We start from the raw sequence: 56,940 nt of genomic DNA, 5'->3' as shown, positions 1-56,940 counted from the left end.
CGTATTGCACCGAACAAACGACAAGATGATCTAATTCGTTTTGCCAGAACATGGAAATCAAAAATGGGAAATCAGTTCTCTATGCGGATGTTGGGTTTTTGTAATCCAAACCAACAATCTTACTTAGATGAACTCAATTTTATGATTCACCATTTGGATCTAGCTGAGGAAGTAAAAATCATTTCCTATGTAGATGAATCGATGTTAAAAAAAATCTACGCTGAAAGTAATATGTTTTTATCAATGAGCGAACATGAAGGATTCTGTGTTCCCCTTATGGAAGCCATTTATTTTCATCTACCGGTAGTTGCCTTTGCAGCAGGAGCCGTACCGGAAACTTTAGGTAATTCAGGAATTTTGTTTGAATCCAAAAACTTTGATTCCATAGTTTCTCAAGTAGATTCTATATTTAAAAAATCAGATTTCCGAAATTCAATCATTGGAGCGCAAAACATTCGATTAGATGAATATTTGCAATCAACAAGTATTCTCCCGCTTTTGGAAGTGGCAAGAAGTTAGTAATGGCAAAAATTCTAATCATCACTGCCCGGTTTTTAGAACATGCTTCCGGTGGCGCTGAAAAATTAGCTTATGATTATGCTTCAATTTTATCGGAATCAAGTGAAGTCACTGTTTGTACATCAACGGCTAAAGATTATGTAAGTTGGAAAAATGAATTGCCCAAAGGAGAAAACAAAGAAAATTCCATACGTATTTTTCGATTTCCAACGACAAAAACAAGAAACATAAACAAAATGAATCACCTACTAAACCAATGTTTGGAAAAAGGTGAGTCTGTTTCAGAAAAAGAACAATACGAATTTCTAAAAGAACAAGGGCCTTATTGCCCCGACTTAGTGGAATATGTTTCCAAAGAACAAAACTCTTATGATTTAGCCATTCTCATTGGTTATTTGTATTATCCAGTTGTTGCATCTATTCCCAATTTAAAAATTCCTTTTGTGGTTGTACCTACATTCCATGACGAACCACCATTCCGTCTCCCAATGTATCGTAAAACTTATCTTAATAATTTTTTTTACAGCTTCAATGCGCCGGAAGAGATGGCTGTATATGAAACATATACAAAACAAAAAGTTAATTCTTACTTTTTAATTGGAACCTATATCAACGATCATTTGGTTCATTTAGATCCAAAACTTCCAAACACTAATGAAAATCCTAATTCCAATCAGTTGATCACAATTGGTCGAATTGAACCGGCAAAAGGTTATCCAGAACTTTTCCAATACTTTCAAAATTGGAAGTTATACTCTCATAGAACAGATGTTACCATTAAATCGTTGGGATCTGTAGCTTCCATGGAAGTACCAACGGATCCTTTCATTCGTTTTACTGGTTTTGTTAGTGAAGAAGATAAAATATCAGAAATTCAAAAGTCTTTTCTTCTTCTCAACCCATCCGCTTTTGAAAGTTTTTCCATTTCCATAATGGAGGCATGGATTCAGGAAAAAACAGTTCTCGTTAATGCAAAATCTACTGTTATGCGAGGGCATTGTTTACGTAGCCAAGGAGGACTTTTTTATTCAGATTCACTTTCATTCCAACGAACATTGGATTTTTTATTAGAAAATCGTGAAATCTCCAAAAGACTTGGTAAAAATGGAAGAGAATATGTTTTGGCAAACTTTAGTAAAGAAGTGATTCGAAAAAAACTAAACCAAATGGTTAGTATACTTCTCGATTGATTTGCCCTTCAAATTCTGCCAAAAGATACTCGTGCACAAGACCATTGGTTGCGAGTAAACTTGGAATCAGAATAGAAAAGTCGTTTCCATCCATAGAAGTAATTTTTCCTTTTGCCTCTAAAACAATCAGACCTGCAGCAGCCATATCCCAAGGTTTAAGGCCAAGTTCATAATATCCTTCAAACTTTCCTTCAGCTAACCAACATAAATCGAGAGTTGCGGCTCCTGTTCTGCGGATACCTCTAGATTTTTGCAAAATAGATTTATAATATTGCATCAGCGTATCTAAAGATAAATTTCGATCATAAGGAAACCCAGTAACAAAAAGCGAATCTTTTAGAGAACTTGTCCGAGAAACTTGGATGGGAGTTTTTTCTCGGAAAGCCCCTTGGCCTTTGATGGCGTGATAGTAGGTATTTAACTCTGGAAAAAAAACCATTCCGATCAGTGGAGTCATAGTATCTGTTTCTACAACTCCAACAGAAACACCGTATAACGGAAGTCCGTGGGTATAATTAGTGGTTCCATCCAGTGGGTCCACTACCCAAGTATATCCAGAGTTACCTTCAATTTTTCCGCGTTCTTCTGATAGGATTCCATCTCCTGGATAGTTTTTTTGGATTTCATCCAAAATCATGGATTCGGCTTTTAAATCAGCTTCCGTCACAAGATTGTATAAACTTTTTTCATCTACCTTGAGGCCGGACTCTTTATGTTTTTGCACAAGGAAGTCGGAAACTGTCGGAAGGAAATTTAAAAAATGATAAGATCTATCCAGTAACTCTGATTGCATCAATACCCACCAAATTCGATGTTTTTCTTCATCGCGGTGATCTCAACATCTAAATTTAGGGTTTCATCTGCTTTGAGTTTATTTCTGACTTGTTCCGTAGTTTTGATCACTTCACTCAGTAAGGAATTTAGTTCCGTTTTCCTTTTTTCTGCATCAGGAGAACCTACACTCAATTTGTTGTACTGGCCTAAGATTTTGGAAACAGTTTCAGGAAAATAATTTAGAAACTGTTTTGCCTTTCTATAAGAGAGCGGGTCTTCGGCGAGGTTCACACGTAAATCAGATAAAGAATGTAAGTATTCATTACATAATCCTTGCAACGATGGATCCGTGAGTGATTTGGATTCTTTTTCAGTAGAAAGGCGAAATCCATCCAATCGTTCCATTTGGGATTTATATTCAGTAAACTCGACTTTATCCTCAAATTTTTTCTTTAGTTCATTCCAATTCTCTTTCGTTTGATTCGAAGAAAAAAGGAGAGGGAAAAAACTAAATGGGTAATGATGTGCTTTACCAATTGTTGTTCTATAGATGGCAATTGCCAAAAAAACTACATGAAGGAATGCCATAAGTATATAGCATATTACTGGCATAAAGCGTTCACTAGTACTAAGGCCATCAACATTGCCGAACTTTACACGAATGCCAAAAATAACCGATGACAATATAGCCTGCAAATACATAGCCTCTAATGATTGTTTGGCGGAATAAGAAGATTTATTCCGAGAAAGCCACATAACAAATGGATAAACCATGGCACCAAGAGATGAGATAAAAAATGGGAATGGCAACAAGGCCATAGGATATGTTAAAATTGTAGAAAGATGGGCACGTCTGGCCCATTTTTTTTCCTCTACATTTTGTTCTAATTGCACTTCAGTCATTCTATTTTGATTCCAAAAGTTTTTGTTTGATTTCTGATTCAATTTTGATCATTTCTTGTTCCGCAGCTTTTCGTTTTTGACGACCTTCTTCTTGGATTTTTAAGGTTTCTGTAATCGTAGTGATCAGCTGTTGGTTTACTGTTTTTAAAGTTTCAATTTCAATGATACCTTTTTCAGACTCTCTGGCAATTTCCACGGTTCCTGTTTTTAACATTTCTGCATTTTTTTGGATTAGGTCATTGGTAGTTTTCGAAACTTGTTTTTGTGCTTCCAATGCTTTTCTTTGGCGTAACAAACCTAATGCGATTACAATTTGATTTTTCCAAAGTGGGATTGTATTCAAAATCGAACTTTGAATTTTTTCAACAAGAACCTGGTTCCCGTTTTGGATGAGTCGAATTTGTGGTCCCGTTTGTAAGGAAAGGATGCGGGTGAGTTTTAGATCGTGGATTTTTTTCTCAAACCGATCCACCATTTGTACCATATCTTGGTACTGTTGGGAAGCGAGGGTGTCTCCTTGGGCTTTTGCCTTTGTGAGCATGTCGGGGAGGATTTTGTCTCGTAATTCCTGAACCTTTTTATCTCCCGCAGCAATGTACACTTGAACTTCTTTAAAATACTCCAAGTTTTTCTCGTATAATGCCTGTAATAAAGTTATGTCTTTTGTTAGGTTGGTTCGAGCTGTATGAAGTTCTTCGACAATTTTTTCGATTTGGGTTTGTAAATCTTCAAACTTAGCAAGAAACTTCCGAGAAGCGTCAAAAAGCCCTCCGATCAGCGGAATTTTAGACAAAGTGTTCCCTTCACCCGCAAAACTATCTAAATTCAAATCTGTAATTTTGAATAAAAGATTATTTAAAAGTTCTCCTGCATAACCGGAATCCTTGGTTTTGATTTCCGATAAAACTTTATCTGCAAATTCAGAAACCTTAGCTTGGGCTGAGGCTCCATAAGAAACTACATCGTTCGGATTGTTGAGTTGTATTTGCCCAGTCAACTCTTCGACTTTTTGTAAATCTTCCTTTGTGAGTTGGAGTTCCGGGTCATTCGTTTTCAGTTCCAAAGAGTCCATATATATCTGTCCTTTACCTTTTCTCCCAAAGATAGGATCGTTTTTAGAATATGAATCAAGCAGAAAATGCCAAGTTGCGAAAACATGAACAAGTAAATTTATTTCTTAGAATTTTTGATCCAAAACCGAGGTTTGGTGACAATTTGATTGCATGGATTGTTATAACTGATACATTCCTGCGAGAAAAAATATGCTAAATAAAGATTTGAATCTACCCATCCTCCTCCCACAAGTATTGACGGTTGATGTCATGACACTTGACAATCATTTGATTGACCAAGCGGACATACGCACTTTACTCTTTCAACTCCGGGCGAGAAATTACCTGCATTATTTAATCATTAAATTTTTAGTTTGCACAGGGTTATCTCTCCCTGAAATCATTCATCTTAAAATCTCCGACTTTAATCCAGAAAGAACACTATTCAAATTAAAGAACGGTGGTCGTTTGCGCAGAAGAAAAATCTTCCTGGAGCCTAATCTAGCACTAGAACTCTATCGGTACTCCTCAGAATTTTCACCTTCCGATTATCTATTTCCCGGTCGTTACGGAAAACTCAGAACAAGAACCATTCAAAAAATTCTGAAGACGGCAAGTCGCCTTATCTCAAAAGAAATTCATATTCCCTTCCTTCGTGATGTCATAGCCTTAGACCTTTTCAAAAAAGGTTTTCCTGTTTGGGAAATCCAAGAGTTTTTGGGACATAGAACCACTCGTTCCACCAAGCAAAGAATATTATTGCACATTCCGGTCGAAGAACGAACAGATCCGCGACTTTTTAACCGAAACAAAAACCAGGCAGCGTAAAAATTTCTTGAACCTTTGGTGTTTTCAGAGATTCTAGTCACCAAGTAGGCTCGCTTTGGAAATAAAGACCAAAAAAATCGGAAAGCACACACTCGTTCACCTTAACGGTCGTTTGGACATTACCCATTCGGATGAAGTGGAGGCCAAATTGGCTGACGATGTGCAAAACGGCGAGGGCGATATCATCATCAACCTAGAGCTTATCTCTTACATCTCTTCTTCGGGAATTCGTATTTTCGTTGGGATGGTTCGGGAACTGGACAAACAAGGAAGAAAGTTAAAACTTTGCTGCATCACTCCGCCTGTCAAAAAGGTATTCGATGTAGTGGAACTTTTGGATTTGTTTGAAGTATTTGAGACGGAACAAGAAGCCGTTAATTCCCTTTCTAAATAAATCTCACGTGGCTTACGCCTCGTTTCTCATTATCTCCGCTTTGTTTTTTTTCCAGGTTTGGATCAACTTGGATGTATTCCCTGTTGTTTGGCCGGACGAAGTTTTGTTTTTCTCCCCGTCCTTATCTTTAGCTCGTGGTGGTCATTTACAAACTGAAGTTTTAAAAGGCCTCATTCCCGGCATGGAATCCAAAACTCTCTGGATGCCTCCAGTATATTTCCTCTTTTCCGGATTGTCCTTATCGATTTTCCCGGATACACTAACAACGGTTCGCCTGGCAAATGTTTTTATCGTTTATCTCACTGCAGTTGGTTTTTATATACTATTACGCAGAGAATCCATTTCCCCTATTGCAAGCCAAATTGCCTTTGCAAGTGTTCTTTGGGAACCTCTCCTCTTTCGTTTTGGAACGGCCGCCAGAATGGAAGGGCTTACAGCTTTTTTCTTTATTTTAAGTCTATTATTTGCAACTAACAAAGATAAATCGAAAGTATATTTCGTTTTTTTAGCGGGAGTATCACTTTCCCTTTCTTCTTTGTCGCATCCTATCGGTGCTTCTTTTGGACTTGTAACCGCATTTTTAGTATGGAAAAATTTCGGTCTAAAATCAATTCCTTGGTTTTTACTCGGTGGAATGTTACCGATCCTATGTTGGTTGTATTATATCCATCCAAATTGGAATTGGTTTGAAATCCAATTCGGAGCTCAACTCACAAGGAAACGAAATTTACTCGGAAACTTTACTCTGATTGATAAAGTGAAAGTATTTTCCTTTGGTTTTGGATTTGCAAAGATACGTTTGATTTTGATCCTAACGGAAATCATTCTACTCATTTCCCTTTCCTATCAATCATGGAAAAACTCGGGAAAACTAAACCAAAAATGGATTTTGTTTTGGATATGGATCCTATCGGTCTTGGTCTCATTGTATACTTCGTCTGAAGGATGGTATGTATTTCATATTTTATTTCCACTGGCATTTGGTATGGCCTTGTTATACGAAAATAAAAGAATCGATTCTAAGTTAGCAATCTTAGGAGTTTTATTATCTCTTTCTAGTTTACTTTACACAAATCATATCCATTGGTTTCAAACTGATTCCAAAAAAATTCTAGAATCACATTTCCAAAATTTAGAAATGAGTTTGGCGCATTCAAAATCGGTTTACTTACAGGCCCTACCCGATCCCTATTTCGATTTAAGAAACAAAAGGCCTGACCTCGATATTTTGGAATTCATTCCAGGAGAATTGGACATTCCTTCTGAGTCATACATCAAAACCATTCAGTCACGAGATAGTTTTGTTTTTTATGATGACCAATTGATGAATTCCGTGATCAAAGATTTTTTAAAAAAATCATCCTGGAAAAAGGAGGAATGGGAAATTCCTGTTCCAGGCAATCATTGGTTACACTATAAAACCATTGTGTACACAAAAAAATGAAAACGTTGGTTTCTCTCAATACCACATTCATTCTTTTCATAAGTTTCAGTTTCATTATGGATTGTTATCATTCTGATAAACCAACCAATCAATATCTATCGCTTCTTGGAGGATTTTCATTGCAACGCCGCATCACCATCGTAGGAGATTCTTTAGGCCAATGGTCGGATGGTTTTGGACTGAAATCAAAACTTGGATCCGAATTTACAGTCACAGACATTTCAGTGGCGGGGTACACAACTGAAGATTGGTTACAAAATAAAGAGAGAATGAACGAAATTCCAACCGATCTTTGGATCATTGAGTTAGGAACTAACGATGCCATGGTGTATGGAACCAGTGGATTTGAGTCGAGAACCAACAAACTTATTTCTCATTTAGAATCTACGCAGAACTCAAAAGCGATACTCACCGCCCTTCCTTTGACCAATATGGCTTCCATTCAAGAAACCATTCGAACGAACAACCAAACCCTTCGCCAATTAAAAACCAGTAAACCTACAATTGAAATTGTGGAGATCGAGTCTATTTTTGAATCCTACTCTGGAAACCTTCCCTTATACCCAATTTCTGACCCCATCCATCCCAACCAAATTGGATACGAACTAATGGGTGAGGCTTATCGAAAAAAAATATTAGGAATTTAAATCCGCGAGGATTTTGAGTCCCTTTAGAGTCATCATTGGATCTATTTCGTCGAACACTTGGTTATGCGAAGCGTGAATGGTGGTAACAAGACCACCAGTCCCAACAACTACATAATCTCCAGGGTGTTCTTCTTTGATCGCTCTTACAATTTCTTTCAAAAGGCCAATCCAACCAAAGAAAAACCCAGCTTGGATGGACTCAACTGTTGATTCGCCTAACACCCGTTTTGGTGATCCAAATACGATAGGAGGAAGTTGGGCCGTGTTTCGTGTTAAAGCATCCATTGAAATTTTAAGGCCGGGAGCTATCACACCGCCGACATATTCAGGTTTTTCGCTAATCACACAAAAGGTGGTAGCAGTTCCTAAATCTACAAGAATGGCTTTTTTTCCTGGGTATGTTTTTGCACAGTAGGAAGCATTCACCAATCGGTCGGCTCCAATTTCGAAAGGACGAGGGTAACTAATTCCAAAATTGAGATTCATTTGGTAATGCACACGTAAAGGATTTACATCAAACCAATCCTCTAACATTCGCTCTACGATTGGATTTAAAGATGGAACTACACTAGAATAAATCGCTTTTTTTACCCGATCTGCTTTTACATTTTCTTGGGTCAAAAATCCTTTTAAAAAAAGACCAAGTTCATCAGAGGTTCTGTCTCTTCGAGTGACTGTTCTTTTATGAAAGTCAGGAGTATCTTCTCCTTCACGAAACACACCAAATACGGTGTTTGTATTTCCTACATCGATTACTAATAATAATGGTGATTCTGACATTTATATAATCCGAAATTTTGGTGAGGTGTCCATTAGTTCAATCTTTTCGCCGGTTTCCGTCATAATGAGAAGGAATCCTAATTCATCAATTCCCAAAACACGACCACGAACCATTCTCGATTGCCATTCGGTTTCAATGACTTTGTGTTTTAATAAGGAATGATCCTCAATCCAAACTAAATCTTTTAAAACCTGCCCTTGGTCGAGTAAAGAAATCACAGATTGGTTTAGATCTAAAATGAGCTGATTTGCAAATCGTTCTAAAACTCCTTCCTCAAGTGGTTTCTCGGACAAAAAAGTAGCTTTGTCTTTTATGATTTCGGGTATTGAATTTCCAAAAAAATTGAGACCGATCCCCACCACCACATCAAAAACCCCGTTGATAAATTCAGACTGAACCAAAATCCCACCCACTTTTTTATCATTACGATAAATATCATTGGGCCACTTCACCGTGGTATCTGTTTCTCTTTCTGGGAAAAAATGAAAGATTGTTTTTAATACAGCAGAAGAAACAAAAATAGATAATAGTGGTAGGGATATTTCTGCGGCCGAAATCCTGATTTTACCTGAAAAAATCAGAGGATCTTCGCCTAACGATTGCCAAACATTTTGCCCGCGGCCTTTACCTGCAGTTTGTTCGTCAGCAATCACCCAAGATCCAAAGGGAATCGAAACATCACGAATCCATTCGTTTGTGGATGTGACAGTCGGAAGTCTATGACCCAATTCCGTTTTTAACAATCTATATTCCATGCGTCCATTTCTCATTCGATTCCGATTGACGATAGTAAAAAATCACTTAGTTTTAAGATATGAAACTTTCCGGAAATACAGTTCTTATCACTGGTTGTGGCATGGGAATCGGAGCTTTAACAGCAGAACGATTGGCAAAAGAAGGGAATGATATTATAGGTGTTGATATCAAATTACCCTTATTAAAAGAAATTCAAAACAAAGTAGAATCTTACGGTAGAAAATTTTATGGGTTCGCTTGTGATCTTTCTAAAGAATCAGATATCGAATCTCTGATCAAACAAATCCAGAAAAAACGTTTAGAATATCAAATTTTAATCAACAACGCAGGGATTGCACCGAGCGGCGCTTATGAAGGTAAGGATTTTTCTGTTTGGAGTAAAGCCATCCAAATCAATGTGAATGCTCCAATGAAATTGGTTTATCTCTCTCTTCCGATCTTAAAAAAACAGAAAGAAGCTGCAATTATCAATTTAGCAAGTATTGCTGGAAAGTTTGGTACAGAAGGAACGGTGACTTACTCGGCAACCAAACATGCCATGGTTGGTTTTTCCCAAGCTCTAAAAATGGAACTTTATGAAACACAAATTGGTGTTAGTTGGATTTGTCCTACAATGGTGAATACAAGAATGATTGATGGTGTCAAACCTTCCCTTTTTACCCCTGTGATTGAACCCCCTCAGGTTGCAGACGCCATTGTTTATGCCATTAAAAAGAATCCAGGAGAAGTGATGGTTCCATCCTATTTGCGCGCATCGATTGTCATCCTTCCAGCCTTGTTTCCAAAATTTTCCCTCTGGTTAGCAGTGAAAACAAAAGCATCAAAAGGTTGGCTTCTGGCAAACAAGGGACTTGAGAAAAATATTCCTGTTTAGAGGATAGGTTTTATGCATATTTCTCAGGTACTCGGTAAAAAACAAACAACCATCAGCTTCGAGTTTTTCCCTCCAAAAAATGAGGAAGCCTCAGCGGATTTGTTCCGAAACATCCAAGAATTGTCCCAAATGAACCCAGCCTATGTCAGTGTGACTTATGGGGCTGGCGGATCGACAAGAGACCTTACCCACGACTTAGTGGTAAAACTCCAAGAAGAAACAGGGTTAACAATTGTTAGTCATCTTACTTGTGTTGGTTCAACCAAAGATGAAATCAAAGAAATCCTTAAACGGTACGAAAAAAGTGGAATCCACAATATCATGGCCCTCCGAGGAGATCCACCAAAAGGACAAACTGAATTCCAACAAACGGAAAACGGTTTTGCTTACGCCGGGGAACTCGTAGGTTTTATCAAAAAGGAATTTCCAAAAATGGGAATTGGAATCGCTGGATTTCCAGAAGGACACCCCTCCACCCCCAATCGACTGAAAGAAATTGAATACCTAAAATGGAAAGTAGACCAAGGTGCCGATTACATTTGCACACAAATGTTTTTTAACAATCACTACTTTTATGATTTTGTAGAACGATGTGAAATTGCGGGAATCAAAGTTCCCATCATTGCTGGAATTATGCCAGTCACTTCCATAAAAGGAATGGCAAGAATGGCTGAGTTGTCTTTAGGGACAAGTTTCCCCGCAAAACTTTTGAAATCTCTTTCCCGTGCGGAAGATGATTCTTATGCAGAAAATGTGGGAATCCATTGGGCGACAGAACAAGTCAGAGATTTATTAGATCATAAAATTGCGGGCATTCATATGTATACGCTTAACAAATCTAAGGCGACAAGGAAAATATACGAATCACTCGGGATTCGAAATTTCGATACTATTGGCTGAGGGAGAAGTCGGTGTGATACCCATCCACCGACTGTTTTTCCAAATTCCTTCTAAAACCAGACTTCCTTTTGCATTTACTATCTTTGCTTGGCCTTGCAATTGGTTGTTTTCCCAGTTCCCCTCTAACACAAGTCCATCTGCGAAGATATACTTTCCGGAACCGTTTCTTTTTCCTTTGGAATAAAATCCTATGAACCGATCCCCATTCCCATAACGATAAATTCCTGATCCTTCTTTAAATCCAAACTGGTATTCACCTTCAAAAATATCACCATTGGAATAATGATAAGTTCCTGAACCGTGTTTGACATCTTCTAAAAATTCACCATCAAAACGATCACCATTTTCATAGGTTACCTGAAACTTTCCCGTTCTGCAATTTTCCCCCTCGCAGATTTTTTGGTTCGACTTACAAAAGCAAAAGAGGTATAAAAATAAAAATATAAAGTTTTTGGATCGCATGTATGGTCGGGGATAAGGTATTTTTTCCGTCAATTAATAGGTGCAATCTCATATATAAACAAGTTCGGTATTAAGGCAATCTATATGTCACAAAAAAAAGCGCTAATCGTAGACGATAGCACGGTCACTCGTTTGATGATCCGAAAAATTATTTTAGATAAATTCCCAAATTGCGAAATTCTGGAGGCAGATTCGGCCGATGCTGCCAAAACCCTTGTAGCCGATCACAAAAATATCGACTTTTTTAGTTTAGACCAAAATATGCCTGGTAACCTTTCTGGATTGGATTTGGCAGAAGAGTTAAGAAAAAGTTATCAAAATACAAAAATCATTTTAGTAACAGCTAACATACAAGATGCGATCAAAAATAGAGCCAAATCGATAGGTATTGATTTTGTAGAAAAACCTGTATCACCAGAAAAAATCCTCCCACATTTGGACTAACATGAATTTTTTATCACCTCTAGAAAAAGACTCGTTATGCGAATTATTCAACATCAGTTTGGGTGGGGCCGCAAAATTAATGGGGGAAATGATTTCTGATGAAATTTTACTTACAGTTCCAAGTTTACAACTCATCACAGCGGAAGAAGCAAAAAATATAGAACATCTTGCAAATCAAGATGTGTGCACAATTGAACAAAAGTTTGTTGGTGGAATTGGAGACGGATCAGCATTCTTATTATTCCACAAAAGTGCTAGTTTGGAAATAGTTAAAATGATGATGAAAGATTATATTGCATTAAACGAAGTGTCTCAATTTGAAAAAGATGCGCTCAGTGAAATAGGAAATATCATTCTTAATGCAATTTTATCAAATTTAGCAAAACTTTCTAATTATAAAATAGAAACTCATGTACCGGAATTTTTTGCGGGTAGGTATGAGGATCTAATCATCCAACGAAGTCCGAAAAAAGACAATTCAATCCTTTTGGTTTTTATTGATTATAAATTAAAAGGTAAAGATATCAAAGGGTATATATTTTTTATCTTAAATTTCGATAGTATCAAAAATCTTTCTAGAGTACTCATTGAAAAGTTAAAACAGTGAATTCTCTTAGTGAAAAACACCTATTAACAATAGTTAAAAAATCTGGAATTGGTATTCTAATTCTGGATCAAAACCTCAATATTGTTTTAGCCAATAGTTGGTTTTTAAAAAGTTCAGGATTCAAAGAAACAGAACTAGAACATTCTCCTTTTTTAGAAATTTTCCCTGAATTAAAAGATACACGAACATTTAAATCGATCGAACTTTGTTTGCATTATTCTCAATACTCGATTCTAACCCATACCTTAAATCCTTTTCCCTTTCCTCTTTATGATAACGATAAAAAAAGAGAACTAAATGAAAGAATTTATCAATACTTACATATCATTCCGATTTCCATAGAAGACGAAACGGATCGTTTTTGTATGATTCAAATTTCTGATGTTTCGCAACAAGTGGTTCGAGAAAAACTTTTGCGGGAACAGATGTCTTTAGCCAACCAAAGAGAAGTAGACGCCCAAAAAGCATCGCAGGCAAAAACTGATTTTTTAGCTTCGATGAGTCATGAAATTCGAACACCTCTAAATGCAATTCTTGGAATGACAGACACCTTAAATGAAACAGAGTTAACTGAAGAACAACAAGAATATTTAACTGTGCTTCGTAATTCGGGAAAAGCTTTATTCAATATCATTAATGATATATTAGATTTATCTAGGATCGAATCAGGTAAATTTGAAATGGAACATATCCATTTCTCTATTCGAAATTTAATGAGTGAAACAGTTTCTTTGTTTTTTATGAAAGCAAAAGCAAAAGGAATCGAAATTGAATTTAATGTAGAAGATGATATTGCAGAAAGTATCGCAGGAGATTCCACAAGACTACAACAGGTTCTTATCAATTTACTAGGTAACGCGATGAAGTTTACGGAAAAAGGCAGAATTACCGTTACTACTTCGTTATGCGAAAATAAAAAAAATCTAAAAATTTCAGTTAAAGACACAGGAATTGGCATTCCAAAAGAAAAACTAACGTCCATTTTCGAAAGTTTTACGCAGGTTGATAGTTCTACTACTAGAAAGTATGGTGGAACCGGTCTTGGACTTACCATCACAAAAAAACTAATCCAACTTATGGGTGGAGACATTTCTGTAGTCAGCGAAGTTGGTGCCGGATCCAACTTTATTTTCGAAATCCCATACGAAGGTTTTATCAAACGTATATCAGGAATCAACCAACATTGGTTGAATTTAGAACTACCAGAACCTGAACATTTTCCAACATGTAAAGTCCTGTTAGCAGAAGACTCAGAAGAAAATATTTTTATCATTAAAACATTTTTTCGTAAATACCCAATTGAAATTATTACGGCTTATAATGGGAAACAAGCCTTAGAATATTTTAAATCTCAAAAATTTGATATCATTTTAATGGACATGCAAATGCCAGAAATGGACGGGTTAGAAGCAACGAGGGAAATTAGAAAAATTGAATTAGCCAACCAAACAAGTGCAACAAATTCCATCCCTATCATTGCTATTTCTGCTAATGTTCAAAAAGAGGATATTAGCAAAAGTTTTTTAGCCGGGATTACTTCTTACGTATCAAAACCAGTCAGAAAACAGGAAATTTTGAAGTTGATGTATTTTTATCTAGCAATGTAGTTAATTGATTGTTATGCGAAACTATTTTGAACTTTTTTCAACTGCTGTATCTGGATAAGCTTCCAATACATTCGATTCAGAAAGAACTTCATTGGCTTTTTCTAGAGACAAAAATCCTGGTTCCGTTTGAAAACTTACAAGTCTAGGTGATAACTGATTATGAATTTGAATTCCATACTTTTTAGAGATTCGTTCCAAAGACTCTGGAGTTTGGTCACTTGCAAAGGTAACAATTAAAACTCCAGGTAAAACAATACTTGGGCCGGAACCGATAGAAGTGGTATATACTTCCGTTACTTTATAGTTAACGGAAGTTTTAGATGATTTTGGAAAAAGTTCCTTTCCTGAAGGTCGAACATTCCACCCGGATTTGATTCCCTGTTTTCCTTGGATTTTTTGTTGGTTGTTCTGTGTTTGCTCTGGTGTCACAAACTCAGCCATTACATTTGGATTTCGATAGAATGTTTTGCGAACTCCACCTTCAATAAAGGTAATCGAATTAGGAGGGTCTTTTGGTTCGGCCCCAACTGGGAAAAAAGTCCAACAAGCTAATGTTAGGAGGAAAATCCGATAATTCAAAAGTTTGTTTTTAGATCTTACCATAACCATTGGTTTACCTACCATAAATTCGTAATTGAACTGAATTAATCGATCCTGTATCGGTAGCACTCGCATCAAAAACTTGAATGATCCAAGTTCCATTAGGATTCTCTCCTAAATTTCGAGCCATCCCAAATCGGTAAGTGGAGGATCCTGTCATTGTAGCAATGGATGTGTTTCCTGATGAACAAAAAGTATTGCTATATGGATTAATACAACCATGAGGTTCCGTTAACAAACTGATAGTTCCACTCGGTGAAGTGACAAAGATATACAGCTCTGGAAAGTACGTGTGATTCGAAGTAAATTCGAGATCAACATATTCCGTATAAGAAAAACTGGTGCTCACTGGATAGTTTACTGTGGCTCCTGTACCTACATCGTTGTCTGGTATGGGTGTATTTGGTGTGAGGGCTCCCAAAGTAGTAGAAGAAGAAATGGCTGTGATGGGAGTCCAATTACCAGCCCTTGCGAGTAAACTTGTAGCATCTACTGCACCAAAACCATACTTATGATTGATATTTAAACCGGCTCCATTCGTACTCCAATCCGTATCTGATGGGTCGTTTTGCCTGGCAGAATAAGCAACTAGCTCTCTTACATCACGCCATGATAAATTTGGATATTGACTTAACAAAAGAGCAATCACTCCAGCTGCCAAAGGTGTCGCTGATGAAGTTCCATTGAATTTTTTTGTATAACTTGGCTGGGAATAGTCTCCTGAACTAGCTCCCGTATTGAGTCCAAAACCGCCAGTTGCATCCGTTGTCGATATAGCAGTGGTATAGGCAGATGCATTGTTTCCTTGTGTATGTGCTACAGCCCAAAGATTAGCACCTGATTCTGAATAACTGGCCTTCTTTCCATCTTGACCGATCCCACCAATGGCCATCACACCGTAAAAATTCGCCTGACCGTCGTAATTTGCATTGTCCACAAGAACTGGGGAAGCAACGGTTCCGCCGTTGGCTCCATTTCCAGCAGCCCAAACGTAAACAGATCCCTTTCCGGCTTTTCCAGTGAGTAAACCTTCTTTCACACCTTGTTGCCAAAGAGAACTTGCAGGCCAAAGCCAACCATATCCATCAGGTGAACCCCAACTATTATTAGAAATGGAAACACGGGCCGCTTCATTGATCATAGCCCTATATTCATCAGAAGAATAAATTGTAGATTTTTCTAAAATATTTACACCAACTAACTTTGAGCAGGGGGCAGCTCCACGAACACCAACCCCATTATTACCTCTAGCGGCAATCACTCCACCAACAGCAGTTCCATGGAAACTTGTAGAATAAGAATGTGTGGGATAAATTGTACTATTTAGAAGATTTAATCCGCGAGCTGTGACGGAAATATTTGCAGAAAGATCTTCATGTCGAATGTCCAGACCATCATCGACAACACTTACGATGACTTGGTTTCCTGAAGTTCCTTGATTCCAAATGGTATTGACATTGGCATCCTCACCAACAGTGCCACCAAGTTGGCCAACATTTCGTAAATGCCACTGATCATTATATAAAGCATCTCCACTACCAACCGGAGAAAAAAAACAGTTCTCTTCTCTCCCATTGGCTACTGCATTCAAAAGGAGAAAATAAACTAGGTTATCGCTTAATGGATCATTGTCATCGACAGGTTTACAATTCCCAAATAAAAAACTTACGAAAAGAAGGGGAAAGATTATACTTTTCAATTGATTCATTTAAGAAATTTCCTGACCTACTTTATATAACATTCAACCGGCCCGAATCAATCGAATTCCAAGAAAATTTGGAAAGATTTTTACGCTTTTGCTTCTGCCAATCGTTTGGATCTGTCTTCTTGTACTAAAGCATCAATCAATTCGTCCAAATCACCTTCCATTATGGCTGGCAAATTATGACTTGTAAAACCAATTCTATGATCTGTACAACGTCCTTGCGGAAAGTTATACGTTCGAATTCGTTCTGATCTATCTCCTGATCCTACTTGTGCCTTTTTCAAAGCATCTGCGCTTTGTTTTGCGGCATCCGCCATTTGGTCAACTATCCTCGCACGTAAAACCCTCATTGCTTTATCACGGTTTTTAATTTGAGAACGTTCTTCCTGGGAAGCAACTACAATGCCAGTAGGAATATGTGTGATCCTAACAGCAGAGTCAGTTGTGTTGACGTGCTGCCCACCAGCACCTGACGACCGATATACGTCAATCCTAAGGTCACTTTCTCTAATTTCTACTTCTTTTTCTTCTGCTTCTGGAAGTATAGCAACCGTTACTGCCGAAGTATGAATCCTTCCGCCAGATTCCGTTTCTGGAATTCTTTGTACACGATGAGTGCCCGATTCAAATTTAAATAAATCATAGGCTTTATCATCATCTAATGAAAATACAATTTCTTTAAAACCACCTATCCCCGTCGGACTGGCATCGATGATTTCTGCTCTGATTCCCTGTTTATCAGCATACTTGTTGTACATACGGAATAAATCGGCACAAAACAATCCGGATTCTTCTCCACCTGTTCCAGCACGAATTTCTACAAGGATACTTTTTCCAGAATTTGGGTCTGGAGGTAATAACATGATTTCGAGTTCTTTGGCTAACTCTTCTAACCTTTTTTCACCTACTTCTATTTCCGATTTCAACATGGCATGCATGTCAGGATCATTTTCGGATTCAAGAAGTGATTTTGCATCACTGCAATCTTTAGTTATTTTTAAATATTCATCAGCTTTTGTGTATACGGGCGTTAGGCGAGATCTTTCTTTCGATAGATTCTTCAATGTATCGGATGCGGTGGCTTTGGCGAGCTCATCCTCGATACGCAGGTATTTTTCTTGAATTTTTTTCAATCTATCTATCATGTCTATGGAAAGGATATAGAATGCCTGTTTTTGATAAACCAAAATCTAATGAGGAATTCAGAAACCCGTGAACGAAACACCATCTCAGGTCAAATCCAAAGGTTTTTTAGAGGGTCTTATCGAATTATTTGCCGGTCTAGAGGACTACAGAAGTCCTTATGCGCCCACAATCCAACCTCCAGACAATCTCATCCAAGAATTGGTTCAAAATGCTTCTTTTAAGTCAGGGCTCGTCAGTGCCACTTGTTCCCTTCCTCCTGGCCCTTTGGGGATTCTGAGTATCCTACCTGAGTTACTTTTGGTGTACCGTATCCAAGGGCATTTGATTTTGGACATAGCTGCCCTTTATGGGAAGGAAGTCCAGGTCACAAAAGAATTGTTACTCTATTGCCTCTTTAAACATGGAGGAGCACAAGTATTTCGAAAAATCATCGAAGAATCATCCTTAAAAATTTTAATTCGCCCAACAACCGTTAGGGCATTTCAAACTGTTTTGGAAAAATTGGGTTTAATGATATCCAAATCCATCATCCGCAAACAATTTGCTCGTTGGATCCCAATCGGAGGCGCGGTTGTGACAGGAACCTTTGCTTATTACGATACAAAACGTGTTGGCAAAACTGCTATGGAGTTATTTTCTAAAGAAATCCATGCCGAAGAAATTCGAGAATTTTTGGAGTCTCAGTGAAGTTATTTTCTTTTTTAATCTCTGTTTTTGTTTTATTTCTTTTCTCTTGCCAATCCAAACATGAATCCTTAGTCTCGGAAATTGAAGATTTAATTTCAAAAGAAAAATACGAAAAAGCCCTAGCTCTATTACAAGATAGGCTCTCAGCCAATCGCCCTACTTCAGAAGTCCTATCCAAAAATAAACCAAACCAACCTCGTTTATTTGCACTTTCCGAAGACAGAACCAAAATCATTTGGACAGAAAACAAAACTCTATATTTTAAAGATTTGGTAAATGACAGTCGAAATTCCATTGAATTAAAACTAAGACCAGATTCGATACAGATATCAGCTAACGGAAATTTTGTGGCGGTTCAATATCCGCTAAAACAATATGGTGGATGTGCCTTATTTGGTTATTCCACTGCTGATTCTTCATTGGAACATGAGTCCATTGTTCATATCCCTTGTAAAACAGGGATGGCCATTACCAATTCAGGTGACTTGTTATTGTATTTTTTTGAAAACCAATTGTTTGTCGAAAAAACAGGCAAAACTTCTAAACCAGAAAAATATATTGTAGGGGATGTATTTCCTACTCCTTATCCAAAACTAAAAACACACTTTCACATAACATCGATTGGTAATGAATTTTTGATATGGTCAGGAATTGGCGGATCATACAATTTATTTTTTTTAAACTTAGAATCCAAACGAGTGAATCTTTTATCGAAAGACATCGTCCTTCCTAGATTTTATTATAATAACGGAATTTCCGGATATGTTGTCGGTGGAAAAATCGGTGACCTCTATTTAAAAGAAGTCGTTTACCACCAAGGGAAAAATCCATCAATCAACCGAGGAATTCCTATTGTCACTCGAGAAGCTTTTTCCTGGCGAATGAGTGGAAAAGATGAATTTATCGCCACCAACCAAAACGATCCCAACCAACCAATGAAATGGAAGGTCTCAGGAAAAAAGGAACATTTTCCATTTTTTATTGAAAGATTGTGGGGAGTCGCTGGTGACAGAATCGTTTACGAAAGTAAACGAGGAGAACTTGTGTTAGATGACCTTAATTTTTCAGCAGAAGACTGGATGATTTACGATTATTTCAAAAAAGTAAGAAAACTGAGTGATGGTTAGGCTGCCTGTTCCTTTTCTTTTTTCGCAGAAAAGATATCACAAGTTTTATAAGTATCAGTGATACAATGTGAAGTCAGCCTTTCTAAATCCTCTGTCTGTAAACGGTCTTTGGAACTAGGACAAATAGAGAGTCCTTTAGAATACAAAGGGCATTTTACATAGAACTCATTTTTTGGAAGGGACTTCTGTGGCATAACTCTGAAAATTTTTGGGGAAAGGAATGCCCTGTCAAATCGATTTTAGGCCCGGCACTAAAATTAAAAATCTAAAAAATCAGAACAATCCCCAGAAAACTAAAAGTACAAATTTAAGATTGTAGGGCTTTCTACCGATCCCACCTGGTCTTCATTGGAAAAGTCCCGGAGGTTAAATGTTTTCCCATTCCAAGATTTTCCAAATAAGTGCCCAGACATAAACACTTGGACAAGGTCTTGGGCTTTCGTCGATTTGATGTATTTTGCCATCCCTTCCCGTTTCCAAACATTAGAATCTTCTAAATCAAGGTTTTGCCATTTTATATTTGGATACGATGCAGAAGGGGAAATCAAACCATCAATTGGTTTTCCAACAAGGCGATTGTAAAGATTAGAATCAAAAACTTCCTGACCAATAAAAATGGCAACCTTCCATCCAGGAACAATCCAAACTCGATCCTGAGTTGGTTCTCCAGGCGTAAGGATGGAAACTTCTTCTTCTGCTAGAACTGATTTTTTAACCAGAGGATCCATAAGTTTCCCATCAGCAGAAAAAGGAATAGCTACGTTATACAATGGGCCTTTCGGATCAAGAACCAAGTTACCTTTTATGATTTTTGGATTTGGTAAAATAATGGTACCGGCTAAAATTGGAACGTTATATTGTTTCGCCAAAGCAGAAAAAACTCGAACATAAATGTCCGCCATTTTTTCTGCTTTTAGATAAATCAAATCGGAAACTGTAAAATTTTCACCTTTTGTTTTTAAAGCCGATTCCAAGGAATCTGCATTGATAAATCTAGATTTTTCATCTAAATACAACAAACCCGTTCCGGTATGTTCAGGAAAGATAACAATAGTTTTTCGATCAAAAATTCCCGAAGATTTACCTTTGTTTAAAGTTTCTTCGATTCTTTCTTTCCACCAATCTTCTTTTACAAAATCTTCTGGTTTTAAAACCAATTGAATCCCAACTAAATTTCCATACTTTCGGTCCGTTCCGTTTGTTTGTATGGATACTTCTGTCCATGGAACTGTTGGTTTTGTAATTTCTTCGTCAACTTCTGGTTTGCTAAAATTGAAATCTAAATTAATATTAAAATCAAAACTAATGTCTGGTTTAGGAATATCAAACTTCGGTAAGTTGGTCTGATCATTTTTTAATAATGATGCGGAAAAAAAACCGAATCCAAACAAAACGATAAATAGAAGAATTTTATAAGGTGGAACATATAAATTATGCATATTTTTTTAAATAAAGTTGGACTGCTTCCAACATATACTCCGAAAAAAGTTTAGATGGATCAAAGGTTTTGATATTTACCCAGTCCATAAAGTCATGTTCCTCTGATAATTGAATATCTCCAGCAAGTAAGTTGGCGGTATAAGCAACAATGACACAAGGGATATTCCCCTCATTTACCATATGTTTATGAATAAAAATTGGATCTGGGCTGACATCAATTTTAATTTGTTCCCCCAATTCTTCAGAAACCTCACGAAAGATACTTTCAGACCAATCAGAAAAAAATTCATCTTCATTCATTCTACCACCGGGAAGGTCTCCATGGCCGGACTTCCTATCGCGTAAAACGAGTAAGTTTTCTCCATTACGAAGGAACAACTTCTGAGTGATTTGAAAAAAACCATGTTTACTCACAAAAACTTTCCCCAAACATTGATTTGATGATCAACTGCATATAAATCTGCACTTGGCAGTTCATTTGATTTATAATCATTCACCATTCCTAAAGATACACTCGCAAGTTGTGAAATGATTGGATCCATTGATTCTGTAGGAACACCGAAAAACAAAAAGTTTACCGGACTTCCGTCACTGATTAGAAAAACTTCTTTTTCAATTTCTTTTTTTGGTATCTGAAATAGAATCCGTGAACCTAAATCCATTTGTGTTTGCGGGTCTAAAATCCTATGAAAAGAAATTTTTAAATCTAATCCACCTAACTTTGGATTCTGTGAAAGGTTGAGTTCATTTATCCATTTGATAAAATCAGCAAACTCGACTGTTTTTGTGGAACCAGATGCAAGGAACAATTGTTTGTGTTTGCTATTCAGAATCCAAGATTCCCATGTTTTTGGTGAAATGATGGATTCACCAGTCACACCAATGATTAAATCTATTTCGGCAAACTCAAGGTCAGAAATATGATTAAAATCTGATTTCACATACCGGGATTCAGAATCGAACTTTTTATCTACTTCCAAAATATCTAAATTGTTTTCGTGCAGGAATCCACCGATTAGATATTTTTTCAAAAACCCACCGATGTTTCCTTTGGATCCAAGAAGAAGAAGTTTTCTCTTGGATAAAACCTTCCCAATTCCATGTAAAGTATTGTCCAAAGCATTCAGAATCGAACGAGCCACTTCCTTTGATTCTTCTTGAGTTTTTTCTTTTGAAATGGCAATGGAAAAAGCCGGTAAAAATAATTCTTTTTTGTCTTCTTTGACTTTGACCAAACGATCATATCCATTTCTGGTATGTTCTACCGTTCCAATCACATAAGATTTTAAAATTTCACCGAATGGTTTGTTTCTGAATGTATTATCTTTTGATTCTACCCAAAATTCATCCAAAACAGATCCAAAAGAAACTCCGTCTAATGCACGTTCGTTCAAAATAGGAGCAACATAACCCCCATCTTCAATCAAAAGCATTTTTCCATTTTTGGAAATGATGGACAACAATTTGTTTAAAAACAAAAATATGGCCAATCTTCGCATGGCATCAAAAAATCCTAACTTAGCATCTTCTAGTTTGTGACGAAAAGTCGAATGATGATCAAAGGCACTATACAAAGGGGATACACCATAATATGGAGTATTGTTTTTTGTAAGTTTGAACTCAAGACCCGCCATGAAGAAGGTTTCTGTCGGAATGTCTAACAAAATATCCAAATACACAGGTGGAATATTCCCACCATACTTTACAAAGGCGACATCTAACGAACTAACCTTTAGTCTTCTAAAAGTTTCAATGAGCGAAATGATTTCCGAAGTGATGTGGTGGATTAAAAAAACATGGACACCATCAAAATTATAAGTATGTCCTTTGCCATTGGCAATCTCTTCCAAAAGAGGCATTCGTTTCAAATAAAATGTTGAATCAAGTAAGGTTCGTTTTCCATTGATACTAAAATTAAGAACACGATCCAAACGGGAAAGGTCTACATAAACAGAAACCTTTCCAACCACAGCGCGGATTGTATTTCCTTCTTTGATTTTTTTAGAAGCAGAAGAATCTTCCAATAGAAGAAACAATTTTTTAAGAATGGATAGAGGGACACTTGGATCCGAACTCAAAATCAAATTTCGGTATTGTTCTTCCCAATAAAAATTGATATTCGTGAGTTTTCCTAAAGGGGTTTTTTCAATTTGTGAAAATACCTTACTAAAATGACTATTTTCCTCTTCGTAAAAAGTTTCCCCTTTTTGGGCTGCGTTGATGATTCCCGTACTGAGTGATTCACTGATTTTAGAAGCACCAGCAATATAAGTCCTTGTATGTGCATCACTGATGATTTCATGTTTGATATTCTTTAAATTCAAACATCCGTCTTCCTGCGTATCAATTGTTATGCGAAGAAAAAAATCACCGATCCGGTATTGACTGGCAACTCTTTCCATTAAAATGTAGTAACCAGAATCGTGGATAAATTCGGTTTCAAATGGAAATAAAAGAGCCACTGAAGCATTTCGATTAGGATCTTCACCGTAAAACTCTGGGTGAATTTTTTTTGCTACAGACTGTTGTTGGAATGAACCAAATACAAAACGTAAATTTTCTTCAAATTCTTCCCGGAACAATACCCAATCTTTTAAAATCCCTGCCCTTGCAAATACTTGCACATGTTGGATGTGCATATCAACCAACTCATGATTGATATTAGGATTGATTTTGTATGTGAAAGACAAATCGCCTGGGAGAGAATGCAATTGGTTTCCAATCTCTTCGCCAATGGTCCGAGATAAAATCGAAAGACCAAAAAATATCCTGAGATGTGTAAGATCAATCTCCCAAAGCCCATCCTCTACCGGAACAAGGACGGGGCCAAGTGATGTATGGATTTGTTTTTCTTCTGTCATAAACTTAATTAAAATCGACCACTACTTTGACACTGGAAGGATCTTTTGCTGTTGCATAAGCCAGTTCCAATTGATCAGAAGGAAAACGATGTGAAATCAAATTGGTTTCTAATGCCTTGGTGATTTCTGGATTTTCTCGGAGTAAAGAAATTGCCATATGAAAATCTCCGCAACGGGAACTATGAATTTCTTTTCCTTCAGCAAAAAACTTTGAAACAAGTTTTGTTTCTTCTGTCCACTGGTTTCCTTTGGTAGTATCAACCAGGATGGCTCCTCTTGGACGAACCAAAGAATTTTCATGATTTGAATTTGGCCGAATTGACAAACTCAACTCTTCTGGATTGGACACAACCACCAGATCAAATCTAGGCAAACGATTAGAAAATTTTTCCGAGTTTAGAATGTTTTCAGCATCAGAAGAACTTCCTTCAAAAACAGTGAATTGTTTTTTTAAGTTTTCTTTGATGACCTCCGAAACACCAGCAAACACAAATACTGTTTGGTTTTTACGATTTTCTTTTTTCCAATGGAAAAGTGCATTTGCATCTGAATAAGGTAGGATCGAAAGTTCATCGACCACTAGTTCCGTCAAATGTGCGATCCCGGCCATCACTTGGCCGTTAGTTGTTTTTAAATGAACTTCTCTTTTGGCAATTTGAAGTGCCGATTCAAATCCCGAGGTAGTCGAAGTTGTGTCGTAAACGATATCAAATTGGCCTTTCAGATTATTAATGTCTGTTTTGCGAAGATCAACAACCTCGTCTGCTCCCATAGATTTTGATAAGGTTACCAAATGGTCATGCCTTGTGATTGCCGTTATGCGAAAATCAGAATTGTTGGTTTTTCTATAAGAAGCAAGTGCAGCTAAAATCAAACTTCCCAATCTGCGAGGACCAAGTACTGCTACATGATCACCGGATTTGGGAGGTGAGGCAAGGATGGCTTGCACGGCCGCTGCAAATGGTTCCATGAGAACTGCTGCTTTGGGCGAAACTCCTTCGAGAGAAATGGCAGCATGGACTGGTGCTAAGATATAGGGGCCAAAGCCGCCAGGAAGTCTATCGATTCCAAGGACTCGCCTTTCTGGGGAATGTGTAGGAATTCCTTCTTTGCAGAATTGGTCCGGATTTTGATCGCCCCTGGCTTCGTAGGTGTCATTGATTTCGACTACAAATTGTTTGCCCTGGTTTTCACCTAAACCTTCCGCGAGAACTTCGTGGCCGATGATTTGGGGCAAAGGAAAAGGTAAAAAACGCCGGTCTATGTCAGTGGAACATACACCGCAAGAAATGGTTTTGAGGGGGATATAACCGGGGCCTAAATGTAGGTAGGGTTGGCCATTCCGTTTGATTTCCCATCCTTCAGTTTCATTGCCAAAATACTCGTATTCTGCGGATTCAAACGAGTCATCGGATTTGTAATCCTTAGCTCGAAATTTTAAGTTCATTACCTATTGTTGATAAAAAAAAGAAGAATGATAGTCAATGTAAAAAAGGTAAAGTTTAATAGAAAGCCCTGCCTGATCTCTCGCCTTTCTTTATCTCCAAGTAAATAACTCGTAACAAAGACTGAGAAAAAACCACCAAGATGTGCCCAGTGTGCCACCTGATCTCTGGCAAACAAATTGGTCACATCAGAATAAACCATCATCCAACCAAATAAAAATACCGGAAAAGGAATGGATTTTGTTTTGGATAAAGGAAAACGAAACGGAGAAAGTAAAGTTGCTGCCGATGCCAAACCAGAAATGGCACCGCTGGCTCCCACAATTGGAGTTCGATCACCCAAAATCAATCCTCTTACCACAGCATCGCCTAACACGGAAAGTAAACCAGCCATAAAGTAAAATAATAACCACCTTCCCTTACCAACTCGATTTTCCACTACGCGACCAAGCAGTAATAGGAAAAATAAATTGGAAAGTAAATGAGCACCCGATCCATGGAAGAAGGTAGAAAGAATCCAGTTGATGGGTTCAAATTCACCAGGTGTGGCAATAAAATACACCCCGACCAAATCTGGAAAAAAAATCGAAACGATCGGATACAATAAAAATAAGAATAAAGAAAATCCAGCAGTGAGGGGAAATTCCCAAATGAATGATCGCATAACTATTGAAATTTTGGTGGTTTGGCTTCTTCTGGATTTCTTACATAGGACGGATCAAATCCAGGAATCCCTGATGCCAACTCATGTAAATCTGGTTGTTTCCAAATGAGTTCATAATAGTCCAAGGATCCGTAGGAATCAAAATGACTATCATAGAGCAAACGTAAATACTTTTCACGGTCAGTGAAAATGATCCGATTCACCTCAAACACCATTTCTGCAAAAGTTCGAGTTTCTTTATCAAATTCATCAACAGAATCATGTAACAACCCAAGAAGGACAATGTACTTCTCTGCTTGTTTGAGAGACTTTAAAGAATAAGCCAATTCTTGGAGTTTCATCAGATACAGATACGGTCGGATATTTTTACCCACGAGTAATTTCTGTTTAGCAACGGCTATTTCACGATATCCCAAACGAAGGTACGATTTGGTTTCCGTTTTTTCTTTTCCATTCGCAAGCCTAGCCAATCGGCCTAATTCAATTTCCAATTCTTCAATTTCGTCTTCGAGAACAAAAATATAAAGTTGGATGAGAAGCCCTTGTGTCCGTCTGAGTTCGGAATAGGATCGCCCTAAGTCCATTTGCAAATGGAGAATTTCTGATTCAATATGGTGTTGGACACAACGTTTGAAATACTTTTTTTGGTCTTCCGTCCCTCGATTGCTAATAGTGGAATTCAAAATGCGTAGAAACTCGTAGTTGTCCTTAAGTCCGTAGCTAACACGAATTAACTGGGTAGCTTTGGAACTGGACTGGTCCGGTGTCATCTCTCCGATTGCTGTGAGGAAGAGTAATATTATTACCGAAAAACGTTTCATCTATGAAAATAGTTTCGGTCGTACACAGAAAACATTAGCATGATAAAAAAGAAAAGACACATACGTCTCATATTCTAGAATTATGTCGAGAGGAACCTGTGCAAAAGTTAGGAACACTACCAACTTCCCCTTTGGAAGCCATTGACCTCCTGAAATCCGAAATGAACCAACCGGTCTGGGAATCACGTCTTTTAGATTTGATGAAACTTGCAGCCGATGGTGACAAAAATACTTGGGCTTTGATCTACCAAATCATTCGAGAAGCCGACTCAGGTCGACTGAGTTGGGGGTACCATAAATCATTACTCTCAGGAATGGTTTATCTTCTCTCTTATGTGGGTGATTCCAAAAGTTATCGAGTTTTACTGAATTATGTCAAATCTCTCGACCGAGCCATTCCCATTGGTGCTATGGAACTTATTTCTGATTTACTTCCTACATTTGCAGAACTAGACATCCGCGAATTGTTTACGATCGCATCCAACTTGGATGAACTGAAGTCTGCCTTTGGAGTTTTGGCTTTATGCAAACTCAATATGGAAAACAGACTCACAGAAGAAGAAAAAGAAAATTTAAAAGAGTTTTTATCTACATATAAAAATTATAAATACTACCTCACGGATACAATCGAAATCACGTTAGAACAATTGAATGAAACTGATGCGAGTGACATGTTATCGGAGTTAGATGGAATTTTTCAATGAAAGCAGCAGTTCTCCCTCAAGGTTCAAGGTCTCTTGAAATTCAAGAATTAGATCTCCCTCCCCTCCTACCCAACCAAGTAAAAATCAAAGTCAAAGCTTGTGGTATTTGTGGATCCGACATCCATTTGGTTCTCCATGGTAAAATGAAGGCGAGTTACACTCCATGTGTTCCTGGCCATGAAACTTCTGGCGTTGTGGAAGAAGTTGGAGAACAAACCACCAAATTCAAAAAAGGCGACCGAGTCGTTGTCAGCGCAGGAACTTCCTGCGGAAAATGTAAACACTGTTTGGCGGGACGTGAAAATCTTTGCGAAGAAATTGGAGTCCTTGGTTTCAATCAAAGAGGTGGGTTTGCCGAATACTTACAAATCGAAGAACGTTACCTCCATCATTTACCTGAGGGAATTCCATTTACGGAAGGGGCCATTCTTGCCGATGCCGTATCAACTCCTTACCATGCCGTCAAATACCAAGGCGAAATCAAACCTGGTGACACTGTTGCCATCATTGGATGCGGAGGACTGGGAATCCACGGAGTTGCCATCGCAAAAGCATTGGGAGCCGGAAGAATATTTGCAGTCGATATTGATAGTGGGTCTTTAGAAAACGCAAAAGCCTACGGGGCCGACGAACTGATACTTGTGGAAAAAAACATGCAAGTGGGTAAAGTTTTAAAAGAGAAATCTGGCGGGATCGATCTGTTATGCGACTTTTCTGGTTATATGCCTAACATCGAAAATTCCGTTCGGGCCATGAATCGTGGCGGGCGTATTGTCCTTGTGGGAATTGGCAGAAACAAACTAGAAATTCCTATGCCGTTTTTTCTAATCGAGAGGCAAATTCGTATCACAGGATCTTATGGTTCCGATAGAAGAGCAATCCCAGAACTCATCCAACTCTACCAGGATAAAAAGTTAAGTCTTACCAAATCCATCAGCGGGATCCATAAACTAGAAGATACCAATGAATATTTGCATGCTTTGGAAGAAAAAAAGGGAAACCCAATTCGCTTCATCATCAATCCAGAATTATAAGTTTTGGATTGATGAGCAAATCACTAAATACAAACCAAGAATCGTTGGTTCATTTGTTTGTTCTTAATTCGTTAGCTTTATTTAATTTCCAAAAGAAGGAAACTCAAATCATCCATTTGGTATTTCCATCCTGCTGAAAATTTAAAAAGAGAATCTTGGATGACCTTTGCTAGATCTTGGAATTTTTGGTATCGGTTGTCCCATAACAACGATTTAAGTTTTTCTTCACCAAAACTATCGCCTGCCTCATTTAACAAATCAAAGATTCCATCGGTGTAGAGTAAAATTTTATCACCTGGCTCAAGTGTTACAGTTTCTTCTGCATAAGGTAAATGGGAAAACAAACCTAATGGTTTTCCTTTCACATTCAAATGAATGATATTTGACTCCGAATTCCGAATCAGAAAAAAACCTGGATGGCCTGCATTACTAAATGTGGCCGTATAAGATTCTGTATCAATGAATACATAAGATGCTGTGATAAATAAGTTTTTTGTTTTTCCAACCAAATGCCTGTTCATCGAATGGAAAACACGAGAAGGGAATTGTAAATAGGCACTTGCACCCACAAAGGCCATTTTAGACATAGCAGCGACCATAGCAGAAGAAATTCCATGCCCAGAAACATCTGCCATAAGGATGGCCCAATTCCCCATACTATCTTTTGTATGGTCAAAATAATCACCACCCACCGATTCTAAGTTTTGCGAAAACCCAATGATCCGAATCCGATCGTCTTCATTATATTTGGATGATAACAGTGATTTTTGGAGTGCATGGGCTAATGCTAAATCCTTATCTATTTGGATGAGTCTTTGTAATTCCTTATTTTTTGTCCGCAGTTCCGCATTCATTCGACTAATAGAATGTAATAACTCCAGGTAATGTTTAAAAACATAAAATCCAAATAGTATCAGCATTAAAATAAAACTATAATGGATGAGTCGAACCCCATAATCTAAAAATTCAAGATCCACCAAAATGTCATGAAGTCCACCAACAACAATAAAAAGTAATCCTAAGGTAATGGTTCGAAGGTTTTTGTTTCCTTTGATTAAAACATAAATAGAAGAAAAAATCGCAACGATCCCTTCAACAGCAATCATCCACTGGTAATCATTTTCACTATTGAGGTAGGAAATCCCATCTTCAAAATTACTTACTAAGGATATAAAAAAAACAATTAAATGAAGACTCGCGAGTATCTTAAATAAGTTCCGAAAGAATGGAGGAAAAATTCCAATGAGAAAAAGTAAAAGTGCAAAGGGAAAAAAAGCAAAATTCAAATAAGTAAGAGGGACTATCAAATAAGAAAACTGGCTCAGTGAAAACCCAACAAAACCATTCAATACTTCGATTAAAAAGGCTGAAAACAATAGAATCGAAAAATTAAAAAATATAATTTCTCTTTTCCTTAAAAAATAAAATCCAAAAAAGATAATAGAAAGGATGAGTAAAATGGGAGCAAAAAAAGTTTCCGAAAAATTATCTAAAAACAAATCCACCAAAGCTTGTGAATGATCTTTAAAAAAAACTTCGCGGTCCATTCCAATAAAACCTTTGTATCTTGAACGGAATTGAAAGATGAGAGAACCTGAAGGATTTTGTTTGAGAGGAATGATGTAAGGAAAAATATGATCCTGGAGTTTTGATTCAAAAACCAACTCTTCTCCTTGAAAAAGTTTAAACTGCTCTAAGGCAATCCCAATGGAAAGGACAGGACTACTCAGTTGCCTAACAAACTGATCACTGAATTTGATATAGAGAAACTGATTTTCTTGTGGGTTCAATCCCAACTGATGGGGTTCGAATTTTCGCCAAACATTGTTAGGAATCGAATTTGGATCTTGAATCTCTACTGGAGACCAAAAATAATACCTATCCAAAAGATAAACGGATTGTTGGAACTTCTCATCCGGTTTGGTTTCCGAATCTAAATCGAAACATCCGTAAAATAAAATCACAAACCCTAAATAAAGAACAAACAGTAAGAGAGTTTGAATCGATTTATATGATTTGACTTCTTTCAAAATTTGGTTCCTATAGGACTAGCAGGATACGTTCAATGAATCGCAATCGATTCCCATCATTTTTTTACCCACTCACCTTTCTATTATTGTCTCTTACCGCGCTTATGGCCCAAGAGAAAACTCCCCAAGAACTATTCGTGGAAGACAAACTGGAATGTTATTCCCTCGCCACGGAAATTGACGGGCAAGAATACCAGAAATCTTTGAAATGTATTTCTAAAGATTCCATTTGTTACATTATCCAAGGTTTTGCGATGAGTTGTATCCCTCGTACGGGAAGATACCCTGCTGAACTACCCAATCTGACCCCAAAACCAACTCAACCATAATCGTATAACAGGAGATTTATGAAAATCAAAACAAAAATCAGTGAAATGCTGAAAATTGACCTACCTATCATCGCTGCACCAATGTTCCTCGTCTCCTACCCGGAGTTAGTGGTTGCTGTCTCGGAAGCCGGGGGGATTGGATGTTTTCCTTCCTTGAACTATAGAACACCAGAACAGTTAAGAGAAGGAATCCTTGAAATTCGTTCCAAAACCAAAAAACCAATTGGTGTTAACCTCATCCTTCACAAAGAACATAACCCCAATTGGGCCAAACAATTCGAAGTGGTTATGGATTTAAAAGTAGAACTCATCATTACAAGTCTTGGAACACCTAGAACCATCGCAAAAGAAATCAAATCCAACGGATCCACTTTGTTCTGTGATGTCACCACACTCAAACACGCGAACATTGTCGCAAAGTCTGGGGCAGATGCACTCATTGCTGTATCACAAGGAGCAGGAGGACATGCAGGAGCCATCACGCCTTTTGCTCTCATTCCTTACTTAAAAAAAGAAGTAGGCCTACCAGTGATAGCAGCGGGAGCCATCTCTACTGGATCACAAATGGCAGCAGCATTGTCTTTGGGAGCTGATGCAGTTTATATCGGAACTCGTTTTATTGCAACTCCCGAATCCAAAGCACAGAATGAATACAAACAAATGTTAATTGATTCTAGTCCTGATGAAATTGTTTATACTGAAAAAATTTCCGGAATCCCAGCCAATTGGTTGTCAAAATCAGTAGAACGTTCTCCCGAAATTCTAGAGGACGGCCCGAAAAAAATTGCGGCGGGTCATGCCGGTGGAGAAAAAGCCATTGAACAGGAATACAAACGTTGGAGAGATATTTGGTCTGCGGGGCAAGGTGTGGCACAGATTGAAGAAGTAAAACCTGCAGGCGAAATCGTAAAAGAAATTGCAGCTGAGTATTTGGCTACAGTCAATCACCTCCCTCGCTAAACAACAATCATGCGAATCGGTCAGATTGGCCGGTTCGTTTTACAAAAGTACAGACGTAATTTGATTTACCGTGTTTCCTGATCAATTTCTCATTCAAAAAAGCTTGAAAACTTAAAATTTCTGAACAGCTTCTATCATTCCTTTCGTATCTAAATAATCATTCGATTTATAAATCATTTTGCCATCGGCATCTAAAATCAAAAAGAAAGGTAATCCAATTTTCAATTCTTGATAACGCGGATCGTTTGCAAATTCTTCAAAAATAGGATCTGTGTCATACACCTTCCAAAGAACGGCTTTGTTTTTGAAAGTTTCATTCCATTCCTTATGCGTTAGAGTGAGTTTTTGAAACTCTTTACAGTTCGTACACCAGTCTGCATAAAAATCGATAAATATCGGTTTCCCAGTTTCTTTAGCGATTCGGTATATTTCTTCTTTTGACCTGAACCATTCTAAATTCCCATGCACCTCTGTTGGAATTGAACTTAATCCCGCACCAGGTGACGCTGAGGAAAACTTAGAAACACCCGATTGTAAAAGTAGGATCAAAACAATTAGCGAGGTATAGGCACCCAATTGTAAAAGAGAGAGTTTCATTTTCTCATAAGGAAGGCCCTCTTTTTTTTGTAAGTAGAGAAAACTAAGGGTTAGAGTCCAAACGAGAAATACTTTGGCCGCGAGACTCACATCCAAACCCCAAAGTCCAAAAGCCTTTTCCAAATAAGTATAGGAAAAATACAAAATGAGTAGAGCAAGAATCCATTGTACTGACTTCATCCACTTACCAGACTTAGGTAAGGCAAATCCAAAAACACCTATGAGCAAAAAAGGAATTCCAAGCCCCAAACCAAAAACAAACATTTTTAAAGATGTGAAAAGGATCGGTATTACGCTAAACCCTTCTGTTTGGTAGGTAATGAGTTGGACTAGGATTGAAACAACGACTGGTCCTACACAAGGAGAGGAAAGTAGACCAGCACCAATTCCTAAAAAGAATGTATTCGCATAACTTACGTTTACCGAATTTCTTAGGTCACCAGAGAAAAAGGGAAAGTATAAAAATTCTGCGACACTGAGCCCCAAAATGAATAACAAAATGGCGAGAACCACTTGTGTTTCAGGGTAACGTAAAAAGGAATTAAACGCCCCTCCACTGAAACCCGCAACGAGTCCAAAGACCGCATACATTGTCGCAAGACCAATGTAGTAAACGAGTGGATGAGACCATTTGTGTTTGGAAACCCGGGACTTTAAAATCCCTGCCGTAATAGGATACAAGGGATACACACAAGGCAAAAGTCCGGCCAAAAGACCTCCCAATGCCAAAAAGAAAATGCTTAAAAACGAAAAAGAGCCAGAAGACAATTGGGCTTCAATAAAGGATTGGATTTCAGATACCATACTCTCTGTCTTAGAACGTAGCTGTGGCTTTCAAAACAATGCTCCGATCCAATCTACCATATTCGGAGATGGGATGCGTTGTCTGTTTAGAAAACTGTTCTATATATTCGACACGATTTGACGCCTCGCCGGTACTGTCTACATACCATTTATTTGGCTCTCCTATAGAATCAAACGAACGTACCTCCGTATATCCCAAAGCAAGCCTTGCTGACGGGGTCATAAACCATTCCCCAAAAATTTGTTGGCTGATATAATGTGACTTGTTGGAATACAGAGGATCTACCGTTCCTGGTTTGAATCGGAGCCATGGTTCCTTTTCTACTGTTTCTGTGGCTTGGAGGCCGGGAGCTGGGCCACCAGTGGCAATTTCTCCGCGAGCGACTAAACGAAGGGTTTTATTTCCAAGCCCAACCCAAAGGTAAGCTCCTCGACCGGTTGTTTCTGGTACTTTTATAGCAGGTGCATAAGGAGACAAACGATCTACGATTTCCCCACCTAAACGTTTTTTTGCCATACCACCAAGACCTAAGTTGAGGATTTCTCTCCAAACTAAGTGTGATTCGACTGCTACCACTTGTTCCTGGTTGAGAGAAACACTTCCCTGTTTTCTTGTGGCAAGATTTCCATCACTGGCAAGACAACTTGTTTTTCCTTCCCTACATTCATCACTCGCATAACCAAAGGCATTCGATGCTCTGCCCAAAACATGGAGCCCCGTTTTAAGATTTTCAGACCAAGTTGGTTCCCAACCTAATTTTCCAATCACATCATAACCTGTATTAGTCGTATTTTGTGTGTTGCGGTAACCTTCCCCGTTGACGACCGCTGTTTGGACAGAAAAGGAATTCCAACGAAGGATATAATTGATTCCAAGATCTACAGGATCTTTTGCAAAACCCATAGATTCCAATGGTGATTTATCAAAGTAACGCCAATCATAGTTTCCTGACCAAACAGAAAACATATGTGGTAGTTCAAACATTCCCAATTGAATTTGGTGTTTTGTGTTTCCTATTTCAAATGTTTTTGCGAGATTTGCGCGCCTAACAAGAAATACATAAGGATTGGATTTATTGCCAGTACCAGCTAAAGTGTCATTGGTTAATGCATCATTACGGAGGATTTCACCCCAAAACTCTGCTTTGATGCCGGTATCTTCCCATTCTTTCGACATCGTAATCATTGTCCAAGGGAGGGAAAAACCTGCTTTGTCTGAAGGGGATAAATCAGTCGTTCCAGATGCTTTGTCTCGAACCCGATAGGATAAAGTAGGTGTGAGGATGGCTCCTAATTTTAATCCATAGTAACCATCTGGTTCGTCTTTTTTCGTTGTGACAACCTCATCACCAAACAAAGAACTAGTGACGAGGATTGTTAATAAAAATAGCCTAAAAAAAAATTTCACTTTTTACCGTAAGTTTCGTCCGGAGTAAAACTATTATCTTCCCAACCTACTGGTTTATGACATGGAAGGCAACGAGACAACATAGGATTGTCTTTTCGTTTTTCCTTGAACTTGATGGTAGCACCTTCTTTCGTGATTAGTTCTTTGTAATCATTTTTTTCCAAATCAGTGGCACCTAATTTAACAGCACCGCCACTGCCTTTTGCAAATTCAGTTCCATTGATGTTAACAAGACCTTCACAAACACAAGTATAACCTTTTTTCTCTTTCTCTTCGTAGAACACTCCGAAAGCGGTTCCCCGTACACCTGCTGTTGTTGTTGGAGTGGATGCCTCAAAATTTCCTTTTTTGAAGTTACTAACCCGAAACCAAGCTGCCCCTTTTTCTACATAAGCTTTTGCGATTTTTTTATCGGAATCCCACTCTTTTAGCGTAAAGTCAGTGTTTGGTTGGATTCGGATTTCTGTTTCTTTGTAGAAAAAATCCACTTTAGATCCGTTGCCAGTTTTGATTCTATCCCCTGGTTTCAGAACATCATTGACTTTGAGTGTTTTCCAAAGTTTGGAGGAATCAGTAGCAGCAAGAAAACTTACCTTACCGCGGGTAAAAGTTGCCACTGCAAATTCTTCCGCAGAAAGGGAAACACTAGTTAGAAGGATGGAACAAAGGGTTAGAAAGATTCTGAGGCTCATAATCCTTCTAACAACCACATTGAAAAAATTTATCAATCAATTTTATCAATAAATTTACATTACAAATTTTCTACCAAGGAATGGCAAAACCCATATCTTTCAATTTGTACTCTAATTCCTCACGTTCTCTGCTTTTTTTAGCGGTGGAACCTTGTTCATCTAACAAACCTAGTTCGATTGCCTTCTTTTTAGCACCTTCTTTCCCGGAAGTATTCAGAGCATTGATGATTTCTGTGTCATATTTAGTCAAATTGAGGGCAGACAGACGGTAGTCGACAAATGCTTCCCAAGCATTCGGAACCCACTTTTGTACGATTTGTTCTCCAATGGTTTTTGCAAACAAACGAACTTCCAATTGCGCATGATCATCCATACGAAGTGCCAAAAAATGAAGTAAGTTATGTAAGTCAATTTTCCAATACGCTTCTGTGTAAGTGGCTAGTGGTAAATCTTTTCTAGCTTGTTCCCGCGCCACACCCATCTCTAATCTTTCATTATAAATTTCAGAAGCAAATTTTTGGTATTCAGTTTCTCTTTTTGTTAGGTGGTCACCTTTGGATAATTCTAAATATCCATTACTACCTTGTTTGTTTCCCACAGATTGGATTCGCCATTCTCCAGGAAGTGTGGTTTGTGCTGAGTCGATGGCTACGGAGTAACGCGTAGAGTATTCATTGACATTTGCCATACGGTGGCGGATCCACTGACGCCAAGTGTCCATAGGAACACGAACATGTAGCTTTAGTTCGCACATTTCAAACGGAGTGCTATGGCGGTGGCGCATAAGATACCGAATGAGTCCACGATCCTCACTAACTTTTTTTGTTCCTTTTCCGTACGAAACGCGTGCGGCCTGAACGATTGATTCATCAGATCCCATGTAATCAACGAGTCTGACAAACCCATCATCCAAAACCGGAAATGGTTTTCCTAAAATGGAGTCTAATTCGGGAACGGATACTCTTGAAATGGATTCGAAATCAGATTGTTGCATATTAGCTTTATTTTTTAGTTCACAGGCAGATGAAAAGTCGAAAATAGAGTATAGCGCACCCGTATTGCCTGATAAATAGAAAGGATGCTAAATGGCACTTGAAGAAAATTCGTTGGAAGATCGTTTGATCAAAATTTCCTCCCGAGACAGCAATAAAAGTCTCATGGTAAACCCGGATAAAATTTACATTTTCCCGGTGCCAAAACCTACGTTCCAATTTTTGGAAAATATTTGGCAATCCTTCACAAATAAAATGGTTTCTCTCGTGGATTTCAACGATGACCCCATTTTTAATTTTTCTATTTTTGAAGTCATCGACCAAGAAGAAATGAAAATTGTGGCCACAGCCACTCACTTCAAACTCAAAGAAATTGCAGAGCGACGCCGAATTCCAGGGATCGAAGAATACATCAAAAAATCCCGCCCCATCCATCTAGCAGATCCAAGGAATGAGTCTGCAAGGTTCATCCGTAAATCTATCATTGATTTTAATAAAGGCCTTAGACCGGAAGTTACCTTTGTTAACTTAAAAGAGGAAGAAATCCATCCTGAGAAAAAAGTTTTACTCTCAGAAACAATGAACCACGCCATTGGGATTCCACTTTTTGTGAACGAAAATCCAATTGGAATTTTATGGGGAATTACTAAAGATCCAATTCCTGAAGACAAGGTTCGTCCCCTCACTCTCCAACTTTATTCTTTGTTTGATGTGATTGAGTTTGTGGTAGCAAAAGAAATGGAATCAGGGAACGACCATTACATTGCTCAAAAGAATATCGAAAAAGCGGATACTGTTTCTAATTCTAGAAACTTGTTTTACACAACAACAAAAGACCAAAAAGAACCGGTCACGTCGATTATATTCAAATCCCACCAGTATAATATTGAATATAGAATGGATGCATCTTTTATCATTCCAACTACTGATGGTTATGCGGTTTCCTTAAAAAGTTTTACCCCAGAGAAATTAAACAACACAGGAAAAAATCTATTACTCATTCCTGGATTTTTCTGCAGACGATCTGTGATGGACAAACTGGCAAAAGAACTCGCACTCAAATACGGATACCGAGTTTTTCTGATGGATATGCGAGGAAGATCCAGACAAACCATGCCTAAACATGGAAAAAAAGAAGGATGGACGGTTGATAATTACATCCAGGATGACTTTCCTGAAATTTTACGTTGGATCCGTTGGCACTACCCGAGTGAAAGGACAGTCGTACTCGGCCACAGTATGGGTGGAATGATCCCTCGTTTTTATGTTTCTTCTTACGATAAAATCAAAGAACTCAAAGAAGAGTTCAATTTACCACAACCAGAAGAATACATTGCAGGGATTGTTTCCATTACTTCGCCTAACTATATCAGCTTAAAATCCAACTTCATCGGACTTGATACTTTGAAACGTGGATTCAGCATGCTCCCGCATAAAATGATATCGGATATGATTTTGAGTATGGCAAGTTTTTCCATGCAAGCCACCATCCAAACCATTGACTTAAAAAAATTCTTTAAACTCATATTGAATCTTCATTCGAGTTTAAGAAGTTTTAGTTATAATATTGGAACCAAAGTTTTAACTATCAAAGACTTTGTGGGTTATAAAGAGATCACTCCTCCAGAATGGTATTTTCTCATGGAAGATGTGTTTTGCGAAGAATCAGTTTCTGTGATTATGCAGTTTTTCCAAAGTCAAATCTCTAACGAACGAAGTTTCTGGTCAAACGATGGTCGTATCAATTATACCGAAAACTTTCTAAACAATTTCAATATGCCTATTTACAGTGTAGTGGGTACGGTTGATAAAATTGTTCCGGAAGAAAGTTTAACGGAACTAAAAGATCTGAAATCAGAAAACAAGGTGATCACTTATTATGAACAAGGCCACCTTGGAATCATCTTTCACGGAGAAACGGTCAGAAAAATTTGTAAAGGGATCGATGAATGGATCCAAGGATTAAAATAATCCCGATATTCCCCTAACGTCCGCTAAACCGGTTGCGGATGAGTTCCATCTCTTTTTGAAGAGTGGCATCCCGACCGGCAAGAAAATAGGCACCTCGCACAGGAATACTTGTGATTTCCGAGTCTTCCGTGATGGTGATCACAGTTCCTGGAATCTTTCTTTCCAAAGTATAAGTCCAAGACCCACGCATTTTAAAACTCGCATCCGTCAGTTCAATTTTCCAAAGTTTGTTTGGAATGGACTCTCGAAGTTCAAAAATCATATACCCACCCATATCTGGTGTTTCTTCCCATTTTGTAATCGTACCGTCTGGCCTAGTTTCTAAAATTTTGATAGCAACCACTTCCTTGCGGCGATTGGGAAGGTCACGCACATCCGTGATATAAGCCCAGATGTCCTCAGGTTCTGCTTTCAACCATTCACTGGTTTCTGAATGGAATTTAGGATCTTGGAAAAAACCAACAGCTAAAAAAAGAACAACGAGGCCGATGAGTAAAAAACTGGTTCCAAAAGCAAAGAGAACAATTCGTTTCATAACTTTTTTTCTTGCTAAGTCTTAGATTGATCAATCATAATCTTTTCCACAATGCATGCAAATGAACAGTTAATTCAAAAGTTTTACACAGCCTTCCAAAACAAGGATGCACAAACCATGGTGGGTTGTTACCACCCAGATATCGAATTCCAAGATCCTGCCTTTGGTCAATTGAAAGGAAAAGAAGCGGGAGCTATGTGGCTTATGTTAGTCGAAAAAAGCCAAAACTTAACCATTCGTTTTTCCAATATCAAAGCCGATGACACCAAAGGTTCTGCTGATTGGGAAGCAGACTATAATTTTAGTAAAACAGGCAGAACGATCCAAAACAAAATCCATGCAAACTTTACTTTTAAAGATGGAAGGATCCTTGTTCATAAAGATCAGTTTTCTATGTGGAAGTGGCTCGGAATGGCCATGGGCCCCGTTGGATATTTTCTCGGTTGGTGGCCGGCTCTCGGCAACAAGGTAAAGAAAGAAGCAGTGACTGGATTACAATTGTATATGAAAAGAAAACGTATGTAGTTTGTTAGTTGGTAAAATAGGGAATCCAAATTGGTTTCTAATTCAAACCAATTGTTTTCCCTATTTGATATCTACTTTGTATGCCGATTATGGGTTTGGCATATTGGAGAGTCCACCTGCGTTTGTAACGTCAGAGTATCCAATGGATTCCAAAAAAGATTTTGCACTCCCACTGCGACCACCTGATGCGCAGTAGACAACGATCGCTTTGTTTTTATCTCCAAATTCATCCAATCGTTTCGAAACCTCATCTACCGGAATATTGACCGCTCCAGGAAAATGACCTGATTGGAATTCGGCAACGGTTCTTACATCCACAACCAAAGCACCAGCATCAATTTTTTCTTTCAATTGGGTTTGGTTTACGCCAAATACTGATTTTAATTTATAAACAAGAAAGATAACACAAATAACAACTAAAACGATAATAACAATGCGATTCAAAAATTATACTCCTACTTTGTTAGGATAGACGAAGGAAATAGAATCATTCAGACCAAGTTCACGAAAAAAACAAGAATAATAACCTGTATGACAAGCAGCACCAATTTGATTGGTAATGTATTGGATAAAAAAGGGATTAGAATGTACATAGATGGCAGATAAATTCTGAAGGTGCCCCGACTCTTCGCCTTTCACCCACTTTCCATTTCTCGAACGACTGTAGTAAGTTCCAAGGCCAGATTCTACTGCGGAGAGAAGACTTTCCTTTTTCCCCCAGGCCAACATCAAATCTTTTCCTGAAATATCTTGGGCCAAAAATGGGGAAAGAGGGGGAATTGTTTTTTGAAAAGAAATCCATTCTTCTTCCGTTATTTTTAAACTTCCCGATTCCCATAACAAAAGTTTGTTTGAGGAATTCAGACTAGGATCAATTTCGAGTAATGCATCTTCATCACAATCAACGAACAATTGTTTTTTGCCAAATTCAAATTGATCTACAAATTTTTGTGCAAATTGGGAATCAACCACTTTTAAACTGACTTCTTTAGAGTCAAAGGAAGGTTTGGAGATGATAGTGATTTCTTTTTCTTTGGGAAGTTGGATCATAAATTTGTCTCCACAGATAAAATTTCTGTAGTTTTTGTTTTTCCACGAAGAGATAAAGTACCCATAGATTTGGTTTTTAAATTTTGTCTAAATTCCAGAGAAATCTGATCATACAATTCTTTTGAAATGAGAAAATTTCGTTTTAATTCCTTTCCTAAAGTTTCCAATCGACTCGCTGCATTCACAGTATCGCCAATGACAGTGTATTCCAATCGTTTCTCCACACCCACATTGCCCACAATTACCGGTCCGTAATGAATTCCAATACGAATGGCGATGGGTTTTTCAGCAGATGTTTCTCGTTTCTGGTTCCAAAGCGACAGTGCTTTTATCATCGCAACCCCGGCTCTCGCTGCATTGGTTGCATCCTCTTTCCCAGGAGTTGGAGTTCCAAAAGTGACCATCATCCCATCACCAATAAACTTATCGAGTGTTCCCCTATGTTCAAAAACCACATCTAACATAAAACTATGGTATTCGGAAAGTAAGGACATGGTTTTTTCAGGTCCAAGGGTTTCTGAGATTTGTGTGAACCCAACGATGTCACAAAACAAAACAGCAATTGTTGTTTCTTTACCACCAGGTTTGAAAAAATCATCTTCTGCCTGGTTCATTTCTTCTACCACATTTGGTGAAAAGTACCTGGAAAGTTGATTCATTTTCACTTCATTATTCACGGCAGAATAAATTGTTCGCCTAACACGATAAGTAAGAAAAGCTAAAAAGAACCCGAGGACACCGATGATTCCCATAGTGAAAATATAATTATTTACGTGAGCCGCTGGCCCAAGAAAGGCCTCTTTAAAACTTTCCGTACTCACAAATCTTGGATCTTGTTGCGCATAAATTAAAAGTCCAGCTTGGCTAACCACAACCCCTAGTGCATAAATCATTGGGTAAATGGGTTGGATGCTAAAGGCATTCATCACAAGAGTACCAGCAATGATAAAGTGTAAGTATGTTTTGATTAAATACGTTCTTGGGACTTGTGATTCACCACCAACGGCATTGTACCAAATAAACGGGAGGATGGTGATGATGAATAAATCAATCACAACACAAAACAATCCGACAAAGGCAACGAATTTCCCTTGTTTTAAAAACTTGGATAAAATATAGAGAACTACATTTAAAGCTAAGGAAATTATGGTGATGGTTAATATTTCAAATAAAGTTTGGGCAACAAAGAAAGTCCCGATAGTCAAAAGGGAAAAGATGATAATTTTGCCATAGAGGCTAAATTTTATCCCTTCGATCTCCTTCTCCCGTAAGATTTGTTCCGACTTTGTTGCCATAAAATTATTTTAAAAGGTCACCTGGATTGGCATCACGATCAGGAACAAACAAAGACAAGGTTTTGTCTTTTCCTGATGCAAGTAACATTGCTTCCGATAGGCCGAATTTCATTTGGCGAGGTTTCAAGTTTGCTACCACCACCACTTTTTTTCCAACCAACTCTTCGGCTGTATAACTGGCTTTAATTCCAGCAAATACATTTTTGATTCCCTTTTCTCCCAAATTTACTTTTACAAACAGAAGTTTGTCGGCGCCTTCCACAGGGTTTGCTTCCTGAATTTGGCCAACCCGGAGTTCCACTTTAGAAAGTTCATCGATAGTGATAAAACCATCTTCAGACACAGTCGCAGAACCTGAATCAGAGTTTTGTGTTTTTCCCTGTTCTTGTTTAGACTTCTCTGGATTTGCCTTTTCAAATGCTTCTTTGGTTTCCTGAATCATAAGTGAAATATTTTTTTCCTCTACTCGTTTTGATAACATTTGGTACGGCCCAAGGACTTTGTTTTCCAAAGTTTCGTTCAAATTTAAAAAACTTAAATTCGTAACTTGAAACAAGGAAGCAACGGAATTCACTATATTTGGTGTTACCGGAGCCAAATAAGTAAAAAGAATCTTTGCACAGTTAAGAGATGTGGTCACCACCTCTCTTGCCTTTTCCACATCGGTTTTGATGAGGTTCCAAGGAGCATAATCATTTACATATTTGTTAACCTTATCGCCAAGCCCTGTAATTTCTCGCATCACCTTAGAATAGTTACGCGAATCATAGGCTTCCCGAATTTCTGCATCTTTGGAAAGAAGATCCTGAACTAAAGATTTTCCTTCGACAGAAAGACTACCCAACTTCCGATCCATTTTGTCTAGAATGGAAGTGGAAACTCGAGAGACCAAATTCACTAAATTTCCAATTAGATCGGAATTGACCCGTGAGACAAAATCGTCGAAAGAAATATCCACATCTTCCATTCCGGGGCCCAATCGACAGGCAAGATAAAACCGGAAATGTTCTACGTCCAAAAATTTTACAAAGGTAGAAGCATTGATAAATGTCCCTCTTGATTTGGACATTTTTTCTCCATTCACAGTTAAAAATCCATGAACATTGAGTTGGGATGGAGTTTGGTAATCCGAGCCCATAAGCATCGCTGGCCAAAAGAGTCCATGAAAGTACAAAATGTCCTTTCCAATGAAGTGAACAATTTCACCTTTTCCGTCTTTCCAAAACTCGTTGAACTTCTTTTCATCTTTCAAAAAGTTCATAGCAGACGCCATATACCCGATCGGTGCATCCAACCAAACATAAAAATATTTGTTTTCTTCTTCTGGAATCGCAAAACCAAAGTAAGGGCCATCACGACTGATATCCCATTCTTGTAACCCAGAGGTAAACCATTCCTTTAGTTTTTTCTGAGCTCCTTCGTGCATACGACTTTCTTCTTCGATCCAAGTTTGGAGTTGGGATTGGAAGTCTTGGAGTTTAAAAAACAAATGTTTGGATTCTTTAAGGACTGGTGTTGTTCCACAAATCGAACAATAGGAATCTTTTAAATCTTTTGGAGAATAACTAGTTCCGCAAACTTCACATGAATCACCGTATTGGTCTTTGGAACCACATTTAGGACATGTTCCTTTGATGAATCGATCGGGAAGAAACATTTTGTCATGTTCGCAATACGACTGTTCAATGTTACGGGCAACAATATGTCCCTTTTTCTTTAAAGTAAGATAAATGGATTCAGAGTATTTTTTATTCTCATCAGAATTTGTCGTATAATAGTTATCATACGAAACGCCAAAGGCAGATAGATCCTTGTAATGTTCCTTCTGAACCTCTTCAATCATGGATTCGGGAGTTTTGCCTGCTTTTTTTGCGGCAATCATAATGGGAGTTCCGTGCGTGTCATCGGCACAGAAAAAATAACAACTGTTCCCAACTAACTTTTGGAAACGTACCCATATATCTGTTTGGACTGCTTCCAATACATGGCCTAAGTGGATAGAACCGTTGGCATAGGGAAGAGCACTTGTAACTAGTATGTTTTTCGGCATAGATTAATTCCAGTTTCCTGATTCGAAGTTCCAATTCAGCCCATTTTTAGGAAAAATCAAGAAAAGAGTAAAAAAATGAAGTTGAACGGAGAATCCAAAGCAATAAAATTCCTGTTTGTTATGGCAAAGAAAATCGTTCAAAATTTGAAACAAGTCAAAGGGAACAAAAACAAACATCCGGAATCGATCCAATCGACTCTGGACATTGAAAGTGACCTTCATATTGAATATGCCAAAGTCCTTCTCAGTTTGTGGTCGTATGCTTGCAATGCCGATGGCCAGTTCAAAAAGAAAGAAGGGGACATTGTGGGAGAACTGGTGAACGTACTCTTTGAACCCGGTTGCCTCTTAAGTGGGTTCCAAGCCCAGAAAAAAACCGTTTTGGATATCCTTTCTAAAACTTTTGAAAATCCCCTTCCTATGAAAACCATAACGAAAGTGGTTTCCGATAACGATGAGTACGCATTGAATTTTTTTGAAGATGCCGTTTGTATCGTTGCATCCGATGGAGCTCTCAATCAGGAAGAAATACGATTTTTGGAAGACCTAGCAACTGAACTCAAAATTAGTCACATGGACAAAGTTAGGGTCGAAAAGAAATACCTTGCGTAGAGGATTCTACTTCATTCTGTTTTGGATTTTTGTTTCGGCATCCGTCGATCCAAGACCTGGAATGGGTGAATCTTATAGATCCTCTTCTTCTTCATCTAGTTCCAGCTCTAGTAGTTATAGGTCCAGTTCCTCCTCCTATTCTAGTTCCAAGTCTTCCAATTCTTCGAACACAAAATCAAGTGATTCCTCTTCTTCTTACTCCGCCCCTACTCCATCTCCGGTTCTACATTTCAATACCAGAGATCATAAAATCTCTGTCCATCTGCAAGCAGATGGATCTGCCTTGGTAAAGGAATCGTTTACGATTCTTGCAAAACAATCGAATTTGGGAATTCGGCGTACCCAGTTTTTTCGCCAAGAGAATTGGGAAATCTCAGACTTAAAAGTATCACCAGAAAATTTTTCCATTTCGCATAACTATGATTCTATTAATATCTACTGGGATGAATCCAAAGAGAATCCAGAAACCCAAATTTCATTAGAATATAAAATCGCAAACGCCATCCAATGGATTGGAAAAATTCCCCTGATCCATTGGCGATTTGAAAAAACAAGTGCCGCCTCAGGCCCCTTAGATTTAGAAATTTCTTGGGATTCCGGCACAATCTCTGAAAATGGGAAACTCTATGAAGAACGTTGGGAAGCCGAATTATCCGAATATGTAAAAGAACCAATTTTACAGAATCCGAAAGGGAATCGCCTCCATTACCTTTTGAAGGATTCCTCCGACAATTCCACTTCTCTCGTTTTGATTGATTTACCTAAACTCGTTACTAAATTGAATAGATTAGGTTCAGAACAAAATAGTTCCAATCAAAATTCGCTAAACGAAAGTTATGTTCTAAAAGAAAAAGTATCGATAAAAAATAATGGCAGTCACCAATACCAATCAGAAGTTGAGATCAGTAAAGAAAACGCCGATTCCGATCCATTCCAAATCGAATTTGGCCTTTACCGCTTCCGGGAATTTGGCGAGACATTCTGGAACCAAACCATAGCACCAAGTTACTTAGTTGTTTACGGTCTAGAAGGATTGGATACTTCATTTTGGCATTTATTAAGTGCCAGTGTATCAAAATCTGAAGAAATCAAAAATACAAATGGGACAAAATTTTCATTCGCATATCATACACTAGGCGAATCTTCCAACAGAAAAAATAAAGAAACAGAACATTGGATTCGGATTACTACTGTTCGAAAAAACGAACCCTTAGAGCTCTCATCTTTTCAAATGGAAGTGGAAAGTGAATCACCAATTATCAAAGAAACGAGTTCCGTTGATTTGGTTTTGCAAAATTGCGAGTTCTGTTCGGACTATCTTGACAAAGACTCCATCATCATCCCGATCCAACCGGAATGGACGAAAGAAGGATTTCTAATTCGTTGGGAAACAACGATTCCTGTAAATTATACAGCCCACATTCGGTTACGAGAACCAAACAAATCAATTGTTTATCATCCGCTTCTCGTTTCCTATGCGGTTCTCAATGCTTTTTATCATGCGCCGGGCGGAGGAAGCCACACGGGACATCTCGTAGTTCTCGGTATCCTCAGCACATGCATATTCATCTTTGGTTTCGTCTTCCTATCGAAATTGAAAAGAAAACGAAAATACACTGTGATAAAAAACTCCATCATCAAACAAATCCAAGTGGTAGATCCAAAGTTTGATTGGAATGAATTTTCGACAAAGGTCATCCATATATCCGAACAAATTGTTTTTGCTTGGGATAAAGGGAATATGGAAGGAGTGAGAAATTTTCTTTCTAGTTCTGTATTTCAAAGATTTTCCATCCAATTGCGTTTGTTACAAGAGATAGACAAAGAAACCAATCGAATGAAAAATTTCTCAGTCCTATCTGTAGAAATTTTAGACTTAGAGTTGGAACCGGAATACCAAACCATCCATCTCAAACTCCGATGCCGAGCCAAAGACCAAACATTTTCTGTAGATACCAAGGAGGAAAAAATCCAAAAAGCACTCCATTCTTCTTTTGCTAAAACTTATGAAGAAGTACATTCATTTACAAGAAAACTTTCTGCTACAACCAAACCCAAAATCGATTTGGTTCATAACCATTGCCCATCTTGTGGGGCCGACTCGCCACAGTCTCACAAATCCACCAAATGCCAGTATTGTGGGGTCATTTTTAATTCGGGAGAAGCAGACTGGGTTTTAACCGAAATCACACAAATGGTAGAATGGGAATCTACATCGAACCAAAGAGGGATCCCCAATTCCGATGGAATCTCAAAACAGATTTTGGAAGACAGAGCTTCCGCTGTTTTTTGGAAGTACATCCAGTTCCAATCATTACCCCATAGTTTAGTTCTGAACCGAGAAAGCACTACACACACATTGCAGTCATTAGGTGAATCGGGAAAAGAACCCTTGTTCCAACCAGTGATTGGTTCTTGCCATCTCATTCACTGGGACTTAAAATGCCTTCCCAAAACAATCACTTGTGAAATTCGTTGGAGTGCTAGTACAAGGAAAAACCTCGTCCCAGAACACCGAAGAAATAAAATCAAACTGAGTTTGGCGGGGGATCGTTCCGCACGTTTGGGTTTTTCTGAAATGAGTTGTCAAAATTGCGGAGCGGCTTTTCCGGAACTAGATGCATCCCACTGCGACTTTTGCAAACAAGAAATTCCTAAGAAAGTGGACGACTGGTTGTTAGAAGAAATTTCACCGATCTGAATCGGAATTAAAGTCTAGGTTTGGAATAACAAATCCAATGTCTGTCTGTAACAGGTTCCAAATTCAATTTGGAATCCAATCGAGTAATCTCCAACATTTCTTTTACTTCTTCAATTCGGTATGCTGCAAGTAAACTATTGTAAAAATCCTTTTTTAAAATTTCAGATTCTTCTTTCGCATAACGTTCCATTAATTGATTTGCACTTGTGAGTGAATCTGGTCTTATCAAATCAGAAATGAAAATAAAACTATCGTTATGAATAGATCTTTGTACAGCTCCCCAAAATTCAAAAGGATCATGTATATGGTGTAATAAAGAATTCGAAAACACCAAATCGTAAGGGGATTCGGGAACAAAGCCCTGAACGAGTTCTTTTTTAAAATCTATTTTATCCTTTCTTTTTTCTGAAACTAGTGTACCCATACGCTTCTTACAGCGATCCAACATGAATTCGGAACCATCTAAAAAGGTAAAATTTGCATTTGGAAATTGTGAATACAAACGAGAAGACATATCTCCTGGTCCACAACCTAAATCTAAAATGGATTCAGGTACAAACCTTTGAGGAAGTCTATCTTGAAACTTACGGATGAGAAACGAATGTGCCGATTCAAAGTCAGCTTGGTCGTAAGATTCTACTTGGGTAGGATCTTCCATAAGTTCTGGCTCTGGAATTCGAACCATGTGGTGAAAGGAAAAGTTTACAGATCGTTTCATTCTCTATTAAGGATAAAAATCTCATGAAACAAATTTTTCTATCCATTCTTTTCTTTGTCTTTTTGACAAATTGTGTAGTGACAGAAGGAATTGGAATTCCTACTTACGGCGCGATCAAAGGTTCAGAAGCAAAAAAACGAATTTCAGATGCCGTTTTTGAGGCTGAATCCACTGCTTCCGGGTATTGGTTGGCCCAATCGGGAATGAAAGGAGGGCAGGGACCTATTTCTCCTCTGTTACTCATCAACGGATTTTTGACAAAGACAGTTTATTCTTATCTGGCTGACATCGAGGATGACCAGTCTTATATGGAATCTTCTGTTTTACAATGTGAATCTGATATTCGTACGAAAGGTGCTCTAGTCCTAGGCAGTGTTTATGATAGTCTAACAACTGTTGGGGGAGTGGTACGGGATGCATTATTACTCCCAGAATTTGCTTCCTGTGATTTAGAAAAAACCGGAAAAATTATCACAATCGAACCGGTTCGTTTTTAAGTGAGGAGTTTTATGAAATTCAAATTTTATTTAATATTAGTATCTCTTTTATCTTCTAGTTTTTTTGCAAATTGTCAAAAATCTGTTTCTACAGATAAAGGAGCACAATCCTTACTTTTCGCTGGGATTGCCGGTACTTGTTTTAGCATTGATACTTGTTTTGATCAATATGCGAAAACTACGGATGAAGGTGCTAGTTTTCAAGTTTATGATGGGTCGGGTAACAGAATTTATGCGAGACAATCCATATTAGATTATAATACCTACAGACCGATTGCATCCGGATCCAAATGGGTGACTGCTATCACTGCTATGCGAGCCATTGATTGTAATGCCAACAGTGGAACTTATGCAAATTGTGGCACTGTGACAACGGGAACTTGCGCCACTGGCGGAACCTTATCCCTAAGTCGAACCACGGGAGAGGTGCTTGGATGGACAGGAACAAAAGGAACCATCACACTCCGCCAATTATTATCTTTTACCTCAGGTTTGAATGCAGGAGGGGGAAATGGATCAGGGCAAGCATCTTGTATTTCCACCTTACCCGTTGGCGCCACAGGTACACAGAAAGATTCTTGTGTAAATGAAATCCGTGACCAATCCACAGGAACTCCGGGAGCCTTATACCAATACAATTCCAATCATATGGCAGTCGCACAACGTATGTTAGAGGTATCTTGTGCAAAAACTTGGAGTACAATTTTCACTCAGTTGATTGTCACACCCTTGGGTTGGGATGCTAACCAAGCGGTTTGGAGTGGTAACATTCGTTCAACAGAACCAACTGATGGAAGTTTATCTGGAGCCTACGGACTTACTATTTCTCCCGAACATTATGCTCGTATGTTAAATGCTCTCCTTACAAACGGAACGGCAAAAAATACTTCGGGTGCTAATATTGCCAATTTTCTATCGACTACATCAGTGACAGAAATTTCGGCAGACCAATACAATGGAGCTAAGATTGGATACTCTCAATTTTCGGCTTTTGGATACCGTTGGCAATACGGTCTCGGCAACTGGAGGTTTTGTACCACAACGGATGTCCCTGCGGAATGCGATAAAGACCTTATCTCTCATAGCATTGGGATTAACGGATTTTATCCTTGGGTTGATAAAAATCGAAGTTATATGGCAATCTTGGCAGTCAATAATATCGGAAGAAAAAATGGATTGAGTTTGTTACCAGCTTCCTCAACCTCATTATTCTTTGCTGAAACTGTTAGACCACTCATACATACTCAAATAGGAAAGTAACCATGACCAAAAAACAATTTGTTCTATTCACATTGATAGGAGTTTCCCTTCTCTCAAACATATCCAATCTTGTGGCTCAGTCACCAGAATGGTCGGAGTCCAAACGTAAAAAAGGAATTCAAGTCCTAACTCGTCCTTTTGCCGGTTCCAATTTGGATGAATTTTTAGGTAGAACAGAAGTAGATGCTTCGATCTCACAAATCATTGCCCTACTCACAGATCCCGCTTCATGTAAAAATCTTTACCACCAATGTAAAGAACTCACTGTCCTTTCCGGTACAGAAAAAAAATCTGTGGTTTACCTTCGTAATGGAGCCCCATGGCCTGTGAATGATCGTGATTTGATTATGGATCGTGGATTTGAACAGAATGAAAAAACCTTGGCGACTATAATGAAAATCAAACGTCTTGATTCCAATGCACGCCCTACACCCTCCGGTGTCACTCGTATGGAAAACTTTGAAGGTGTTTGGAGAATCATTCCGCAAACCAATGGAAAACTAAAAATTGAATACCAAGCACATTTTGAACCAGGTGGATCTGTTCCCCAATCGGTGATCAATTTGGTTTTAACGGACACTCCTTATGAATCACTTCTCAACGTACAAAAGTTAGTCGAAGAAGGAAAACATAAAGACGCAAAATTTGATTGGATCAAAGAACCAACAAAAAACTAATTTTCACTCTGATACAACAAAGATTAGAAGCAGGCTTCACAGTGGACTACAAATAGTTTATCTGTGAAGTCAAAACGCAGTCCTAAATCCATAACTGACAAAATTCGATCCACAATTGGGATCAGGTGGGCAATAGAGACCAAAAATCCCTGATCTGTGATGGACTCGTAAAAATATTTCTGTTTTTCTTTCGAAAGGTAAATAAGAGCTAAATTCCACCATCATATAGTTCAGTAAAGCTCTGGATTCTATAGCATCCTTTTGTAAACCATCCAAATAATATCCTTTGGCTTTATTTTCTAATTTTGGATTTTCGGAGGCAAGGGACAAACCTTCACCTAACGATAAACTGAACGGAGAACCATACATTCGGTCTATTTTTACAATATAAAATCCATTCACTTCCCAATGATTCATTTCACCAAAATGTTTGGTAACATTACCTTCCCATAAAAAATCAAACCATCGAATTCGGTAATCAAAAGGTCGCGAAATTCCCAAACTTCCAATATACGATTCTTTATAATCAGTTTTTTGTCGAAACACAATGGGGATCAAATCGGTAGTGGTAAAAATTCCACCATACATCACTAAATTCCAATTTTCTTTAGGGATAGAAACCGAGTTTAGATCTTTTAGAGGTAGAGTAGCAAACAATAAAACGAAAGATCCAATCATAACGAATTTACGAAAGTATTGGAATATTATCTTTTTTATCTGAATCAAATGGATTGTCCCTGAGTTATGGCTGGAACCAATCTTGGTTTCTTTTTTCCCATTCCTTCAATTGTATATGAATGTTATCATAATTTTGAAGGAATAATCGCCTTAAGAAAGTTTCATATTCTTTGCAGTTCTCTGATTGCGACTGATTCAATGACTCTCTTAGTTTTGTTGGTTTTTCTTGTGTACAATATCTCTGTAAAGTCGAAGGGTATCGATTAGAATTTAACGCAGGAGAAAGGATACTCGATACAGTCCCAATATAAAATGGCATAGGTGCCCAAATAGTTTCATGTGTAGATAAAAATGAAATTCGATGCAAATTAGTTTCACCTGAAGTCCAAACTAGTTCCGCTTCGGTATCCATCGTTCCATAATATAACATTGTCAGTGCGAGAAGACTAACTCCAATACTATAAAATGGTTTTTGGCTCTCTTTTCGGATGACAATGGTAAGGTTCTCTATATTGGTTAATTCAAATCCACGTTCCCATCTTGGTAGTTCGTTAGGATTAATTGGTTTTTCTTGTTTTGGTTTGGGAGCATGGTCTGGATTTGGTTCTGCTAAAGGAACCGTTGTTAAATCAACGACATTTGCATTTTCATCCAAAAGGATGGCCGGGGGTACTGGAAAAATTTCATTAAATACTTTGGCTAAAATTGGATCCGTCGTTGTCCATCGAATGGAAATCATTTTATTTTTGGAAATTTTAGCTTCCGAACTCAACTCAGGCATTGGTGTCTTACAAAAAAGATTCAAAACCAAACAAATAAAAAAAATGGAAATTAGTTTTAGATTCATATTTACTTAAATTTTAATCTTCAAATTGGTAGTAATGTAACTCTAATGAAACTAACGTTGTAATCATCAGTAAAACAAAATTACACTTAACATAGATAAGATTGTATTGCCTACATTAGACATCAAAATTGAAAATTGATACAAATTTATACGTTTATATTCTGTCCAAATTTTAATAAATTGCCGTCCAAATCGACAACATAAAACTCCCTCATTCCCCAGGGTTTATCCATAATGTGGGCATTTTTATGGACAATTCCTTTGTTTTTGTAATCCAAATACATAAGATCAATTTCATCTACATGGTAATAAACACTAGAATTTTGTGGAATGGATGGATCATCGCATAACCATAAATGAAGTTCAAATCCATCCTTTTCCAATAAATAGATATCGTCATATTCGTTTAGAGTTTTAAACCCTAAATTCTCTTCATAAAATTTTTTGGATTTTTGCAGATCTAAAGATGGGAGTTGAGGGATTGATTTTTTGAGCATATTCGTGTTCGAGACTCCTTAAGTAAAGTCAGATTCTAAATTGTTTTTCTGGAAAGTTAGATTTAATGTAGACTAGTTTCAAAGAAACAGAATTCTTTCGTAAAACAAGAGTCATTTGCTCTAAATGATTAAAAATGGAAAGATAATCAGATGAGAAAACCAAAATACTATGTTCTTTTCTTAACATTATTATTATCAAGTTGTGGTCCTGAAATCGGTAAAGCGAACAAAAAATGTGACAAAGAAAAGAAAAAGTCTAATGAATGTTTACTTACCGCTGTTCTTGCATGTGAAAAATCTCCCGATGCCGAACGTTATCGAAAATTAGGCGTTAATATTTGTACGAACATTGATGGTTATGTATACATGATCCAGTATTTTTGTGACGTACCTGAAGAGTGTAAATCTACATCCAAATCAGAGTAGTTCAAGATAAAATGAAAATACCTATCATCATATCTCTGTTTTTAGGCATAAAAAAAGCCCGAGAATTCGGGCCTTTTTTATTTCTCCTTTGCCTTCCGGTTTGAACCCCTTCCAACAAAGATAAAATTTTGTTTCTAATTAAGAAGCTAATGCTTGGTCAAGTAAGTCTTTCGCAACTACACGAAGAGCCATTACTTCTTCCGCACCTTCAAAAATAGAGAATACACGAGCATCAACAAAATATCTTGATACTGGATACTCTTCTGCATAACCCATACCACCATGAATTTGCATTGCTTCACGAGTCACCCACTCAGCAATTTTGGATGCATACAATTTAACAAGTGTTGCTTCCATTTGGCCTTTGTGTTCATCGAGTAGTGTTGCGACATAGTTTGTGTACTGGCGAGTTGCTTGCACAATCATTGCCATCTTTGCAATTTTGAACTTAGTTAAAGTATAATCGTAAATTGGTTTTGCGAATACTTTACGTTCTTGGGAATAACGAAGAGCTGCTTCAAGAGCGGCTTGCATCACACCATTGGCACGAGCTGCAGTTTGGATACGTCCACCAGCAAATCCTTCCATTTGGAAATAGAATCCTTTGCCACGTCCAGCATCACCACCAAGTAGGTTTTCTTTCGGAACAAAGTAATCTTCGAAAGATACTTCGTAAGAGTGCATTCCTCGGTAACCAATGGTTCCGATTGCTTTCCCTTGGATGGTTCCGCCACCTTCTTGTTTGTAGCTGAATTCATGGCCATCAAAAGATGGTTTCTCAGCTAAAATGATAGAAAGACCTTTGTGTTTGAGATTTGGGTCAGATTCTGTTCTGCAAAGGATAAGAAGAAGATTCGCATAACCTGCAAATGTGCACCAAGTTTTTACACCATTGATCACAAATCCACCATTTGCTTCTTTCGCTGTTACAGATACACCAGCAACATCGGAACCGTAGTTAGGTTCTGTTACCATGATCCCTGCAAACTTTTCACCAGATGCAAGAAGTGGTAACCATTTGTTTTTTTGTTCTTCCGTTCCCCCTTTGAGGAGGGCCTTGGACATGATCTCTGGTCTTGTAATGAGGGATCCAGCAGCTCCGAGGGAACCACGTGAAAGTTCTTCCGTCACAACTAACATGGAAATATTATCTGGACGATCATCTGGTTGGATACCGCCAAACTTTTCTGGAATACAAAGTCCGAAACAACCCATGTCTTTTAATCCATTGATGATTTCAGCCGGAATCAAATCGTCATGTCTATGGACATGTTCTGCTTGAGGAACCACTACGTTTTCAGCAAAATCTTTAAAGATTCCACGGAAGTTTTCGTGATCTTCGGAAAGACCATAGGCACCGAAGTGTCCAAGATCAACGATCTTGTCTACAATGGCTTCATAGTTTTCCATTTTCGATGCTGCTTCTACATAAGCATTGATCTCATCTGAAAATAGTTTGGAGAATAGTTCTTGGTAAGTCAGTTCATACTCTGCAGGGCGAGCTGCGAGTTCTGAACGAATGTTGGTAACAGTTTCGGCTACAAAAGTAAGAGCCATTTTCTGTTCCATTTCGCCCGTTCCCTTGGAAGCATCCCAAGCATAAACGATAAAGTTCTCAGCAACACGTTGTTGAGCTGTCATCCAAGCCAATTGGTAAAACACATGTTGCGTTTTGTCCATTTTGCTTACGGATACTTTGCCGTTGTCGGAATTTTTCAGAGCGAGTCGTTTGGTTACATCATTGAGGAGGGCGGCTTGAGCACTAAGAGCCTTCTCCGCCTGGGATTTTTCGAGTTTCACTGCCGTTGCGGTCATGTGTTTAACGTTCCTGCGGGTGGTTTTCTTCCACTATACGGAAGGAAAGTACCCTGTCATTTTCATTTTTAGACTAGGTTTTGCGTCAGGGAGGTCCAAACTGGGCAAAAGTTGGGGTTTAGGAAAGAAATTATTGAAAATCATCGGCATTGACCCTGGATCCCACCGTGTGGGGTATGCAATTCTTTCCTTTCCTGAGGGACTTCGTCGTAACCCAACGCTCTTAACTTATGGAACCATTGAAGTGGCTCCGAAGACTCCTTCCCCTGACAACCTCCTCCAAATCCGCAAGGAACTGATGGAAATCCTCGCTGAATTCCAACCGGAAGCGGCCGCGGTCGAAGAACTCTTCTTTGTTCAGAACACAACGACAGGAATGAAGGTCTCGGAATCCCGCGGGGTCATCTTACTTTCCCTAGGCGAAAACCAAATTCCTGTGGTATCACTCACAGCAACGCAAATCAAAAAAGGAATCTCCGCCAAAGGGAATGCCACCAAAAAAGAAGTGCGGGCAGCCATCCAAATGATTTTAGGATTTAAAGATCTGAAAGGCCACGACGACTCTTGGGACGCCATCGCTTGTGCCTTTGTGGGTCGATCTCTAGTTTGATTAGCTCCTCGCCTGGTTCATAGACAAAAAGAGTTCATCCTTCTTCTCCCGACTGGCATTGGCGGAAACCGTAGAAAAACCAGTAGTGATTTCTAACTCTCCATTTCGTAATCCAACAATGACACCATCTGCATACTCATCTAAGTTCAGTCCCGCCGTATGTGTGTTAGGAATTCCTAAATCCGTATCCACCATAGGTGGCGAAACTTCAATCACTTCAATCGGTTGGTTGCGAAATTGAAATCGTAGTGTCAAGGTGAAGGAATGTAGCGCAGCTTTCGTTGCACTGTAGACCGGTGCATAAGCCAAAGGGATATGCGATAGTCCTGATGTTGTATTAAGAATCGCTGCATTTTTCTTTGCAAACAAGTGTTTAGCGAATAACATTGAAAGATGAATCGGAGCTCCAAAATTTAAATCGATTTCTTTGCCCAAATCTGCCCAAGGTTCGACTTCACCCAGTTTAGGATACCTCTGCATTCCTGCGTTATTGAATAAGACATTGAGCTCTGGATAATCATTTGTTGATTCAAGAAACAACCGTTCCCTCTCTTCGGGGCGAGAGATATCAAATAGATAAGTCCCCCAATGAGGATAAGATTTTCGAATCTCTTCCATTTTCTTTGCGCTGGTTCCGCAAACTAGAATCTGATTTCCTAAATCGGAGAGTCGTTTTGCCAGAGCAAGACCGATCCCACTCGTTCCCCCAGTGATGAGGATTGTATTTCCATTCAATTGCATAAATTTTTACCTTTCCTTTGGTTACATTTACAATATTTTGTAAGTTACAAAAAGTCAAGTCCGTAAGTTTCAAAACTAACATTTTTTTTAATTTGTAATTAGAGATTGACCCCCTCGTTTTTGATCTGATCCTTTCCTTATGCCAAGAACCGGTCTCACAGCCTCGGAAATCCAAGACAAAGCCGTGGAAATTGCCATCGACCAAATGCGGGCCAAGGGATTTGAAAAGGTTCGTTTGGTGGATGTGGCCAAAGAAATGGGGATTAGCCATGCGGCCCTCTACTCCCATTTTCAAGACAAAACAGCTCTTTTCGATGCAGTTTCCGAACGTTGGCTTCTGAAGTTAGATGAGAAACAAGACCTGCTTGTAAAAGAAAAACGAGACCCGATCCAAAAGATCCTCACTTGGTTTCTAAATCTCCACCGAATGAAATTGGAAAAAGTAAAACTGGATCCCGAGTTGTATAAGGCCTTCGATATGGCCGCAGAAGAATCCAAACCATTCATCCAAACTCATTTATCCAATATGCAAAAACAAATGTCTAGTTTGGTTACGGAAGCCATAAATCAAAGGAAGATCAAAAAAAGGGATATAAACCAAATTGCAGAAATTTTGATCTCCGCGGGAACCGGTTTCACACACCCGAAACTTGTGGCACAACATTCGAATGAGAACAGAGAACCGTTGTTAGTGGAGACGATAGAAGCGGTATTGAAAGGACTCGGTTGAGATAGGGATCCCTTTAGAAAGGTAACTTTCCACTGATCACTAAAAAGAAAATCAGTTCTGTTTTATTTTTTTACTCTTTTTCTCCTGCTAAAAATCTGGCGGTGTTTACATTTCGTATTGTCATTCCTTTATACAATTTATGACTAATTAGTTTTGTTAGTTGGCTTTTGTTCAAATTTTCTCTTTTGATATTCCAGATGATGGCACCTTTCATGTAACGAATCTCCAAAAATTCTTTTTTGAGAGGAAGTTCCTCAATGATTTTTTTGGAATCGGCTTCTGGAAATAAATACGCAACATCTGTCTTTTGAGTGGCGTCGTTTTGCCACCCCTCAGGAATCGCATTCGCAATTTTTTTCATTTCTTTTTCTGTCTTCACAAGAGTGGGGATTTCAAAATCAAAAATTTTCTCAAAACTCTTTGTGATTTTTGTAAGAACTGTTTTTGTATCATCTTCTGATTCAAAAATGATATTCC

The 56,940-nt window shown here is 38.2% G+C and carries 60 protein-coding genes (2 of these 60 running past the window's edge); 27 read left to right on the top strand and 33 right to left on the bottom strand.

The window, feature by feature from the left end:
• A protein-coding gene (locus EHQ16_RS07500; RefSeq protein ID WP_135634221.1) for a glycosyltransferase family 4 protein crosses the window boundary here: on the top strand, positions 1-519 show its 3' end. The gene continues 531 nt to the left of window position 1, outside the view; the window shows 519 of its 1,050 coding nt (coding positions 532-1,050); its start codon lies off the left edge, out of view; its stop codon occupies positions 517-519.
• A 2-nt stretch (positions 520-521) separates the two neighbouring features.
• Positions 522-1,709: a glycosyltransferase family 4 protein gene (locus tag EHQ16_RS07495; protein WP_135634223.1), complete on the top strand. Its 1,188-nt coding sequence runs from the start codon at positions 522-524 to the stop codon at positions 1,707-1,709.
• On the opposite strand, the gene EHQ16_RS07490 is transcribed toward EHQ16_RS07495, so the two are convergent.
• Genes EHQ16_RS07490 through EHQ16_RS07480 form a run of 3 tightly spaced genes read right to left on the bottom strand, consistent with a single transcriptional unit; the run spans position 1,690 to position 4,458 of the window.
• Positions 1,690-2,502 carry an inositol monophosphatase family protein gene (locus EHQ16_RS07490; RefSeq protein ID WP_135634224.1) on the bottom strand — a complete coding sequence of 271 codons (813 nt, stop codon included), beginning with the start codon at positions 2,500-2,502 and terminating at the stop codon, positions 1,690-1,692. The genes EHQ16_RS07495 and EHQ16_RS07490 overlap by 20 nt on opposite strands.
• Positions 2,502-3,386: a DUF4870 domain-containing protein gene (locus EHQ16_RS07485; RefSeq protein ID WP_135634226.1), complete on the bottom strand. Its 885-nt coding sequence runs from the start codon at positions 3,384-3,386 to the stop codon at positions 2,502-2,504. The genes EHQ16_RS07490 and EHQ16_RS07485 overlap by 1 nt, the downstream gene beginning before the upstream one ends.
• A gap of 1 nt (position 3,387) precedes the next feature.
• Complete coding sequence (locus EHQ16_RS07480) at positions 3,388-4,458, bottom strand: toxic anion resistance protein (RefSeq protein ID WP_135634228.1); 1,071 nt, start codon at positions 4,456-4,458, stop codon at positions 3,388-3,390.
• Between the two features lie 190 nt (positions 4,459-4,648).
• Here EHQ16_RS07480 and EHQ16_RS07475 point away from each other — a divergent pair, with 190 nt between their 5' ends.
• From EHQ16_RS07475 to EHQ16_RS07460, 4 genes are read left to right on the top strand one after another with little or no spacing between them, the layout of a single operon-like run.
• Positions 4,649-5,266 carry a tyrosine-type recombinase/integrase gene (locus EHQ16_RS07475; protein WP_135634230.1) on the top strand — a complete coding sequence of 206 codons (618 nt, stop codon included), beginning with the start codon at positions 4,649-4,651 and terminating at the stop codon, positions 5,264-5,266.
• Positions 5,267-5,321: 55 nt separating this feature from the next.
• Complete coding sequence (locus EHQ16_RS07470) at positions 5,322-5,660, top strand: STAS domain-containing protein (RefSeq protein ID WP_002975971.1); 339 nt, start codon at positions 5,322-5,324, stop codon at positions 5,658-5,660.
• A gap of 7 nt (positions 5,661-5,667) precedes the next feature.
• Positions 5,668-7,104, top strand: a complete 1,437-nt coding sequence (locus EHQ16_RS07465; protein ID WP_135634232.1) for a glycosyltransferase family 39 protein — start codon at positions 5,668-5,670, stop codon at positions 7,102-7,104.
• The gene (locus tag EHQ16_RS07460; RefSeq protein ID WP_244241969.1) at positions 7,101-7,751 is read left to right on the top strand and encodes an SGNH/GDSL hydrolase family protein; all 651 of its coding nucleotides are present in this window, start codon (positions 7,101-7,103) and stop codon (positions 7,749-7,751) included. Before EHQ16_RS07465 ends, EHQ16_RS07460 begins: the two co-directional genes overlap by 4 nt.
• Here EHQ16_RS07460 and EHQ16_RS07455 read toward each other — a convergent pair.
• Together EHQ16_RS07455 and EHQ16_RS07450 are read right to left on the bottom strand one after the other, a co-directional pair.
• On the bottom strand, positions 7,740-8,531 hold the full coding sequence (locus tag EHQ16_RS07455; protein ID WP_135634234.1) for a type III pantothenate kinase: 792 nt from the start codon (positions 8,529-8,531) through the stop codon (positions 7,740-7,742). The two genes, EHQ16_RS07460 and EHQ16_RS07455, sit on opposite strands and share 12 nt — an antisense overlap.
• Positions 8,532-9,287: a biotin--[acetyl-CoA-carboxylase] ligase gene (locus EHQ16_RS07450; RefSeq protein ID WP_135634236.1), complete on the bottom strand. Its 756-nt coding sequence runs from the start codon at positions 9,285-9,287 to the stop codon at positions 8,532-8,534. It lies immediately after the preceding gene.
• Positions 9,288-9,346: 59 nt separating this feature from the next.
• Between EHQ16_RS07450 and EHQ16_RS07445 the strand changes: the two genes are divergently transcribed.
• Both EHQ16_RS07445 and metF read left to right on the top strand, forming a co-directional pair.
• Positions 9,347-10,162 carry an SDR family NAD(P)-dependent oxidoreductase gene (locus EHQ16_RS07445; RefSeq protein WP_135634238.1) on the top strand — a complete coding sequence of 272 codons (816 nt, stop codon included), beginning with the start codon at positions 9,347-9,349 and terminating at the stop codon, positions 10,160-10,162.
• Positions 10,163-10,174: 12 nt separating this feature from the next.
• A complete protein-coding gene (gene metF / locus EHQ16_RS07440; RefSeq protein ID WP_135634240.1) occupies positions 10,175-11,062 on the top strand; it encodes a methylenetetrahydrofolate reductase [NAD(P)H] in 888 nt (295 codons plus the stop codon).
• Here metF and EHQ16_RS07435 read toward each other — a convergent pair.
• A complete protein-coding gene (locus EHQ16_RS07435) occupies positions 11,027-11,524 on the bottom strand; it encodes an MORN repeat-containing protein (protein ID WP_135634243.1) in 498 nt (165 codons plus the stop codon). The genes metF and EHQ16_RS07435 overlap by 36 nt on opposite strands.
• An 84-nt stretch (positions 11,525-11,608) precedes the next feature.
• On the opposite strand from EHQ16_RS07435, the gene EHQ16_RS07430 reads away from it, so the two are divergent.
• From EHQ16_RS07430 to EHQ16_RS07420, 3 genes are read left to right on the top strand one after another with little or no spacing between them, the layout of a single operon-like run.
• On the top strand, positions 11,609-11,968 hold the full coding sequence (locus tag EHQ16_RS07430) for a response regulator (protein WP_135634245.1): 360 nt from the start codon (positions 11,609-11,611) through the stop codon (positions 11,966-11,968).
• A gap of 1 nt (position 11,969) precedes the next feature.
• A complete protein-coding gene (locus tag EHQ16_RS07425) occupies positions 11,970-12,575 on the top strand; it encodes a chemotaxis protein CheX (protein WP_135634247.1) in 606 nt (201 codons plus the stop codon).
• Positions 12,572-14,182 carry an ATP-binding protein gene (locus EHQ16_RS07420; RefSeq protein WP_135634249.1) on the top strand — a complete coding sequence of 537 codons (1,611 nt, stop codon included), beginning with the start codon at positions 12,572-12,574 and terminating at the stop codon, positions 14,180-14,182. The genes EHQ16_RS07425 and EHQ16_RS07420 overlap by 4 nt, the downstream gene beginning before the upstream one ends.
• A 21-nt stretch (positions 14,183-14,203) precedes the next feature.
• On the opposite strand, the gene EHQ16_RS07415 is transcribed toward EHQ16_RS07420, so the two are convergent.
• The 3 genes from EHQ16_RS07415 to prfA form a co-directional block, all read right to left on the bottom strand.
• Positions 14,204-14,785: a hypothetical protein gene (locus EHQ16_RS07415; protein WP_244241968.1), complete on the bottom strand. Its 582-nt coding sequence runs from the start codon at positions 14,783-14,785 to the stop codon at positions 14,204-14,206.
• Between the two features lie 10 nt (positions 14,786-14,795).
• Positions 14,796-16,490: a S8 family serine peptidase gene (locus EHQ16_RS07410; protein ID WP_135634251.1), complete on the bottom strand. Its 1,695-nt coding sequence runs from the start codon at positions 16,488-16,490 to the stop codon at positions 14,796-14,798.
• A gap of 80 nt (positions 16,491-16,570) precedes the next feature.
• Positions 16,571-17,632, bottom strand: coding sequence for a peptide chain release factor 1 (prfA, locus tag EHQ16_RS07405; protein WP_135634253.1), 1,062 nt, complete (start codon positions 17,630-17,632; stop codon positions 16,571-16,573).
• A gap of 67 nt (positions 17,633-17,699) precedes the next feature.
• Here prfA and EHQ16_RS07400 point away from each other — a divergent pair, with 67 nt between their 5' ends.
• Both EHQ16_RS07400 and EHQ16_RS07395 read left to right on the top strand, forming a co-directional pair.
• Entirely contained in the window at positions 17,700-18,320 is a 621-nt protein-coding gene (locus EHQ16_RS07400; RefSeq protein ID WP_135634255.1) for a hypothetical protein, read from the top strand.
• Positions 18,317-19,447, top strand: a complete 1,131-nt coding sequence (locus tag EHQ16_RS07395; protein WP_135634257.1) for a hypothetical protein — start codon at positions 18,317-18,319, stop codon at positions 19,445-19,447. The genes EHQ16_RS07400 and EHQ16_RS07395 overlap by 4 nt, the downstream gene beginning before the upstream one ends.
• On the opposite strand, the gene EHQ16_RS07390 is transcribed toward EHQ16_RS07395, so the two are convergent.
• From EHQ16_RS07390 to EHQ16_RS07360, 7 genes are all read right to left on the bottom strand, one after another.
• Complete coding sequence (locus EHQ16_RS07390; RefSeq protein ID WP_135588290.1) at positions 19,444-19,641, bottom strand: hypothetical protein; 198 nt, start codon at positions 19,639-19,641, stop codon at positions 19,444-19,446. The two genes, EHQ16_RS07395 and EHQ16_RS07390, sit on opposite strands and share 4 nt — an antisense overlap.
• A 99-nt stretch (positions 19,642-19,740) precedes the next feature.
• A complete protein-coding gene (locus EHQ16_RS07385; RefSeq protein ID WP_135634259.1) occupies positions 19,741-20,886 on the bottom strand; it encodes a carbon-nitrogen hydrolase family protein in 1,146 nt (381 codons plus the stop codon).
• Entirely contained in the window at positions 20,879-21,301 is a 423-nt protein-coding gene (locus EHQ16_RS07380; RefSeq protein ID WP_135634261.1) for an NUDIX hydrolase, read from the bottom strand. Before EHQ16_RS07380 ends, EHQ16_RS07385 begins: the two co-directional genes overlap by 8 nt.
• A complete protein-coding gene (locus EHQ16_RS07375) occupies positions 21,298-23,748 on the bottom strand; it encodes a hypothetical protein (RefSeq protein WP_135634263.1) in 2,451 nt (816 codons plus the stop codon). The genes EHQ16_RS07380 and EHQ16_RS07375 overlap by 4 nt, the downstream gene beginning before the upstream one ends.
• A gap of 4 nt (positions 23,749-23,752) precedes the next feature.
• Positions 23,753-25,195 (bottom strand): MDR/zinc-dependent alcohol dehydrogenase-like family protein, encoded by a 1,443-nt coding sequence (locus tag EHQ16_RS07370; protein ID WP_135634265.1) that lies wholly within the window; start codon positions 25,193-25,195, stop codon positions 23,753-23,755.
• On the bottom strand, positions 25,195-25,857 hold the full coding sequence (locus EHQ16_RS07365) for a rhomboid family intramembrane serine protease (protein WP_135634267.1): 663 nt from the start codon (positions 25,855-25,857) through the stop codon (positions 25,195-25,197). Before EHQ16_RS07365 ends, EHQ16_RS07370 begins: the two co-directional genes overlap by 1 nt.
• A 2-nt stretch (positions 25,858-25,859) precedes the next feature.
• Positions 25,860-26,678 (bottom strand): adhesin OmpL37 family surface protein, encoded by an 819-nt coding sequence (locus EHQ16_RS07360; RefSeq protein ID WP_135634269.1) that lies wholly within the window; start codon positions 26,676-26,678, stop codon positions 25,860-25,862.
• Positions 26,679-26,776: 98 nt separating this feature from the next.
• Here EHQ16_RS07360 and EHQ16_RS07355 point away from each other — a divergent pair, with 98 nt between their 5' ends.
• Together EHQ16_RS07355 and EHQ16_RS07350 are read left to right on the top strand one after the other, a co-directional pair.
• Positions 26,777-27,382 carry a hypothetical protein gene (locus tag EHQ16_RS07355; RefSeq protein ID WP_135634271.1) on the top strand — a complete coding sequence of 202 codons (606 nt, stop codon included), beginning with the start codon at positions 26,777-26,779 and terminating at the stop codon, positions 27,380-27,382.
• Positions 27,379-28,416 (top strand): zinc-binding dehydrogenase, encoded by a 1,038-nt coding sequence (locus tag EHQ16_RS07350; RefSeq protein WP_135634273.1) that lies wholly within the window; start codon positions 27,379-27,381, stop codon positions 28,414-28,416. Before EHQ16_RS07355 ends, EHQ16_RS07350 begins: the two co-directional genes overlap by 4 nt.
• A 77-nt stretch (positions 28,417-28,493) precedes the next feature.
• Here EHQ16_RS07350 and EHQ16_RS07345 read toward each other — a convergent pair whose 3' ends face one another.
• Positions 28,494-30,446: a PP2C family protein-serine/threonine phosphatase gene (locus EHQ16_RS07345; protein ID WP_135634275.1), complete on the bottom strand. Its 1,953-nt coding sequence runs from the start codon at positions 30,444-30,446 to the stop codon at positions 28,494-28,496.
• Positions 30,447-30,481: 35 nt separating this feature from the next.
• Between EHQ16_RS07345 and EHQ16_RS07340 the strand changes: the two genes are divergently transcribed.
• Together EHQ16_RS07340 and EHQ16_RS07335 are read left to right on the top strand one after the other, a co-directional pair.
• The gene (locus EHQ16_RS07340; protein ID WP_135634277.1) at positions 30,482-30,775 is read left to right on the top strand and encodes a hypothetical protein; all 294 of its coding nucleotides are present in this window, start codon (positions 30,482-30,484) and stop codon (positions 30,773-30,775) included.
• Between the two features lie 18 nt (positions 30,776-30,793).
• A complete protein-coding gene (locus tag EHQ16_RS07335) occupies positions 30,794-31,735 on the top strand; it encodes an NAD(P)H-dependent flavin oxidoreductase (RefSeq protein ID WP_135634279.1) in 942 nt (313 codons plus the stop codon).
• Between the two features lie 111 nt (positions 31,736-31,846).
• On the opposite strand, the gene EHQ16_RS07330 is transcribed toward EHQ16_RS07335, so the two are convergent.
• The 4 genes from EHQ16_RS07330 to thyX form a co-directional block, all read right to left on the bottom strand.
• Entirely contained in the window at positions 31,847-33,136 is a 1,290-nt protein-coding gene (locus EHQ16_RS07330; RefSeq protein ID WP_135634281.1) for a protein-disulfide reductase DsbD family protein, read from the bottom strand.
• 10 nt (positions 33,137-33,146) lie between these two features.
• Positions 33,147-34,544, bottom strand: a complete 1,398-nt coding sequence (locus tag EHQ16_RS07325) for a hypothetical protein (RefSeq protein WP_135634283.1) — start codon at positions 34,542-34,544, stop codon at positions 33,147-33,149.
• A complete protein-coding gene (locus tag EHQ16_RS07320) occupies positions 34,541-35,236 on the bottom strand; it encodes a FecR family protein (protein WP_244241967.1) in 696 nt (231 codons plus the stop codon). The genes EHQ16_RS07325 and EHQ16_RS07320 overlap by 4 nt, the downstream gene beginning before the upstream one ends.
• A 70-nt stretch (positions 35,237-35,306) precedes the next feature.
• On the bottom strand, positions 35,307-36,230 hold the full coding sequence (thyX, locus tag EHQ16_RS07315) for an FAD-dependent thymidylate synthase (RefSeq protein ID WP_135634285.1): 924 nt from the start codon (positions 36,228-36,230) through the stop codon (positions 35,307-35,309).
• A gap of 91 nt (positions 36,231-36,321) precedes the next feature.
• Between thyX and EHQ16_RS07310 the strand changes: the two genes are divergently transcribed.
• Entirely contained in the window at positions 36,322-38,199 is a 1,878-nt protein-coding gene (locus EHQ16_RS07310) for an alpha/beta fold hydrolase (RefSeq protein ID WP_135634287.1), read from the top strand.
• 13 nt (positions 38,200-38,212) lie between these two features.
• Here EHQ16_RS07310 and EHQ16_RS07305 read toward each other — a convergent pair whose 3' ends face one another.
• Complete coding sequence (locus EHQ16_RS07305) at positions 38,213-38,734, bottom strand: SRPBCC family protein (RefSeq protein ID WP_135634289.1); 522 nt, start codon at positions 38,732-38,734, stop codon at positions 38,213-38,215.
• 51 nt (positions 38,735-38,785) lie between these two features.
• On the opposite strand from EHQ16_RS07305, the gene EHQ16_RS07300 reads away from it, so the two are divergent.
• Complete coding sequence (locus tag EHQ16_RS07300; protein ID WP_135634291.1) at positions 38,786-39,259, top strand: nuclear transport factor 2 family protein; 474 nt, start codon at positions 38,786-38,788, stop codon at positions 39,257-39,259.
• 87 nt (positions 39,260-39,346) lie between these two features.
• Here EHQ16_RS07300 and EHQ16_RS07295 read toward each other — a convergent pair whose 3' ends face one another.
• From EHQ16_RS07295 to metG, 4 genes are read right to left on the bottom strand one after another with little or no spacing between them, the layout of a single operon-like run.
• Positions 39,347-39,703, bottom strand: coding sequence for a rhodanese-like domain-containing protein (locus EHQ16_RS07295; protein ID WP_135634293.1), 357 nt, complete (start codon positions 39,701-39,703; stop codon positions 39,347-39,349).
• A gap of 3 nt (positions 39,704-39,706) precedes the next feature.
• Positions 39,707-40,309, bottom strand: a complete 603-nt coding sequence (locus EHQ16_RS07290; protein WP_135634296.1) for a phosphoribosyl-AMP cyclohydrolase — start codon at positions 40,307-40,309, stop codon at positions 39,707-39,709.
• Positions 40,306-41,604, bottom strand: coding sequence for an adenylate/guanylate cyclase domain-containing protein (locus EHQ16_RS07285; RefSeq protein ID WP_135634298.1), 1,299 nt, complete (start codon positions 41,602-41,604; stop codon positions 40,306-40,308). The genes EHQ16_RS07290 and EHQ16_RS07285 overlap by 4 nt, the downstream gene beginning before the upstream one ends.
• 4 nt (positions 41,605-41,608) lie before the next feature.
• The gene (gene metG, locus EHQ16_RS07280) at positions 41,609-43,654 is read right to left on the bottom strand and encodes a methionine--tRNA ligase (RefSeq protein ID WP_135634300.1); all 2,046 of its coding nucleotides are present in this window, start codon (positions 43,652-43,654) and stop codon (positions 41,609-41,611) included.
• A gap of 120 nt (positions 43,655-43,774) precedes the next feature.
• Here metG and EHQ16_RS07275 point away from each other — a divergent pair, with 120 nt between their 5' ends.
• Positions 43,775-44,266 carry a TerB family tellurite resistance protein gene (locus tag EHQ16_RS07275; RefSeq protein WP_409035601.1) on the top strand — a complete coding sequence of 164 codons (492 nt, stop codon included), beginning with the start codon at positions 43,775-43,777 and terminating at the stop codon, positions 44,264-44,266.
• On the top strand, positions 44,259-46,967 hold the full coding sequence (locus EHQ16_RS07270; RefSeq protein ID WP_135634304.1) for a TIM44-like domain-containing protein: 2,709 nt from the start codon (positions 44,259-44,261) through the stop codon (positions 46,965-46,967). Before EHQ16_RS07275 ends, EHQ16_RS07270 begins: the two co-directional genes overlap by 8 nt.
• Positions 46,968-46,974: 7 nt before the next feature.
• Here the strand turns inward: EHQ16_RS07270 and EHQ16_RS07265 are convergent, their stop codons facing one another.
• On the bottom strand, positions 46,975-47,685 hold the full coding sequence (locus EHQ16_RS07265) for a class I SAM-dependent methyltransferase (protein WP_208742246.1): 711 nt from the start codon (positions 47,683-47,685) through the stop codon (positions 46,975-46,977).
• Between the two features lie 23 nt (positions 47,686-47,708).
• Between EHQ16_RS07265 and EHQ16_RS07260 the strand changes: the two genes are divergently transcribed.
• Genes EHQ16_RS07260 through EHQ16_RS07250 form a run of 3 tightly spaced genes read left to right on the top strand, consistent with a single transcriptional unit; the run spans position 47,709 to position 50,119 of the window.
• Positions 47,709-48,182: a TIGR04452 family lipoprotein gene (locus EHQ16_RS07260; RefSeq protein WP_135634306.1), complete on the top strand. Its 474-nt coding sequence runs from the start codon at positions 47,709-47,711 to the stop codon at positions 48,180-48,182.
• 12 nt (positions 48,183-48,194) lie between these two features.
• Positions 48,195-49,442, top strand: coding sequence for a serine hydrolase domain-containing protein (locus tag EHQ16_RS07255; RefSeq protein ID WP_135634308.1), 1,248 nt, complete (start codon positions 48,195-48,197; stop codon positions 49,440-49,442).
• A gap of 2 nt (positions 49,443-49,444) precedes the next feature.
• The gene (locus EHQ16_RS07250) at positions 49,445-50,119 is read left to right on the top strand and encodes an START domain-containing protein (RefSeq protein ID WP_135634310.1); all 675 of its coding nucleotides are present in this window, start codon (positions 49,445-49,447) and stop codon (positions 50,117-50,119) included.
• A gap of 69 nt (positions 50,120-50,188) precedes the next feature.
• Here the strand turns inward: EHQ16_RS07250 and EHQ16_RS07245 are convergent, their stop codons facing one another.
• The 3 genes from EHQ16_RS07245 to EHQ16_RS07235 form a co-directional block, all read right to left on the bottom strand.
• On the bottom strand, positions 50,189-50,845 hold the full coding sequence (locus tag EHQ16_RS07245) for a hypothetical protein (RefSeq protein ID WP_135634312.1): 657 nt from the start codon (positions 50,843-50,845) through the stop codon (positions 50,189-50,191).
• 16 nt (positions 50,846-50,861) lie between these two features.
• Complete coding sequence (locus EHQ16_RS07240; protein ID WP_244241966.1) at positions 50,862-51,644, bottom strand: hypothetical protein; 783 nt, start codon at positions 51,642-51,644, stop codon at positions 50,862-50,864.
• 146 nt (positions 51,645-51,790) lie between these two features.
• Positions 51,791-52,141: a bleomycin resistance protein gene (locus tag EHQ16_RS07235; RefSeq protein ID WP_135634314.1), complete on the bottom strand. Its 351-nt coding sequence runs from the start codon at positions 52,139-52,141 to the stop codon at positions 51,791-51,793.
• 150 nt (positions 52,142-52,291) lie between these two features.
• On the opposite strand from EHQ16_RS07235, the gene EHQ16_RS07230 reads away from it, so the two are divergent.
• Positions 52,292-52,567, top strand: a complete 276-nt coding sequence (locus EHQ16_RS07230) for a hypothetical protein (protein ID WP_135634316.1) — start codon at positions 52,292-52,294, stop codon at positions 52,565-52,567.
• A gap of 138 nt (positions 52,568-52,705) precedes the next feature.
• Here EHQ16_RS07230 and EHQ16_RS07225 read toward each other — a convergent pair whose 3' ends face one another.
• Positions 52,706-54,382 carry an acyl-CoA dehydrogenase family protein gene (locus EHQ16_RS07225; protein WP_135634318.1) on the bottom strand — a complete coding sequence of 559 codons (1,677 nt, stop codon included), beginning with the start codon at positions 54,380-54,382 and terminating at the stop codon, positions 52,706-52,708.
• A 133-nt stretch (positions 54,383-54,515) separates the two neighbouring features.
• On the opposite strand from EHQ16_RS07225, the gene EHQ16_RS07220 reads away from it, so the two are divergent.
• The gene (locus tag EHQ16_RS07220) at positions 54,516-54,992 is read left to right on the top strand and encodes a crossover junction endodeoxyribonuclease RuvC (protein WP_135634320.1); all 477 of its coding nucleotides are present in this window, start codon (positions 54,516-54,518) and stop codon (positions 54,990-54,992) included.
• On the opposite strand, the gene EHQ16_RS07215 is transcribed toward EHQ16_RS07220, so the two are convergent.
• A complete protein-coding gene (locus EHQ16_RS07215) occupies positions 54,993-55,733 on the bottom strand; it encodes an SDR family oxidoreductase (protein ID WP_135634322.1) in 741 nt (246 codons plus the stop codon).
• Between the two features lie 139 nt (positions 55,734-55,872).
• Between EHQ16_RS07215 and EHQ16_RS07210 the strand changes: the two genes are divergently transcribed.
• A complete protein-coding gene (locus EHQ16_RS07210; protein ID WP_135634324.1) occupies positions 55,873-56,463 on the top strand; it encodes a TetR/AcrR family transcriptional regulator in 591 nt (196 codons plus the stop codon).
• A 70-nt stretch (positions 56,464-56,533) separates the two neighbouring features.
• Here the strand turns inward: EHQ16_RS07210 and EHQ16_RS07205 are convergent, their stop codons facing one another.
• Positions 56,534-56,940: the 3' portion of a DUF1697 domain-containing protein gene (locus EHQ16_RS07205; RefSeq protein WP_135634326.1), read on the bottom strand. Its footprint extends 124 nt past the window's final position; the window shows 407 of its 531 coding nt (coding positions 125-531); its start codon lies beyond the right edge, outside the window; its stop codon occupies positions 56,534-56,536.

It is taken from the genome of Leptospira kanakyensis (genome assembly GCF_004769235.1).
Taxonomy (GTDB): Bacteria; Spirochaetota; Leptospiria; order Leptospirales; family Leptospiraceae; genus Leptospira_A; species Leptospira_A kanakyensis.
Note: the sequence above shows the minus strand (reverse complement) of the source record. Positions and strands in the feature narration are given on the sequence as shown.

Bases quoted from the DNA above. Each gene is read 5' to 3' on its own strand.
- EHQ16_RS07310 (WP_135634287.1), top strand. From the start codon at position 36,322: ATGGCACTTGAAGAAAATTCGTTGGAAGATCGTTTGATCAAAATTTCC.
- EHQ16_RS07370 (WP_135634265.1), bottom strand. From the start codon at position 25,195: ATGAACTTAAAATTTCGAGCTAAGGATTACAAATCCGATGACTCGTTT.
- EHQ16_RS07480 (WP_135634228.1), bottom strand. From the start codon at position 4,458: ATGGACTCTTTGGAACTGAAAACGAATGACCCGGAACTCCAACTCACA.
- prfA (WP_135634253.1), bottom strand. From the start codon at position 17,632: ATGATAGATAGATTGAAAAAAATTCAAGAAAAATACCTGCGTATCGAG.
- EHQ16_RS07305 (WP_135634289.1), bottom strand. From the start codon at position 38,734: ATGAAACGAATTGTTCTCTTTGCTTTTGGAACCAGTTTTTTACTCATC.
- metF (WP_135634240.1), top strand. From the start codon at position 10,175: ATGCATATTTCTCAGGTACTCGGTAAAAAACAAACAACCATCAGCTTC.
- EHQ16_RS07450 (WP_135634236.1), bottom strand. From the start codon at position 9,287: ATGGAATATAGATTGTTAAAAACGGAATTGGGTCATAGACTTCCGACT.
- EHQ16_RS07240 (WP_244241966.1), bottom strand. From the start codon at position 51,644: ATGAATCTAAAACTAATTTCCATTTTTTTTATTTGTTTGGTTTTGAAT.
- EHQ16_RS07350 (WP_135634273.1), top strand. From the start codon at position 27,379: ATGAAAGCAGCAGTTCTCCCTCAAGGTTCAAGGTCTCTTGAAATTCAA.
- EHQ16_RS07320 (WP_244241967.1), bottom strand. From the start codon at position 35,236: ATGAGCCTCAGAATCTTTCTAACCCTTTGTTCCATCCTTCTAACTAGT.
- EHQ16_RS07360 (WP_135634269.1), bottom strand. From the start codon at position 26,678: ATGAAACGTTTTTCGGTAATAATATTACTCTTCCTCACAGCAATCGGA.
- EHQ16_RS07300 (WP_135634291.1), top strand. From the start codon at position 38,786: ATGCATGCAAATGAACAGTTAATTCAAAAGTTTTACACAGCCTTCCAA.
- EHQ16_RS07275 (WP_409035601.1), top strand. From the start codon at position 43,775: ATGGCAAAGAAAATCGTTCAAAATTTGAAACAAGTCAAAGGGAACAAA.
- EHQ16_RS07415 (WP_244241968.1), bottom strand. From the start codon at position 14,785: ATGGTAAGATCTAAAAACAAACTTTTGAATTATCGGATTTTCCTCCTA.
- EHQ16_RS07445 (WP_135634238.1), top strand. From the start codon at position 9,347: ATGAAACTTTCCGGAAATACAGTTCTTATCACTGGTTGTGGCATGGGA.
- thyX (WP_135634285.1), bottom strand. From the start codon at position 36,230: ATGCAACAATCTGATTTCGAATCCATTTCAAGAGTATCCGTTCCCGAA.
- EHQ16_RS07210 (WP_135634324.1), top strand. From the start codon at position 55,873: ATGCCAAGAACCGGTCTCACAGCCTCGGAAATCCAAGACAAAGCCGTG.
- EHQ16_RS07455 (WP_135634234.1), bottom strand. From the start codon at position 8,531: ATGTCAGAATCACCATTATTATTAGTAATCGATGTAGGAAATACAAAC.
- EHQ16_RS07230 (WP_135634316.1), top strand. From the start codon at position 52,292: ATGAGAAAACCAAAATACTATGTTCTTTTCTTAACATTATTATTATCA.
- EHQ16_RS07495 (WP_135634223.1), top strand. From the start codon at position 522: ATGGCAAAAATTCTAATCATCACTGCCCGGTTTTTAGAACATGCTTCC.
- EHQ16_RS07255 (WP_135634308.1), top strand. From the start codon at position 48,195: ATGAAATTCAAATTTTATTTAATATTAGTATCTCTTTTATCTTCTAGT.
- EHQ16_RS07335 (WP_135634279.1), top strand. From the start codon at position 30,794: ATGAAAATCAAAACAAAAATCAGTGAAATGCTGAAAATTGACCTACCT.
- EHQ16_RS07390 (WP_135588290.1), bottom strand. From the start codon at position 19,641: ATGCCACAGAAGTCCCTTCCAAAAAATGAGTTCTATGTAAAATGCCCT.
- EHQ16_RS07340 (WP_135634277.1), top strand. From the start codon at position 30,482: ATGAATCGCAATCGATTCCCATCATTTTTTTACCCACTCACCTTTCTA.
- EHQ16_RS07410 (WP_135634251.1), bottom strand. From the start codon at position 16,490: ATGAATCAATTGAAAAGTATAATCTTTCCCCTTCTTTTCGTAAGTTTT.
- EHQ16_RS07235 (WP_135634314.1), bottom strand. From the start codon at position 52,141: ATGCTCAAAAAATCAATCCCTCAACTCCCATCTTTAGATCTGCAAAAA.
- EHQ16_RS07285 (WP_135634298.1), bottom strand. From the start codon at position 41,604: ATGGCAACAAAGTCGGAACAAATCTTACGGGAGAAGGAGATCGAAGGG.
- EHQ16_RS07425 (WP_135634247.1), top strand. From the start codon at position 11,970: ATGAATTTTTTATCACCTCTAGAAAAAGACTCGTTATGCGAATTATTC.
- metG (WP_135634300.1), bottom strand. From the start codon at position 43,654: ATGCCGAAAAACATACTAGTTACAAGTGCTCTTCCCTATGCCAACGGT.
- EHQ16_RS07365 (WP_135634267.1), bottom strand. From the start codon at position 25,857: ATGCGATCATTCATTTGGGAATTTCCCCTCACTGCTGGATTTTCTTTA.
- EHQ16_RS07430 (WP_135634245.1), top strand. From the start codon at position 11,609: ATGTCACAAAAAAAAGCGCTAATCGTAGACGATAGCACGGTCACTCGT.
- EHQ16_RS07385 (WP_135634259.1), bottom strand. From the start codon at position 20,886: ATGCATAATTTATATGTTCCACCTTATAAAATTCTTCTATTTATCGTT.
- EHQ16_RS07460 (WP_244241969.1), top strand. From the start codon at position 7,101: ATGAAAACGTTGGTTTCTCTCAATACCACATTCATTCTTTTCATAAGT.
- EHQ16_RS07250 (WP_135634310.1), top strand. From the start codon at position 49,445: ATGACCAAAAAACAATTTGTTCTATTCACATTGATAGGAGTTTCCCTT.
- EHQ16_RS07265 (WP_208742246.1), bottom strand. From the start codon at position 47,685: ATGAAACGATCTGTAAACTTTTCCTTTCACCACATGGTTCGAATTCCA.
- EHQ16_RS07435 (WP_135634243.1), bottom strand. From the start codon at position 11,524: ATGCGATCCAAAAACTTTATATTTTTATTTTTATACCTCTTTTGCTTT.
- EHQ16_RS07260 (WP_135634306.1), top strand. From the start codon at position 47,709: ATGAAACAAATTTTTCTATCCATTCTTTTCTTTGTCTTTTTGACAAAT.
- EHQ16_RS07475 (WP_135634230.1), top strand. From the start codon at position 4,649: ATGCTAAATAAAGATTTGAATCTACCCATCCTCCTCCCACAAGTATTG.
- EHQ16_RS07375 (WP_135634263.1), bottom strand. From the start codon at position 23,748: ATGACAGAAGAAAAACAAATCCATACATCACTTGGCCCCGTCCTTGTT.
- EHQ16_RS07485 (WP_135634226.1), bottom strand. From the start codon at position 3,386: ATGACTGAAGTGCAATTAGAACAAAATGTAGAGGAAAAAAAATGGGCC.
- EHQ16_RS07490 (WP_135634224.1), bottom strand. From the start codon at position 2,502: ATGCAATCAGAGTTACTGGATAGATCTTATCATTTTTTAAATTTCCTT.
- EHQ16_RS07330 (WP_135634281.1), bottom strand. From the start codon at position 33,136: ATGGTATCTGAAATCCAATCCTTTATTGAAGCCCAATTGTCTTCTGGC.
- EHQ16_RS07215 (WP_135634322.1), bottom strand. From the start codon at position 55,733: ATGCAATTGAATGGAAATACAATCCTCATCACTGGGGGAACGAGTGGG.
- EHQ16_RS07290 (WP_135634296.1), bottom strand. From the start codon at position 40,309: ATGATCCAACTTCCCAAAGAAAAAGAAATCACTATCATCTCCAAACCT.
- EHQ16_RS07225 (WP_135634318.1), bottom strand. From the start codon at position 54,382: ATGACCGCAACGGCAGTGAAACTCGAAAAATCCCAGGCGGAGAAGGCT.